This is a genomic window from Candidatus Symbiopectobacterium sp. 'North America' (assembly GCF_015762685.1).
In the GTDB taxonomy this organism is placed as follows: Bacteria; Pseudomonadota; Gammaproteobacteria; order Enterobacterales; family Enterobacteriaceae; genus Symbiopectobacterium.
Genome location: NZ_PEHF01000073.1, coordinates 57,672 through 98,343 on the forward strand (window position 1 = coordinate 57,672; position 40,672 = coordinate 98,343).

General features: G+C 52.6%; 33 protein-coding genes and 13 pseudogenes (1 of these 46 running past the window's edge). 27 read left to right on the top strand and 19 right to left on the bottom strand.

What is annotated here, in order from left to right; genetic code table 11:
- A pseudogene (locus CS369_RS15350) lies at window positions 1-62 on the top strand (hemolysin family protein); it begins 1,279 nt to the left of the window's first position.
- 79 nt (window positions 63-141) lie between these two features.
- Here CS369_RS15350 and CS369_RS15355 read toward each other — a convergent pair.
- Window positions 142-348: a DUF1107 domain-containing protein gene (locus CS369_RS15355; protein ID WP_196907789.1), complete on the bottom strand. Its 207-nt coding sequence runs from the start codon at window positions 346-348 to the stop codon at window positions 142-144.
- A gap of 337 nt (window positions 349-685) precedes the next feature.
- On the opposite strand from CS369_RS15355, the pseudogene CS369_RS15360 reads away from it, so the two are divergent.
- Window positions 686-1,243, top strand: a pseudogene (locus CS369_RS15360) (YtfJ family protein).
- Window positions 1,244-1,310: 67 nt separating this feature from the next.
- Here CS369_RS15360 and cysQ read toward each other — a convergent pair.
- A pseudogene (gene cysQ / locus CS369_RS15365) lies at window positions 1,311-2,050 on the bottom strand (3'(2'),5'-bisphosphate nucleotidase CysQ).
- A gap of 185 nt (window positions 2,051-2,235) precedes the next feature.
- On the opposite strand from cysQ, the pseudogene CS369_RS15370 reads away from it, so the two are divergent.
- The 6 genes and pseudogenes from CS369_RS15370 (at window position 2,236) to CS369_RS15395 (ending at window position 7,806) form a co-directional block, all read left to right on the top strand.
- A pseudogene (locus CS369_RS15370) lies at window positions 2,236-4,184 on the top strand (bifunctional 2',3'-cyclic-nucleotide 2'-phosphodiesterase/3'-nucleotidase).
- Window positions 4,185-4,505: 321 nt separating this feature from the next.
- Complete coding sequence (locus CS369_RS15375; RefSeq protein WP_196907790.1) at window positions 4,506-5,129, top strand: hypothetical protein; 624 nt, start codon at window positions 4,506-4,508, stop codon at window positions 5,127-5,129.
- Between the two features lie 163 nt (window positions 5,130-5,292).
- Window positions 5,293-5,958, top strand: a pseudogene (gene ytfE, locus CS369_RS15380) (iron-sulfur cluster repair protein YtfE).
- Window positions 5,959-6,548: 590 nt separating this feature from the next.
- Window positions 6,549-6,832 (top strand): annotated as a pseudogene (locus tag CS369_RS15385) (damage-inducible protein J).
- Window positions 6,829-7,131 (top strand): type II toxin-antitoxin system RelE/ParE family toxin, encoded by a 303-nt coding sequence (locus tag CS369_RS15390; RefSeq protein ID WP_196907791.1) that lies wholly within the window; start codon window positions 6,829-6,831, stop codon window positions 7,129-7,131. Before CS369_RS15385 ends, CS369_RS15390 begins: the two are co-directional and overlap by 4 nt.
- A 114-nt stretch (window positions 7,132-7,245) precedes the next feature.
- Window positions 7,246-7,806 (top strand): AAA family ATPase, encoded by a 561-nt coding sequence (locus CS369_RS15395; RefSeq protein WP_196907792.1) that lies wholly within the window; start codon window positions 7,246-7,248, stop codon window positions 7,804-7,806.
- A 54-nt stretch (window positions 7,807-7,860) separates the two neighbouring features.
- Here the strand turns inward: CS369_RS15395 and fklB are convergent, their stop codons facing one another.
- Window positions 7,861-8,481, bottom strand: a complete 621-nt coding sequence (gene fklB, locus CS369_RS15400) for an FKBP-type peptidyl-prolyl cis-trans isomerase (protein WP_196907793.1) — start codon at window positions 8,479-8,481, stop codon at window positions 7,861-7,863.
- Window positions 8,482-8,827: 346 nt separating this feature from the next.
- On the opposite strand from fklB, the gene CS369_RS15405 reads away from it, so the two are divergent.
- Window positions 8,828-9,493: a LysM-like peptidoglycan-binding domain-containing protein gene (locus CS369_RS15405; RefSeq protein WP_196907794.1), complete on the top strand. Its 666-nt coding sequence runs from the start codon at window positions 8,828-8,830 to the stop codon at window positions 9,491-9,493.
- A 7-nt stretch (window positions 9,494-9,500) separates the two neighbouring features.
- Here the strand turns inward: CS369_RS15405 and CS369_RS15410 are convergent, their stop codons facing one another.
- The 5 genes from CS369_RS15410 to rpsF all read right to left on the bottom strand — a co-directional run bounded on the left by CS369_RS15410 (window position 9,501) and on the right by rpsF (window position 11,466).
- The gene (locus CS369_RS15410; RefSeq protein WP_196907795.1) at window positions 9,501-9,878 is read right to left on the bottom strand and encodes a DUF488 domain-containing protein; all 378 of its coding nucleotides are present in this window, start codon (window positions 9,876-9,878) and stop codon (window positions 9,501-9,503) included.
- A gap of 146 nt (window positions 9,879-10,024) precedes the next feature.
- On the bottom strand, window positions 10,025-10,474 hold the full coding sequence (gene rplI, locus CS369_RS15415) for a 50S ribosomal protein L9 (protein WP_196907796.1): 450 nt from the start codon (window positions 10,472-10,474) through the stop codon (window positions 10,025-10,027).
- A 41-nt stretch (window positions 10,475-10,515) separates the two neighbouring features.
- On the bottom strand, window positions 10,516-10,743 hold the full coding sequence (gene rpsR, locus CS369_RS15420) for a 30S ribosomal protein S18 (RefSeq protein WP_000135199.1): 228 nt from the start codon (window positions 10,741-10,743) through the stop codon (window positions 10,516-10,518).
- Window positions 10,744-10,747: 4 nt separating this feature from the next.
- Window positions 10,748-11,068, bottom strand: a complete 321-nt coding sequence (gene priB / locus CS369_RS15425) for a primosomal replication protein N (RefSeq protein ID WP_196907797.1) — start codon at window positions 11,066-11,068, stop codon at window positions 10,748-10,750.
- Window positions 11,069-11,073: 5 nt separating this feature from the next.
- Entirely contained in the window at window positions 11,074-11,466 is a 393-nt protein-coding gene (rpsF, locus tag CS369_RS15430) for a 30S ribosomal protein S6 (RefSeq protein WP_196907798.1), read from the bottom strand.
- 364 nt (window positions 11,467-11,830) lie between these two features.
- On the opposite strand from rpsF, the gene CS369_RS15435 reads away from it, so the two are divergent.
- The gene (locus tag CS369_RS15435) at window positions 11,831-12,850 is read left to right on the top strand and encodes a GH32 C-terminal domain-containing protein (RefSeq protein WP_196907799.1); all 1,020 of its coding nucleotides are present in this window, start codon (window positions 11,831-11,833) and stop codon (window positions 12,848-12,850) included.
- Window positions 12,851-12,873: 23 nt separating this feature from the next.
- Here CS369_RS15435 and yjfP read toward each other — a convergent pair.
- Window positions 12,874-13,630: pseudogene (yjfP, locus tag CS369_RS15440) on the bottom strand (esterase).
- Between the two features lie 264 nt (window positions 13,631-13,894).
- Between yjfP and CS369_RS15445 the strand changes: the two are divergent.
- Window positions 13,895-15,872, top strand: a pseudogene (locus CS369_RS15445) (methyl-accepting chemotaxis protein).
- A 56-nt stretch (window positions 15,873-15,928) separates the two neighbouring features.
- Here the strand turns inward: CS369_RS15445 and CS369_RS15450 are convergent.
- The 3 genes from CS369_RS15450 to CS369_RS15460 are packed head-to-tail and all read right to left on the bottom strand — an operon-like array spanning window position 15,929 to window position 19,107.
- Window positions 15,929-17,392, bottom strand: coding sequence for a putative adhesin (locus tag CS369_RS15450; protein ID WP_196907800.1), 1,464 nt, complete (start codon window positions 17,390-17,392; stop codon window positions 15,929-15,931).
- A gap of 11 nt (window positions 17,393-17,403) precedes the next feature.
- Complete coding sequence (locus CS369_RS15455; RefSeq protein ID WP_196907801.1) at window positions 17,404-18,321, bottom strand: hypothetical protein; 918 nt, start codon at window positions 18,319-18,321, stop codon at window positions 17,404-17,406.
- A 12-nt stretch (window positions 18,322-18,333) separates the two neighbouring features.
- The gene (locus tag CS369_RS15460) at window positions 18,334-19,107 is read right to left on the bottom strand and encodes a hypothetical protein (RefSeq protein ID WP_196907802.1); all 774 of its coding nucleotides are present in this window, start codon (window positions 19,105-19,107) and stop codon (window positions 18,334-18,336) included.
- Window positions 19,108-19,313: 206 nt separating this feature from the next.
- On the opposite strand from CS369_RS15460, the gene CS369_RS15465 reads away from it, so the two are divergent.
- Together CS369_RS15465 and CS369_RS15470 are read left to right on the top strand one after the other, a co-directional pair.
- Complete coding sequence (locus CS369_RS15465) at window positions 19,314-19,697, top strand: YgiW/YdeI family stress tolerance OB fold protein (RefSeq protein ID WP_196907822.1); 384 nt, start codon at window positions 19,314-19,316, stop codon at window positions 19,695-19,697.
- Between the two features lie 235 nt (window positions 19,698-19,932).
- Window positions 19,933-20,094, top strand: a complete 162-nt coding sequence (locus CS369_RS15470; protein WP_196907803.1) for a YdgH/BhsA/McbA-like domain containing protein — start codon at window positions 19,933-19,935, stop codon at window positions 20,092-20,094.
- Between the two features lie 31 nt (window positions 20,095-20,125).
- On the opposite strand, the gene rlmB is transcribed toward CS369_RS15470, so the two are convergent.
- The 3 genes and pseudogenes from rlmB to nsrR form a co-directional block, all read right to left on the bottom strand.
- A complete protein-coding gene (gene rlmB, locus CS369_RS15475) occupies window positions 20,126-20,860 on the bottom strand; it encodes a 23S rRNA (guanosine(2251)-2'-O)-methyltransferase RlmB (protein WP_196907804.1) in 735 nt (244 codons plus the stop codon).
- A gap of 61 nt (window positions 20,861-20,921) precedes the next feature.
- Window positions 20,922-23,384 (bottom strand): annotated as a pseudogene (gene rnr / locus CS369_RS15480) (ribonuclease R).
- A gap of 41 nt (window positions 23,385-23,425) precedes the next feature.
- The gene (nsrR, locus tag CS369_RS15485; protein WP_196907805.1) at window positions 23,426-23,851 is read right to left on the bottom strand and encodes a nitric oxide-sensing transcriptional repressor NsrR; all 426 of its coding nucleotides are present in this window, start codon (window positions 23,849-23,851) and stop codon (window positions 23,426-23,428) included.
- Window positions 23,852-24,350: 499 nt separating this feature from the next.
- Here nsrR and codB point away from each other — a divergent pair.
- The 3 genes and pseudogenes from codB to codA all read left to right on the top strand — a co-directional run.
- A pseudogene (gene codB, locus CS369_RS15490) lies at window positions 24,351-25,615 on the top strand (cytosine permease).
- 3 nt (window positions 25,616-25,618) lie between these two features.
- The gene (locus tag CS369_RS15495) at window positions 25,619-26,854 is read left to right on the top strand and encodes a PucR family transcriptional regulator (RefSeq protein ID WP_196907806.1); all 1,236 of its coding nucleotides are present in this window, start codon (window positions 25,619-25,621) and stop codon (window positions 26,852-26,854) included.
- A pseudogene (gene codA, locus CS369_RS15500) lies at window positions 26,851-28,084 on the top strand (cytosine deaminase); the annotation flags it as partial. The gene CS369_RS15495 and the pseudogene codA, both read left to right, overlap by 4 nt.
- Window positions 28,085-28,115: 31 nt before the next feature.
- Here the strand turns inward: codA and CS369_RS15505 are convergent.
- Window positions 28,116-29,036 carry a GntR family transcriptional regulator gene (locus CS369_RS15505; protein ID WP_196907807.1) on the bottom strand — a complete coding sequence of 307 codons (921 nt, stop codon included), beginning with the start codon at window positions 29,034-29,036 and terminating at the stop codon, window positions 28,116-28,118.
- 151 nt (window positions 29,037-29,187) lie between these two features.
- On the opposite strand from CS369_RS15505, the gene CS369_RS15510 reads away from it, so the two are divergent.
- The 3 genes from CS369_RS15510 (at window position 29,188) to CS369_RS15520 (ending at window position 32,758) form a co-directional block, all read left to right on the top strand.
- A complete protein-coding gene (locus CS369_RS15510; protein WP_196907808.1) occupies window positions 29,188-30,201 on the top strand; it encodes a zinc-binding alcohol dehydrogenase family protein in 1,014 nt (337 codons plus the stop codon).
- Between the two features lie 58 nt (window positions 30,202-30,259).
- Window positions 30,260-31,546: an ABC transporter substrate-binding protein gene (locus CS369_RS15515; protein WP_196907809.1), complete on the top strand. Its 1,287-nt coding sequence runs from the start codon at window positions 30,260-30,262 to the stop codon at window positions 31,544-31,546.
- Window positions 31,547-31,648: 102 nt separating this feature from the next.
- On the top strand, window positions 31,649-32,758 hold the full coding sequence (locus CS369_RS15520; RefSeq protein ID WP_196907810.1) for a glycoside hydrolase family 105 protein: 1,110 nt from the start codon (window positions 31,649-31,651) through the stop codon (window positions 32,756-32,758).
- A 65-nt stretch (window positions 32,759-32,823) separates the two neighbouring features.
- On the opposite strand, the pseudogene CS369_RS15525 reads toward CS369_RS15520, so the two are convergent.
- Window positions 32,824-33,858, bottom strand: a pseudogene (locus CS369_RS15525) (type IV pilus twitching motility protein PilT).
- 22 nt (window positions 33,859-33,880) lie between these two features.
- Between CS369_RS15525 and CS369_RS15530 the strand changes: the two are divergent.
- The 8 genes from CS369_RS15530 (at window position 33,881) to CS369_RS15565 (ending at window position 39,831) form a co-directional block, all read left to right on the top strand.
- Complete coding sequence (locus tag CS369_RS15530) at window positions 33,881-34,591, top strand: YggS family pyridoxal phosphate-dependent enzyme (protein ID WP_196907823.1); 711 nt, start codon at window positions 33,881-33,883, stop codon at window positions 34,589-34,591.
- 74 nt (window positions 34,592-34,665) lie between these two features.
- Entirely contained in the window at window positions 34,666-35,487 is an 822-nt protein-coding gene (proC, locus tag CS369_RS15535; protein ID WP_196907811.1) for a pyrroline-5-carboxylate reductase, read from the top strand.
- Window positions 35,488-35,531: 44 nt separating this feature from the next.
- Window positions 35,532-36,086, top strand: a complete 555-nt coding sequence (locus CS369_RS15540) for a YggT family protein (protein WP_196907812.1) — start codon at window positions 35,532-35,534, stop codon at window positions 36,084-36,086.
- Entirely contained in the window at window positions 36,083-36,376 is a 294-nt protein-coding gene (gene yggU / locus CS369_RS15545) for a DUF167 family protein YggU (protein ID WP_196907813.1), read from the top strand. Before CS369_RS15540 ends, yggU begins: the two co-directional genes overlap by 4 nt.
- Before the next feature lie 82 nt (window positions 36,377-36,458).
- A complete protein-coding gene (locus CS369_RS15550) occupies window positions 36,459-37,064 on the top strand; it encodes an XTP/dITP diphosphatase (protein ID WP_196907814.1) in 606 nt (201 codons plus the stop codon).
- Window positions 37,057-38,193, top strand: coding sequence for a radical SAM family heme chaperone HemW (hemW, locus tag CS369_RS15555; RefSeq protein WP_196907815.1), 1,137 nt, complete (start codon window positions 37,057-37,059; stop codon window positions 38,191-38,193). The genes CS369_RS15550 and hemW overlap by 8 nt, the downstream gene beginning before the upstream one ends.
- Window positions 38,194-38,345: 152 nt before the next feature.
- Window positions 38,346-38,693: a hypothetical protein gene (locus tag CS369_RS15560; RefSeq protein WP_196907816.1), complete on the top strand. Its 348-nt coding sequence runs from the start codon at window positions 38,346-38,348 to the stop codon at window positions 38,691-38,693.
- 736 nt (window positions 38,694-39,429) lie between these two features.
- Window positions 39,430-39,831 carry a hypothetical protein gene (locus CS369_RS15565; RefSeq protein ID WP_210769500.1) on the top strand — a complete coding sequence of 134 codons (402 nt, stop codon included), beginning with the start codon at window positions 39,430-39,432 and terminating at the stop codon, window positions 39,829-39,831.
- A gap of 23 nt (window positions 39,832-39,854) precedes the next feature.
- On the opposite strand, the gene CS369_RS15570 is transcribed toward CS369_RS15565, so the two are convergent.
- Both CS369_RS15570 and CS369_RS15575 read right to left on the bottom strand, forming a co-directional pair.
- Complete coding sequence (locus tag CS369_RS15570; protein ID WP_196907818.1) at window positions 39,855-40,301, bottom strand: GNAT family N-acetyltransferase; 447 nt, start codon at window positions 40,299-40,301, stop codon at window positions 39,855-39,857.
- Window positions 40,302-40,333: 32 nt separating this feature from the next.
- Window positions 40,334-40,672 (bottom strand): annotated as a pseudogene (locus tag CS369_RS15575) (hypothetical protein); the annotation flags it as partial.

The following is a 40,672-nucleotide window of genomic DNA, read 5'->3' on the forward strand; positions in this document are numbered from 1 at the left end:
AGAAGAACGCAGCGTCTGCGGCGATTGCCGATACAGAACCCACGGCAGAACCTAAAAGCTAGTCTTCAACCTGCGCCAGCCTGAACCGCTAGCTCATTGCTGCTGCCCATCACTGGCGGCAGCAGCATTCCTCTCGAACCGTTAGCCCATGTCGGCTTGCAGCCACATCACCTGACGGTTCACCTCAGACATCACCAGCAAATGCTGTTTGTCTTGGGTTTTCGGCAGTAATATTTTGCCGTAATCAAACTCGAAAGCACCGATGCCTCTGATATACAACCGGCCACGAAACAGCGTTTTCACGTACTTCGCAACTTTTAACGGGTTGTAACGTTCGAAGATCCGCATTGTATCTCTCCTCCCGTTTTCATTTTTCTCTTCGGCCCCAAGCTGGGGTATAAAATCACGCGTTAATAAAACGCCTAACTATTAGTGTCGCCAGATGGCATTTAGTTTCACACAAAAAAACGGCATAATTCACCGGGTTTTCAGACTGTTATAAGATAGTTCCGTTATCGATCAGCATAGTTTTATTTTTACCTTTACGTAACAAAAGTTGTGAATCTCCATCACATTTCAGACAGGACAGACCAGATATCTTCCTCTACGCTTAAGCAACGGTTTCGCGTAACCTTCGCCGCTTTCTACCAGAGGACACGTTATGACTGCCTGCCACACCTCGACGCTGTGTCTGCGAATAGCCCTGTTGAGCTGGTGTACCCTGTTGGCGCTGCCCTGCATGGTGCACAACCTTACGCTCAACAGCACCTTGCCCCCCACCGGCATTGCCGATAAAGGGGAACTGATGTATCAGAACCAACAGTTTAGCTACCAGAACTGGAACAGCGCACAGCTCGTGGGAAAGGTACGCGTCATCCAGCACATTGCAGGTAGGACATCGGGCAAAGAGATGAACGATCCGCTGATAAGTGCGATCAAGGCCGCTAATCTAGCGCGTGAATATTACCAAACGACGACAATCGTCAATACCGACGACGCCATCATCGGCACTGGCTTGTTTGTTCGCAGCAGTCTTGAAGAGAGTAAAAAAACCTTTCCCTGGTCGCAGTTTATCGTCGACAGTAATGGCAACGTCTGCAAAACCTGGTAGTTAGAGCAGAAAAGTTCAGCGATCGTGGTGCTGGATAAGCGCGGCCAGGTGCGCTATGTCAAAGGCGGGGCGCTCAGTGCGCAAGAAGTGCAGCAAGTAATGAACCTGCTACCACAGTTGTTGAAAGAATAACTCTCGGCAGAGAACAGGCGTGGACGATCGTCTCACCACGCCTGCCTCGCTCATACCGCTGCGCACATCAAAACAACGACACGCGAAACCCTGGATTGAGAAAGGATTCACGCGGCACATAATTGAGTGTTTTGCCCTGCCAGTCATGTACCTGTGCACCGGCAGTCGCAGCGACAGCGTGCCCAGCGGCGGTGTCCCACACGTTTGTCGGCCCGAAACGCGGATACAGTTGGGCTTTGCCTTCCGCCACCAGACAAAATTAGAGCGAAGATCCAATCGCAACCGTCTGGTGTTCACCAAGCTGAAGCAAATAGTCTTTTAACTCTGCGTCCAGATGAGAATGGCTCACTACCACCAGCGGCGGGTGCGCATGGTTAACACGGATCAAACGGCGCACGCCTTCCACCTCTTTCCACGCTTTTCCCCCGATGCCGCCTACATGACTCCGTTAACCGGCACATATACTACGCCTAGCACCGGCGCGCCATTTTCAATCAGCGCGATATTCACGGTGAACTCGCCGTTACGGTTAAGAAACTCTTTGGTGCCATCCAGCGGGTCTACCAGCCAGTAGCGCTGCCAATGCTGGCGAACCTCCCAGGTGGGCGGATCTTCTTCCGACAACAAGGGAATATCGGCAAACATCTGCGCCAATCCCTGCTTGATGATGTGATGCGCCGCCAAATCCGCTGAGGTCACAGGAGACGCATCTTTTTTATGCGCGACATCGACAGGGCGTTCGCCGTCATACACCTGCATGATGGCGGCACCGGCGTCGCGCGCCAACTGGCAAATTTGTTCCAACATAATGAACCTCGTCTTTCTGGTGCTCGCTGTGTATACAATACAACGCAGTAACGGACCTATTCTTTGTCAAAAGAGTGAGATGCGCCACTGACCTGCCATGATTCTATGCCAATTTACTTCCTTTGGTAGGATACTTTACGAGTCTCAAATCCAAGTGCAACGCCAACATGAAGGAGTCAGGCTATATGAAGCACGCGCTCGCGCCAGGTTTAGTGGCCCTGTTTGTTACCACCACACTGCACGCTGCCACCGTCGATCTGCGCATTTTGGAAACTGCCGATCTGCACAGCAATATGATGGATTTTGATTATTACAAGGATACTCCCACCGATAAATTCGGTCTGGTACGCACCGCCAGCTTGATTCACGGTGCGCGTCAGGAGGCCACCAACAGCGTTCTGGTGGATAACGGCGACTTGATTCAGGGTAGCCCGCTGGGCGATTGCATGGCGGCCAAAGGGCTGCAACAGGGCGAGGTGCACCCGGTTTATCTCGCCATGAACCGACTCGACTATGCGGTGGGCAACATCGGCAACCATGAGTTCAACTACGGTCTGGATTATCTGCACAAAGCGCTGTCCGGCGCCGCTTTCCCGTACGTAAACTCCAACGTGCTCGATGCGAAAACCGGCAAACCGCTGTTCACGCCTTATCTGATCAAGGACACACCGGTAAAAGATCGCGATGGTAAGACTCATACTTTACGCATCGGCTATATCGGTTTTGTACCGCCGCAAATCATGGTGTGGGATAAGGCCAACCTGAGTAGCAAAGTGACCGTGGCCGACATAACCGAAACCGCTAAGAAGTGGGTGCCCGAAATGCGGCAGAAACGTGCGAATATTGTGGTTGCCATCCCCCACTCCGGCCTTTCTGGCGAGCCGTATAAGGCCATGGCAGAGAACTCGGTTACTACCTGAGCCAGATACCGGGCATCAATGCCATTCTATTCGGTCATGCTCACGCCGTTTTCCCCAGCAAAGATTTTGCCGCTATTCCCGGCAGTAATATCGCGTAGGGCACCTTGAACGGTATTCCCACTGTGATGCCCGGTCAATGGGGCGATCATCTGGGTATTGTCGATTTAGTGGTCAACAATGATAGCGGCCAATGGCAGGTGACGGAGGGGAAAGCACAAGCGCGCCCTATTTTCGACAAGGCGCAAAAACAATCACGTGCCGAAGCGGATAAAGATCTGGTGAATGTGTTGTCCGACGCGCATCAGCAAACGTGCACCTTTGTCGGCAAACCCATCGGTAAAGCTGCTGACAACATGTACAGCTATCTGTCACTGGTGCAGGATGACCCCACCGTGCAGATCGTCAATAACGCGCAGCGCGCTTATGTGCAGCACTTTATTCAGGGCGACCCCGATCTGGCAGATATTCCAGTGCTTTCCGCCGCCGCACCGTTTAAAGCGGGCGGCCGGAAGAACGATCCTAACAGCTATGTGGAAGTGGAAAAGGGTGAGCTGACGTTCCGTAACGCCGCCGATCTCTATCTCTACCCCAACACGCTGGTGGTGGTGAAAGTGAACGGGCAGCAGGTGAAAGAGTGGCTGGAGTGCTCGGCGGGCCAGTTCAATCAAATCGATGTTCACAGCAAGGCACCGCAATCCTTAATCAACTGGGACGGTTTCCGCACCTATAACTTTGATGTGATTGACTGTGTTAATTACCAGATCGATGTGACGCAGCCTGCCCGTTACGACGGGGAGTGCGCGCCGCGTAAGCCCAACGCCGAGCGCATCGTTAATTTGACCTACCAGGGCAAACCCAGCGATCCCAAGATGACGTTTCTGATCGCCACCAACAACTACCTCGCCTACAGCGAGAAATTTGCCGGAACCGGGGAAAAGTACGTTGCCTTTGCCTCGCCTGATGAAAACCGTTCTGTGCTGGCCGCCTATATCAGCGCAGAAACGCAAAAACAGGGTGAAGTGAAACCTCAAGCGGACAACAATTGGCGTTTAGCGAAGATCAAGAGCGACACACCACTGGATATCCGCGTGGAAACGGCACCTTCAGCGAAGGCAGCGGCTTTTATCAAAGAGAAAGCGCAATACCCGATGATATCTCTCGGCCATGATGACGTGGGCTTTGCGTTATACCGCCTCGATCTGCAAAAACAGTAATCGGTTACAGAACGCCGCTTGATACGGCGTTCTCAAACTGCGGACAACATAACTCTACCTATTGCTCATCCTCCATACAGGCGGAGGATCTGCTACAGAAAGAAAACCTCACTTCTCTTCCTTGCTTAACCGGAGCGGCTTTCATAACGACAACGCTGATGTGATTAACTGCGTCAGCGATCGGATTGAAGTAATCCAGTCCGAGCGTCACGACAGGGAGTACAGCGCAGTAGCCCAGCAATCTGTTTATGAATGATTAACTAACGGCCCGCCTGTCAAAATGTACACAGGTTTACATCAGGTGATTACCATTGATTAACGATGCCGATTACGCCATTAACACCCTCTCAGCCAATGAACGAGCCCTCTGGTACGCGATCATTGGTTCCCAAAGAACAACTTACGTCGTCTTTTTTGCAAAAGCTAACCTCCATTGTTCATGACTCGGACATTACTCTGCTTGGCCCTGATAAATCGGACGATCGCTATGTCCGCTGGTGCCATGATTTTCGTGACTTAAAAACCAACCCAAATGAACGCCGTATTTACTGGTTCGACGATACGTATAAAGGTACCAAGCGATTAAACATCCTTGGCCATGGCCGCATCAACGCCAGCGGCAAGGGAGAAATGAGTCTGTTACCGGATAGGGTTGATGGTGCAGATCTAAAGTACATGTATGACTATCATTACCGAGCAGAAACACTGGCGCTTTATCAGTACATCCGCGTCACTTCCTGTTACTCGGCAGACGGATCAAACCCTTTGGGTCAACAAATTGCCAACGCTTTCAAACGGGAGACAAAAGCGTTTTCTGGTTATGTCGATTCGTTAAGTCCAGAATCGATTGAAGAAAAAAAGTTTAACCACGCGTTCAAAAGCGAAGGCAATACCCAGATTGATCTGAACCGCTTACTCACCAATACGGGCAGGAGTCTTGTGTGAAAAACACTACCGAAGGAACCAGAAAAACAACAGCTCTGGTCTGGGTATCACCCGGTTAAATTTAATCCTAAATGACCCTCTGCGTACCTCGTTTTAGTTATATCCATCACAATAAAATGTATTTAAAATACAATTTATTGTTTTTACCGCTGAGGGCCTTATCATGCATTACCGCGATCGTACACTGGGGGAACTGGCTATCGCCATTCCTCGCGCTACCGTACTTTTCCGTGAATTTAATCTCGATTTTTGCTGCGGCGGCAAACAAACGCTGCTGCGTGCTGCCAACAAACTGGAGCTGGATATCGAGGCACTTGAAGCGCGCCTGAGCGCTCTGGCAGAGCAGCCTTCAACGGAAACCCACTGGCCTTCAGCACCGCTGGGCGACATCATTCCCCACATCATCCAGCGTTATCACGATCGTCACCGCGAGCAGTTGCCGGAATTGATCCTGATGGCTGAAAAAGTGGAACGTGTTCACCATGAAAAATCGGCGTGCCCGCGCGGACTGGCCGCGCAGTTAGCGCTGATCCTTGACGATTTGTCCCAGCACATGATGAAAGAAGAACGCATCCTGTTCCCCATGATCGAAGCGGGCATGGGCGCACAAGCCTCGGGTCCGATCTCGATGATGGAACATGAGCATGATGACGCAGGACAACAACTGGAAGTGGTGAAAAATCTAACCAACAACGTGACGCCACCGGAAAACGCATGCAACACCTAGCGCGCGTTGTACGCCGGTATCAATGTTTTTATCAGCGACCTGATGGAGCATATCCATCTGGAGAACAACATCCTGTTCCCTCGCGCGCTACGTGGCGAATAGTCCCGCAGGTTGCAGGATGAAATAGGTTATCCTGCAACCGTCTTGTCGAATGGCTATTTTCATTACCAACGGATAGATAAGATAAACAAGCACACAGACAACCCTATAATGATTTTATAACGCCAAGAGTTAGTCATACCGAAGATGGTCATAAAATCTCAGAATGGTGTACAGATTTAAATAGTGTCGTGGTTTTTTACAACAGCCTGAAAGAGTAACCGCAATTGTAGTCCCTCCGGTTTCCCCACGGCTAGTTTTTGCCTCGCATAGATAACAGGTGGCTCAGCGCACCACATTACAACCACCGCAGGTGTGGTTCTCCTGGATGGCAAGGTCGGGGCCTATCCTCGCCAATCCCACCGCCGACCTGACTCGGCCCCGGCTGGAGAAGCGTCTGCCACGTACCGTGCTGAGTGTGGCGGAGGTCCGGCAGGTGCTGGCCCTGCCGGACCTGACTACCTTGTAGAGGGTACATGACAGTATGCTGGCTATAGTTCATACCTTCACGCACCCGGCTGAATGTGGTGCTTACAATCTCACAAATATCAGCCATAATGACACCACAATCGACACCACAAATGGAGTGATAGATGAGCACAATCCACTTCCGCATAGATGACCAAACAAAGCGTCTGGCAATGCAAGCAGCAGATCGGCAGAAGATAAGTCTGACAGAAATCATGAGATTACGAGCCGAAGAGCTCGCGGCCGAAGAACGACAATATCAAAACAATGAACATGACCTCTGGCTGGAGCAGCAAATAACGCAAGCGTTCAATCGTTATAGCTCGGAGGAATGTGAGTTCATCAGCAATGATGAGATGAACCAATACATGGATAAACTGAAAGCACGGCAGCACGGGGCAAACTGTGATAGCAGAGCTGTTATGGGAAAAACAGGCTCAATCGGACCGAGAAAATATCTTTCGTTACCTGTATCAGGAAGCCGGGCTGCTAGTAGCAAGCGCAACCGATGATAAGTTCGTCAGCCTTGCAGAAATGCTGAGGATAAATCCAGAAGCAGGTGTCATCGCCGGACGATCCTGTAAGCAGCGTAAACTAACAGTTGACCGCTTCCCATTCATCATTATCTATATTATCGAGAAAAATCAGGCACACATCCTGCTAGTACTCCATACCTCACGCAGAATCAGCGGGAAATACATACGGTAGATCCCTCTCAGCAAGAAAGCACAGGGTCAGGTCAGAGCGCGTGAACTCTTCCCTTTGTTCAGCACCGGCGTAAAGTAACATTTTCGGTCCTTCTTCTCCTTCAAAAGAAATCAAATGTCGCCAAAAAACAGAATACATATCTTAGGTGCCTCGGGCTCCGGCACAACGTCCATTGCCAAATGCCTCGCCGAGCGGGTGGGTTATCAACATCTAGATACCGATGATTTTTATTGGCGCGACACATCCCCTCCCTATACGGTGGCAAACGAACCGCAAGAAAAGCAGTTACAACTCGCTGACGCACTGAAAACACAAGAAAAATGGATTCTCAGCGGCTCGCTGTGTGGCTGGGGAGATATCTTTATCCCGAGCTTTGGACTCGTTATATACGTCTATGTTAAGAATGAAAAACGCCTTGAGCGGCTCAAGCAAAGAGAACAAATGCGATTTGGGGACGACATTTTGCCCGGAGGCAAGCAGCATGGACGATATCAGGCGTTTATTGAATGGGAGGCGGGTTATGAAACCACGGTGGATGTCAGCCGAAACGCACTTCGGCACAAAAAGTGGTTGGAGAAGATCCCCTGCCCTGTCATCCACATCATGAATGAAAGCACCGTTGACGAAGCCGTAAACGATATAGTGTCACAGTGGGCGTTGAACCCGCCCGTTTGAACCGTCTTTATCAGGATTTGCAGGGAGCATCATTCAACGCCCCCCGCACCTGCATTAGAGGATTTCCAGTAGTTCGACTTCAAAAATCAGTGAGCTGAACGGCGGAATGAATGCACCTGCACCACATTCGCCATAGGCCAGGTTATGCGGAATATAGAGTTCCCATTTGGAACCGACCGGCATCAGCGTCAGCGCTTCAATCCAGCCAGGAATAACGCCGCTCACCGGAAACTCTGCCGGCTGCCCGCGCTGCACGGAGCTGTCAAACACGCTGCCATCGATCAGGCGGCCCGTATAGTGCACACGCACGCGATCTTGACGTGCAGAGATCGCCCCTTCACCCTGGGTCAGCACGCGGAATTGCAAACCGGACTCAGTCTGGTTGACGCCGTCTTTACCAGCATTGTCTGCCAGGAAATTTTGACCTTCAACAGCCAACGCTTGCTGGCGCTCACGGCGCACCGCATCAGCACGTTCATGAATTTCACGCAGCGCGCGATGTACAACATCCACAGGCACGGCGGGCGCATTGCCTGCCAGTGCATCACGCAGACCTGCTACCAGGGCTTCAGGGATCAACCCTTCCAGGCCAGATTCTTGCAACTGTTGACCAACCTGCAAACCAATACCGTAACTGGCCTGCGCCTCAACGCTCTCGTAAGAAGGGGTGCTCATGGATGTTCCTCATTGTGTAAAAAAATGAAAACGCAGCATAACAGCGCTGGACGGCAGGGTAAAATCTTCTGTGTGATCGTTATACCCGTCATACTTCACGTTGCAGAGACGTTGGCAGCGCGCAGATACCGCGAAGATCGGCGCACAGTCGAGAAAATCGGCTCTGCCAGTATGAAAGGCGAGCGAATACCATGCCCTATTCTATACTAAGGGTTCCACTTTCTCTCAAATTTGTTACCTTAAGCATCAACACGTTAGCGATTATGACTCTTGTATTACTTTCGTTGGCGCGTTACCTATATACTGGGCAGCTTTACAGGTTGCTATCGTTGCAAGAGAGGTCAGCATGGGCAGAATCGCGCCCAGGAAACGAGTAGCCCCCGCAAGGGATTATCAAGCGCTGATTCGCAGCGTTCTACGCGTTCTTCCGCGTTTGCCTTTGGCTCGGGCCGAAAAACAGCGTAATGCTCCCTCTCTCCCTCTGTCAGCACTGCTTGAGCGTGTGCGTGATATATTGAGAGGACTGTGGCATCACCCTGACAGCTACCACTGGATGGATCCGTTGCCTGCCTTCCACCGCCGTGCGATTCTGATTGCCTTCGCACTGCTGCTGATCGCACTACTGTGGTCCTATTCGCCGCCAACGTCACGGGCTCCGTCATCTGCCACACCCATCACACTCAATGAATCAGCGCCAATGCACGCTAACCTCGCAGACAGCACGCCAGCCCCGGTAGAGCCAGCCGCGCCAGCCTGGCAGACTTACCCGATTGCTGCGGGACAAACGCTGGCGCAGCTGTTCAGGGATAATAATCTGCCCGTCAACGATGTTTTTGCAGTGGCTCAGGTGGAAGGAAGAGATAAGCCACTGAGCAACCTGCGTGCCGGGCAACAGGTCAAACTGCGGCTTAATACGCAGGGAATGGTGTCTGAGTTGGAGATTGAAACAGCGGATGGCCAGCGGGTGCACTTCACACGCCAATCCGATGGCGTATTTCTTCGCACGCGTTAAGGTCCGTTCAGGCGTTACACTGTGCGAGCAGAAAATCCCGTAGTACCTGCGCATGATTGCGCTGCGGATCTTTGCTGCCATAGAGCAATGTGACTTCACCCGAGCACGCTAGTGCCGACGTAATGATCTGCCAATGGCGCTGTCGTGCCAGTTCGGCGCGATACTGCGCAACAAAAGCGTCCCATGCGTCTGGCGCTGCGTGGAATGCCTGACGCAGTGCTGTGCTGGGCGCAACCTCTTTAAGCCACTGCGCGCCGCCCAGTCGCTCTTTTCGAACACCGCGTGGCCAGAGCCGATCCACCAGAAAGGTGAGGTGCGCAAAAGACAATTGCGCATCATAAACCCGCTGTAAATGAATGTGCGATACATCAGTGGCGGCGGACATAGCGATAACCTCCAGTCATAAACCGGGTTAGCATACGCCCAATTATCTTTGCTGTGCTTACTGATAGCCCATAAAACGCAAAACGCCGACCCGAAGGTCGGCGTTTCACGCATAACGCTCAGCGCCCGAAGGCACCATGCCATTGCTTATTCAGCAACAACCAGCACGTTCAGCGTAGCGAACACATCGCTGTGAACCTGGAAGCTCACTTCGTGGTCGCCCAGTGTACGCAGTACACCGTTCGGCAGGCGAACTTCGCTTTTAGCGATAGCAACGCCAGCAGCGGTGACAGCATCAGCGATGTCACGCGTACCGATAGAACCGAACAGTTTGCCTTCGTCGCCCGCTTTGGACGCGAGTGTAACGGTACCCAGTTCAGTCAGTTGCGCAGCACGCGCTTGAGCAGCAGCCAGAACGTCAGCCAATTTGGCTTCCAGTTCTGCGCGACGCGCTTCGAAGAACTCAACGTTTTTCTTGGTTGCCGGCACAGCTTTGCCCTGCGGAACCAGGAAGTTACGAGCGTAGCCCGCTTTAACGTTTACCTGATCACCCAGGCTGCCCAGGTTTGCTACTTTATCAAGCAGAATAACTTGCATTACCTTATCCTCTCAAAGTCTCGTTAGTGGACTGTGGCCGATTACTGATGACGATCAGTGTACGGCAACAAAGACAGGTAGCGCGCGCGCTTGATAGCACGGGCCAGTTGACGCTGATACTTAGCACGAGTACCGGTGATACGGCTCGGGACAATTTTACCACTTTCAGTGATGTAGTTTTTCAGCGTTGCGATATCTTTATAGTCGATCTCTTGAACGCCTTCCGCGGTGAAACGGCAGAACTTGCGACGACGGAAATAACGTGCCATTTGGCTAGTCTCCAGAATCTATCAATTCAATCTGCTCGGCATGTAACACCAGTTTGTTCAGCCCATTGCGCCCTTGATGGCTGCAAATAAAGCCCTGAACCCTGATGAGCATACCGACCGTTATACTGTGGGTAATTGCTTGCGACTTACGTCCGCTGACAATCACGGGCATACGACACCATGCTTGCCGACGAAGTCCGGCTTCCTCCTGTACCGAGCGGTGCTCAAGCACAAACTGGCAGTGAGGAATGCCCGACGGGCTGACCTTTCGTACCGGCGCCTTGCATATCATGCCAGAGAGTTCCAGACGATTAGCGGTCGCCACGGCAATTACTCTTCAGAATCCCCAGCTTCAGCATCATCACCGGCTTCAGCGTATTCATCACGACGCTCACGGCGTTCGTCTTTCGCTTTCACCATCGGAGACGCTTCAGTTACAGCGAGTTTGGTACGCATAACCATGCTGCGGATAACGGCATCGTTGAAGCGGAAGTTAGTTTCCAGCTCATCGATCACTTCCTGCGGAGCTTCAACGTTCAGCAGAACGTAGTGTGCCTTGTGCAGTTTGTTGATCGGGTAAGCCAGCTGACGGCGGCCCCAGTCTTCCAGACGGTGGATCTTGCCTTCTGCACCAGTGATAGCACCAGTGTAGCGCTCGATCATGCCCGGAACCTGTTCGCTTTGGTCAGGATGGACCATAAATACGATTTCGTAATGACGCATCGAATAGCTCCTTACGGATTTTTCAGCCTCCTGTCAGGGCCAGCCGCGGCCCATGGAAGCAAGGAACGTGTGTATGCGGCTGAAAAAAATGACGCATCAGTATACTTACCCCCGTTAATAAGCGCAAGGCGTTCTCTCGCCGTTTTGTCATGGCCCCTGTGTCACTTTTTGGAAACCAAACTTACAAAAATCAATACAACTCACTTATTATTAACGAGTTAGCGCCAATAATCGTGATATATCTCTCAGTGACCCGACACGACCGTTTGCCAGCCTCAGTGTTCACGTCGACAATTTTTATCATCCAATTCGGGCGGCTCTCTCCAGCGGAACCGTTGTTCAGCAACGATGACAAGTGCATGCCATGATAAAAAACCAAACGCTTCACGATGCCAGTCAGGCCCAGCACCTGCTGGAAAAGCAGCGAAAAGCGCGTTTTTACCCGGCTTTCCATCTCGCTCCTCTCACAGGCTGGATGAACGATCCGAACGGGTTGGCGTACTGTGATGGCCGCTATCATGTGTTTTATCAACACCATCCTTACGATGAACACTGGGGACCCATGCATTGGGGACACATGACAAGCCACGATCTGGTGCACTGGCAGCATCAACCCATTGTGCTGGCATCCGGCGACGCCTTCGATAGGGACGGTTGTTTTTCCGGTTGCGCCGTGAATGACAATGGCCTTCTTACGCTTATCTATACCGGTCACGTGTGGTTACAGGGTGTCGGGAATGACGGCGCGATCCGCCAGGTACAATGCATTGCCACCAGCGAGGATGGCCTCCATTTCACCAAACACGGGGTGATAGTCACCCCGCCCGACGGCTGGGCCGGATGCCTCACGCTGCCGCGCGAACTGTCGCTGGATGCGCAAGGGCGCGTCAGAATGATGCCGGTGCGGGAACTGCAAGCACTACGTCGGGAAGCGCATACCCTACCCGCTTTTTCGCTGAACAACCAACGACGCAGGCTGGGGATCAGCGCGCTTCAGGCAGAAATTCACATGATGTGGGATATTCAAAAAAGCCAGGCGGAACGCTTCGGCATCGAGATTGCCGTCAGCGACGATCGGCGCTACGTCACCCGATTTTATGTCGATACGCAGTCTCGTCGTTTGGTGTTGGATCACAGTCAATCCGAACTGGGCGTCGGCGGCTATCGCAGTGTGGCACTGCCCGATGGCGACACGCTTGATCTGCGGATTTTTATCGATCGTTTCTCAGTGGAAGTCTTTGTCAATCAAGGGGAAACCTGTATCACCAGCCGTATTTACCCACCAACAGAAGGACGCGGCATCGCGCTTTATGCCGAAAATGGGGTGGCGTACTGCCAGACCTTTACCCACTGGCAGATGGCATCCATCTATCCTGAGCAGTAACCACAACGCGTGAACGGGATACGTCAGGCTGTAGCGGCTATCGGCGTCTCGGTCAATGGCACAGAGGCAAAATGCCGGGTAAAGAAGCGACTGCCCGCCGTTAGCGCTAACGGGGTGATGCGATGCTCCACGTCACGTTCCGTCAGGTAGGTGACGTTATGATGCTGATTATCCGCTTTCAGTGCCGCATACAAGCGCGCGCTATCGGCTGCGGGCACCACGTCCATGCCACAGCAATAGCGGGCGATTTGCTAACGCAGACAGCCGGTCGGTGACATCATAATTGGCCAGCGTTTGCGCCAACTGACGCAACAAATCGTCAGACCCCGGGCTTCCTGTGGGGACCGGAGGGAAAAACGAGCGCGACAGCGCAGAAAAATATCCGGACCCCATAAACGAAGCGACGGCTGAAATCCACGGATAGCGCGTCATGCTGGCCAACGCGGTCATGCCCCCGAGCGATGCGCCCGCAACGCCAATTTTCTCATCCGCAATCCACCTGCCCCGGCAGTTCCTGCACGTTAAATTGCAGAATATCCCAGAAATGGCGTAAACGGCGGGCCTCATCACCGTCATAACGCGCGCTGTGCATCGCCGCGTCAGGCAAAATAACACGAAACCCACTTGTGCTAACGCATAGCCAAAATAGGCGTATACTTCCTTGGACAAGGTATAGCCATGAAAAAAGAATATCGTCGGTAATGGATACTCCTGCTGACCGCTGGGGGTCGCATGCAGGACATCAATTCCGTTCAGGGTATCTGGCGAAATTTCTACCATGTGGGTTCTCTCTCTTTTTTCTTTCCGCACATCGTTAAACATAAACTCGGGTTGCCTAACACCCTATCACCAAAAATAAATTTTTTTAAATACAAATTCGCAATGATTTATAACAAAGACTGCAATGTAAAGTTACACAAATCAGATGAATTATTTACTTACTCTGCCGTTACTGGCGTTAACTGCTGGCGCTTGGCTGTACGGCGGTTGACAACATCATGGGTCATTTTCCAGCACGGATTGTACTAATAAAAGAGACATAGCATGCTGCAATTTTCTTCTTTTCGACACTGGGGTTTAGGCATCAAGCTCTCGGCGATCGCCTCGCTGAGTTTGGCCGTGCTGTTTTTGGTTTTCACACTGTCACTGACGCGTTCTGCGGGCGATCAGTTAAAAGCGCTGACGCTGCACGATATGCAGAGCCAGGTGACCGGTGTGACAGACATGATCACTATGTACGATGCCGGGTTACAAGCGGAAGTGGGTAACTACAGCACGCTGTTCGCCAGTTTCCTCCCTACCCAATACAGCATTGATACCACCCAGCGAGTGCCTTACGGCGATGGCTCACAGCCCACGCTGAAAGCGGGCGATACGCAATTGAATGTGAACACTGCCATCGTGGATGATTTTCTCAGCCGTACTGGCGCAATTTCAACACTGTTTGTGCGCGACCGCGATGACTTTGTGTGCACCACGACCTCATTGAAACAAGAGGATGGCACCCGCGCCATCGGTACCCGGCTCGACAGGGAAAGCGCGGCCTACACCAGCATTATGAAGGGCGGCACCTATAGCGGACTGGCTCCGCTGTTCGGCAAGCAGTACATCACCCAATACACGCCCATCAAGGATACATCAGGCCAGATTATCGGCATCCAGTTTGTCGGCATCGATATCACGCGTGAATTCACCCTGATGCAGCAACGCATTTTGGAAAAGCGCATTGGCGAAGATGGGCATTTCTTCGTGATTAATGCGAAAAAAGGCAACGAGCTCGGTAATTACCTCTACCACCCAACGCGCGCTAACCATCGTCCTGACTGGTCCGAAGGTGCACTGAGCCAGATTCTGGGTGCCCATGACGGCACGCTGGAGTTCCGTGACAACAGCCTGTCGCCGAACGAACAGGAACAGGTGATAGTTTTTCAGGCGGTGCCGCAGTGGGGATGGGTGATCGTTGGTACGCTGAGCAAAAGCAGCCTGCTGGCTAACATCACTCACACACGCAATCTGTTCTTGGCTGGCGGTGCCTTATTGACGCTGATTTTCGCCGTGTTCTTTATGTTACTGACGCGCCAGTGGCTAAGCCGACCGCTGGAAGACGTGGTGAAAGTGGCGGAACAGTTCTCTGCTGGGAACCTGCAAGCCACGCTGACCACGCAACGCAATGATGAAGTGGGCCGCCTGATCGGTGCCATCAACGGCATCGGGCAAGGGTTGACGCGCATCGTCGCCCAGGTGCGCGCCTCCGCAGAAGAGATCAGCGTTAGTACCGATGCGCTGGCACAAGATAGCGAAAACATCAGCGAGCAAATCAGCCGTCAAGCCAGCAGCGTGGAAGAAACCTCTGCCAGCATGGAGCAGATTTCAGCGACGGTGAGGAAAAACGCGGACAACGTTTCCAGCGTGCGCCAGTTGGCAAAAGAGAGCGCCAACGCCGCTCAGCACGGCAGCGAGCGCGTGAGCGACAGCATCTCTACCATGAGCGACATCAAGGATTCATCGCAGCGTATTTCCGATATCACCTCAGTGATCGAATCCATCGCGTTCCAGACCAACATTCTGGCACTGAACGCGGCAGTAGAAGCGGCTCGCGCCGGAGAGCACGGTAAAGGCTTCGCCGGTCGCTGCCGAAGTGCGTGCGCTGGCACAGCGCAGCGCAACCGCGGTGAAGGAGATTGAAACGCTGATTAACGAATCTCTGGAAAAAATTGAAGCGGGTTATCGTATTTCCGCCAAAACCCAGTCGGCAATGGACGATTTACTGCAACGTATTCATCAGCTCAGCACCATCATCAATGAAATTGACACCGCCTCACGTGAACAATCGACAGGCATCGAACAGGTCAATATCGCCGTGGTGCAGATTGGTCAGGCAATGCAGAAAAGCACTGAACTGGTGAGTAATTCGGAGTACACGGCACAAGGACTGCGCCAGAAGGGGCATCATCTTACCGAACTGGTCAGCGTGTTTCAGATAAACGAATCAACCCCTACGCTGACGCAGTTGCAACGTTAAGCACGGGTTTTACTCCCGGCCTCCGCTGCGCTCAGGCAACGTGAGGCCGGCGGTGTTTACACGACAGGCAATGCGCCAGAGGATAACGCAGTGTCGCCCAGATCTTCATCGTAACGCTGAAAGGGCAAGCCATCGTGTTCGCGCGTCAACGTGGTGCGCGTTACTCTGACCAGACTCTGCCCCTCAGACAGGTTATCCGGTGCGGGATACACCAATCGGTAAGTCGATATCTGATCTTCAGGCAGTGCAAAATTACAGCGGCAATGGGAGAACACTAGCGTGTTGTAGCGCTCACCGTTGACGTTCAGCAGTTTCCTTTTCTTGTCGAGATCAATCACGCGCTGAACGCTCGCCAACAGCGGATCGGAATCAATCTCATATTTAAGCTGAGTGTTAACGATCAACACATCGCTTAACGCGGCTTTGTGTTCCACAGCCAATCGCCGATTTTTCACCAGTGCCTGACCGATCTTCCATTTTGTGTCACCTTCATAATGGAAATGGCAATAATTCTGCAACCCCTCCGCGCGTCCCATGCTGTTTTTTACTTTGTGCGGCTGATAATCATCGTTATATCGCCACTCATCGTGGTGCTGGGGAATAAAATACGTCTCCTGCTTTTTCCCTCTTATCGTTAAAAATGCCCGAAAACCCACGTCATCGTTCATCACGGTATCCAGCCCCGGATCCTCAAGAAAAGTACCATGTGGAGAGAGCATTTTTAACGTGATATCCGAAGGGAGAATGACGCTGGGTTGAGCCAGATCGCTATCGAAATAGCCGCCATGGGCAGAAATCACCAGGGTTTTGCTGCCGTGCTGTCGGGCACCCTTGGGGCTTTTGGTAAAAAACTGCACATAATGGTCATCTGCCAGGGTACGATAGCCGACGGCGCCAACCTCACGCGCATTACGTACTTTGATGGGCGTAAAATCAGGGCTGCTTTTATAGAGTAGATTGCCGCTATAGCGTCGCTCACCTCTGATTTTTTTGCCTTTTAACCGAACCGACTTTGGCACAAATGATTGACTCTTGCCCGCAGATACCCTCATTTGTCGTGCCTGTATCTGTTTGACACTCAAATGACCTGCACCAATGACATCACCCAAGGTGCCAAATGCAAGAAACCACGCCCCGATTTGTGCTTCGGAGAGTGCCTGCTCATACACCGCACCATTATCAGTGCTGGCAGCCTGTTGCAAATTGACCGCTATTTCGCCCAAACCAGAGGCAAGCCCGATGGTTGCCAGTACCGCAGCGCCTGTGGGGCCAGTCACTGTCAGCAACAGCATGCCAGCAATGGTATCAGTGGCGGCCAGTGCCCTTTTATAAAACATCAAATTCCTGTCGCGGGTAAACTCATCACGGGTATACACCACTGCATCGATGTTCTTCTCCATCTGATCCAGCAGAGCCTGATACAGCCGACGTTGATAATGCTGTCGATATTCCAACCGCAGTTCCGACTGTAGGCAAAATGCGGGAAGATCCACTCCACGATAAATATTCGGATTACACATCAGCGTAGGTTTCAATCCCCCTCAGCCAAGCGCTGCTCATCAAACATAGAGAGATGCTTACGAATAATGTCTTCAAACGCAGGGTCAAATGCATAACGATCGGCAATTTTCATCTCTGAATGGGCCAGAGAAATATACACCACGCGCGAATCAAGCACGGTGGACAGGGCAAGAAGATGCGGAACAACGCGATCCTTCATGGTCACCAACTGCGGATTAAGTTTGCCTTCAAGAAAATGGCGAATGGCAGGGGGAATATCAGATGAATGGAGCGTTTCAAGCGCATGAATCACAATACCAATGGCACGAAAGTCGAGCGTCGCCTCAAACAGGGGCTGAAACGTGGTATTGGCCTTCAGTTCGCTGAGCAACGCGCCAAGCTCCGTAGCGATATGGTCCGCAATGCTCTGCGTTCTCATACACGCCAGACGCAAAAAGGGATTGGCATCGGGAGGGAAATAGAAGGAAGTGTCCCTTTGTACGAGCGCCTCTCGCTTGTGAACACCCAGATAAAGCGCCTTAGTGGTGAAATGCTCAGGCAGGTAGATCCGATCCTCATTGAGCATCCGATGGACAAACATGATTTGATGAGATTGATCGAGCGCCGGAGGCGGAAAATGTTCCGCCAGTTGCGCATAGTATTTCTTGTACACGTCTGTTATTACACGGTTCAGACCTGCCGCATTTCCCTGCCAGTATGCGGAGTGGTGAATAGCATGCTGACGGGATTCCAGCGCATATTTTTTCATCAACGATTGCGCTGCGGCCGTCTTGCGCCTGGGCGCAAAATGCGGAGGCGTTTCATTCAGATACTGTTTGACGTAGCTGATGTGGCTGAATTTCCCCAGCCGTCGGCGGGCTGCACGTCCCTGCTTTTGATAGCTAAGGCGAAATGGTGTCTCTTTTTCCCCCAGCCCCAACAATAGCATATCGAGAACCATTCAGGTGTAAGCGGGTCCTCGTGTTTTAATGTCTTGCAAGGGAAAACGCAAAAATTCATTACTCAATATGGCAATGACATGAGACTTATCTGTCGCCGGTAATTTAGCGCGGTCATACATCAGGTTAAAACGAGAGATCGGTGAGGAAGAATTCTTAGTATTGCGCCGCGCTCTTATGGCGTGATCCGAGTGCCTTTCCTCTGAGGTCTGAAACTGACGCAAATAATCCGCCAGCGCCATATGCTCAGCGTCTGAAAACACCTCAACCTGTGGATACACCTCCGGGTTCACGTCAGCAAGCGCTCTGGCGTGTTTCACCGACTCGGACGCTAGCGGCAAAATCGCCGATACGCTATCGCGATATCCGGCGGGAGGTAAATAGGGTGAAAATGTCCCAACGTGGGCAGTGCCAGGATACAAATCGATAAGCAGCCTCTCAGGTTCATCCTGATATCGCGAGCGAAGAGCGGCGATCCCGGTAGCCCCTGCCCGCCACGCCATTTCGCCCAATAGCAGAAGTCCCCCCAATAGCACTGTTTTTTTAACGCGCGATGCTCCTGTGTTTCCCCGCGTGTTACCAGGCTTGAATGCCTTGTTAGCGGTCTCCACACCGGATTCCAACGTCAGAGGGGAAACGGATACCGCGCGCAACGTATCTCGTAGCGGTTTACGTTCATCGTTAACCAGGTTTGATGGCGTTTTACACCGGGACGGTGGCATCACAGAATACATTGAGCCGCCAGATGCGCCCCAAACTGGAGGTAACAGCGTCATGGAAAGATACCTTTCTAAAAGGGTCAAAAAAGATGAGTGAAAAAAGGTGGGATGATAAATCAAATAATAAACAGCATGTTATAGAAAACACCCTTGTTATAAGACACAATAAAATCGCTAAAAGACAGGATAAAGCGTTTCATTTCTTGAGAATAATAGCATAACCATCCACACTTATCTCAGGCCATAACCTCAAGGACATCATGATGAAGAGAACGCTTATCGCCCTTTTATTGGGTGCCGTTTCTGTTGGTGCGATTGCGCAACAAGGGGGATTTGTCGCACCGAACAACGCAGGCACTACGTCGGGCGGATTTAAAGGCCCGGCGCCCGGTTTGACCACCGTAGAACAGGCTAAAACGCTCAGGGACGATGCATGGGTGGTATTGGAAGGTCATCTGGTGCGGCAGTTAGGACATGAACTGTACGAGTTTCGTGACAGCTCTGGCACCGTCAATGTTGATATCGATGACAAACGCTGGACAGGGCAAACAGTCATGCCCAATGACAAAATACGTATCGAAGGCGAAGTAGATAAAGACTGGAATAGCGTAAAGATCGACGTTAAATCAGTACATTTGGTGAAATAACGCGCCACCACCGAGGGGCTTGACGCCCCTGTTCACTCAGGGCAAGCTGCGAAACTCCCCCGCCCTTTTTTACAGTTGCAAGGAACTTATGACTGCGCTTACGCGTTTCATCACCTTTTTTCTCATGACGCTGCTGTGCGCCTGTAGTGCTTTTCAAAGCAAGCCAATGCCGCTGCCGCCGCCAACGCAGTAGGCGCAGCTTATCGTCTATGCGCAAACCGGCACCTTAGAGAAAATGGGCTCGATATCGGTCAACGTGCGAGGCAGTAGCGACGGCGCCGATCGTGCCATTCAACAAAAAGCAGACGCTTACGGCGCACGCTATTACACCATCACGTTGAAGCAAGAGCACGCATTGACCAACGTGTGGACATCACGCGCCGTGCTGTATCGCTAAGCAGACGCGTTGATGCACAAAACAGGGGTGGTTACGTCAGACGCTGTCTGACCGCTTCAAACAGACAAACGCCGGTCGCAACCGAAACGTTAAGCGACGAAACGCTAACGGCCATCGGGATACTGATCAACTCATCGCAGTGTTCACGCGTCAAGCGACGCATCCCTTCCCCTTCCGCACCCATAACCAGCGCCAGCGGTCCAGTCAGCTTGCTTTGATAGAGCGTGTGGTCGGCTTCACCCGTGGTCCCGACGATCCACACTTGATTTTCCTGCAACAGGCGCAGCGTGCGCGCCAGATTGGTCACGCGGATCAAAGGCACATTTTCCGCCGCCCCGCAGGCCACTTTTTTCGCGGTGGCATTGAGTTGCGCAGAACGATCGCGCGGCACAATGATCGCATGCACCCCGGCGGCATCCGCGTTACGCAAGCACGCACCGAGGTTATGAGGATCGGTAACGCCATCCAGTACCAACAAAAACGGCTGTGCTACACTTGCCAGCAGATCCGGCAAATCGTTTTCCTGATACTGACGCCTCTCTTTGACGCGCGCCACAATCCCCTGATGCACGGCCCCTTCGACCTTGCTATCCAACCACTGACGATTCGCTACCTGAATCACAATGCCATTAGCTTCCAAGGCCGCGATCACCGGTTGCAAGCGGCGATCTTCACGCCCTTTGAGGATCAATACTTCCAGAAAACGCTGTGGATCGCGTTCTAACAGGGCGTTGACCGCGTGGATACCGTAAATAATTTCGCTCATTGATACTCTTCAAACGTGGTGTGTTAACGAACGGCGGAAGCTCCGCCGTTCGCTGCGGGCATTACTGTGCCGCGTTCTTTTTACTGGCGCGTTTCGCCTTGGTGGCGGCGGCGATTTTACGCGTTTTCTCGGCGTTTTTCTGCGCCTTGTCGGTCTTTTTCTTCGCCTTGGCCTTTGCTTTCACCTTATCGGGCGCAGCCTTTTTCCTTGCTCTATCGTCCTAGCGAAACGCACTGTCAGGTTCAAAATTAGCCGGTTTCTTAACACCGCGCCGTGCTGGCCGCGCCTCACGGCGCTCCGGTTTTTTCGCCTTGTCGCGTGCAGTCTTGCCTTCACCGCGCACTTTGCGTGTGCTGGAGAGCAGAGAGAAATCGATATTGCGTTCATCCATATTGACCGCTTCCACGCGAATTTCGACTTCATCACCCAGACGATAGACCTGCCCGCTCGATTCACCGATCAAGCGTTGGCCCACATTGTCATAACGATAGTAGTCGTTATCCAGCGTCGAGACATGCACCAGACCATCGATAAACAGATCGTTGAGGCGCACAAAGAAGCCAAAGCCGGTAACGCTGGAAATAATCCCGGTAAAAGATTCACCGACGTGATCCTGCATAAAGTCACATTTCAACCAGTCGGCGACATCGCGCGTGGCTTCATCTGCCCGCCGCTCAGTCAGTGAACAGTGCATGCCCAGTTGCAACATTTCATTAAGATCGCTGTGCCAACCGCCAGTCGGCGTCCAACGCTCGCGACGATCGCTCAGTAAATATTTGATGCCACGGTGCAGTGACAGATCGGGATAGCGGCGAATCGGCGACGTGAAGTGACCGTATGATGTCAGCGCCAGACCAAAGTGACCGCGATTTTCCGGATCGTAAATTGCCTGTTTCATAGAGCGCAGCATCATGGTTTGCAGCATTTCATGGTCGGGGCGATCCGCCACCAGCGTCATCAGTTCTGCATAATCTTTGGGTTCCGGCTTCATACCGCCTTTCAGCGTCAAACCAAGCTCACCTAGCACGCTGCGCAGTGCCAGCACATGGTCTTCACTCGGGCGAGTGTGCACCCGGAACAGCGCAGGCTCCTGATTTTTCTCAACGAACCTGGCCGCCGAGATATTGGCCAGAATCATGCACTCTTCAATCAGTTTGTGCGCATCGTTACGTACTATCGATTCCACGCGTTCGATCCGACGTTCCGCGTTGAAGATAAACTTCGCTTCTTCGGTTTCAAAGGCGATACCGCCGCGCTCTTCACGCGCTTTTTCCAGCACCTGATACATCTTGTGCAGCTCTTCCAATCCGCCTACCAGCGGCTGGTAATGCGCACGCAGTTCCGCATCGCCTTGCAACATATGCCACACCTTGGTGTAGGTCAGGCGTGCATGGGAACGCATCACGGCTTCGTAGAATTTGTATGTCGTCAGCTTGCCGGTCGCAGAAATGGTCATCTCGCACACCATACACAGCCGATCCACGTCCGGGTTCAACGAACACAGGCCGTTCGACAGCACTTCCGGTAGCATCGGCACCACTTGCGAAGGGAAATAGACCGAGGTGCCGCGCGCCCGCGCTTCATGATCCAGCGGTGTGTTGGGACGCACGTAATAGCTTACATCAGCAATGACAACCCACAGACGCCAGCCGCCACCGCGTTTTTTCTCGCAGTAGACCGCATCGTCAAAATCACGCGCATCTTCACCGTCAATCGTCACCAGCGGCAGCGAACGCAGATCGACGCGCCCTTTTTTCGCACTTTCCGGGACCTGCTCGTTGAAATCTTTGATCTGTTCTTCGACCTGTTTCGACCAGGTGTGCGGGATATCGTGGGTGCGCAGTGCGATATCCACCGCCATGCCGGTACCCATTTTATCGCCCAGGATCTCAACAATCTTCCCGATGGCTTTGGTACGGCGCGTGGGACGTTGCGTTAACTCAACCACCACCATGTAGCCCATACGGGCGCCGTTGATGTTCTCTTGCGGGATAAGAATATCGAAGCTCAGGCGGCTGTCATCCGGCACCACAAACCCCATACCGGCATCAAGGAAGTAGCGACCGACAATCTGCCCGGTACGCGGTTCCGGTACCCGCACGATACGGCCCTCACGCCGCCCTTTGCGATCGGCACCCAGCGGTTGCGCCAGCACCACATCGCCGTGCATAGTGCGTTTCATCTCTTCAGCCGACAGGTACAGATCGTCCTTGCGCCCTTCTACACGCAGGAAACCAAAACCGTCGCGGTGGCCGATCACCGTGCCACGCAGCAAATCCAGTTTTTCCGGCAACGCATAGCATTGGCGGCGGGTAAACACCAGTTGACCGTCACGCTCCATCGCGCGCAAACGACGGCGTAGCGCTTCTTGCTGCTCTTCCGTAGTGAGTTCCAAATCGGCAGCCAGTTCATCGCGGCTAATGGGCGTATTGCGTTTTTCGATGTGGGCCAGAATGTATTCGCGGCTGGGGATGGGTGATTCGTATTTTTCTGCTTCTCGTTCCTGGAATGGATCTTGGGACATTGCGGTTCCTCCGTTGTCTTCAGCAGAAGGCTGAACGGACTTCATTCAACCAACAATAATTTATAAAGCGGCGGGTTCTCTTTCACCATATCGGCCAACGTATGTTGGTCCAGTTCGCAGAGAAAGCGCTGAACGCCCTCTTGCAGCAACCCTTTTAAGCGGCATGCCGGCGTGATGTGGCAAAAATCATGGTTGCAGTTGACCAGAGACAGCGGCTCCAGCGCGCGTACCACATCGCCAATGCGAATGGTTTGCGCAGGCTTGCCCAAACGGATGCCGCCATTTTTACCGCGCACTGCCATCACAAAGCCAGCCCGACTAAGTTGATTGATAATTTTGACCATATGATTACGAGAGACGCCATACACTTGCGTTACTTCAGTAATGTTCGTCATCTTCCCTTCAGGCAGTGATGCCATGTAGATCAGCGCGCGTAATCCGTAATCCGTAAAACTGGTTAACTGCACAGAAACCTCGGATACCCTCGGGTATCGGTAGGAACGTGGTATCAATGTTCATCGCAACAATGTCCATCACAACAACGTTCGTCAAATCATCAAAGCTCATGCCAGCAGCACACTACTGCGTTTTTACAGCCTGAACCGCAAGGCCGCAGAAAGAAAATACGCCACTAACATGAACGGAAAATAACATAAGAGCCAGATTTACTAGCAATAATAAATCAGTCGCAAATGATCCGGCGAATTATTTAGCATATTCCCTGGATTTGAACATCGGTTCTGTCTTTTTCCCTGCTAAAAGACATCCCCCATTTTTGTGCAACGCACACCACCATACACAAAGACGGGGCGAATAAACAGTGAAAAACAGCTATAAGTGTGCACCATGCACTGATAACGTTATTCTGTTTATCCATCTTTTTCTGCCGTAAAACGGGCACGGATATTGCTGTATTTCCGGCGTTTTTATCAGCTCTCGCGAGGGCATATTCAGAGGAACGCAACGATGTCGGCTCAAAACGAATTTCCCCTTAGCGAAGCCCCCAAAGAGGGGCGCAAGGGATTACTCTCCATCTCCATAGTGTTGTTCAGCTTTACTTTTTTACCGGCACCATGTTTGCTGGCGGAAAAATTGGCGTCGCATTCAATATCGTCGATATGCTATGGGTGGCGATTATCGGTAATGTCTTGCTGGCCACTTATGCTGCCGCACTGGCACTGATCGCCGCGCGCAGCGGCCTGAACTCGGTTCTGATGGGCCGTTTTTGTTTCGGAGAACATGGCAGCAAACTCTCTGATTTTCTGCTCGGTTTTGCCGAACTGGGTTGGTATGCCTGGGGAACCGCCACGGTAGCGATTGCGCTGGTCAAGCTGCTGGCGCTGCCAGAGAACGTAACATCGCTATTGATGGTGCTGTTTGGCCTCGGCTTCTGCCTGACCGCCATCGTCGGCTACAAAGGGCTGGATGCGCTGTCACGCATCTCGGTACCGCTGATGTTTGTGATGCTGATTGTCTCCATGTGGATTGCCACGCATGACGTCGGCGGCTGGCAAGGGCTGGCGAAAATTGTACCAGACCAAACCATGAGCTTTTCCGCCGCTATCACCATGGTGTTCGGCACCTTCGCCAGTGGTGCAACGCAGGCCACCAACTGGACACGCCTGGCACGCAGCGGCCGCATCGCCGTCAGCGCAAGCTTTATCAGTTTCCTCGGCGGTAATGGGCTGATGATCATTTCCGGCGCTTACTGCGCCATCGTCTATAAAGAGGCCGATATTGTTGCCGTGATGATGTTGCAGGGGCTCTCAATCGCTGCGGTGATCATGCTGTGTTTGAACCTGTGGACCATTCAAGGGCCGACCATCTACAACAACAACGTTTCCGCCGCCTGCCACCTGCTGCACAGCGAGCGACGTCGTACCTTGACGCTGATAGGTGCCGCCATTGGCATTGTGCTCGCGATTGGTGGCATGTATGAAATGCTGATTCCGTTTCTGATCCTGCTGGGATCGATCATCCCTCCGATTGTCAGGGTTATCATGGCGGACTATGTTTTCCGCTATCGCTGCCAGTATCCATCCATTCAATCCACTACTTTGCCCCGTTTCAACTACATCGGCCTCAGTGCCTATGCTATCGGTGCAGTTCTGGCTTATTTGTCACCGTGGATTGCACCACTGGTGGGGATTGCCGCTTCGGCAGGCAGCTATGTGCTGCTGAGCGTGCTGGCAAAACGTTTTGCGCCCACGATGGCGCTGTCAGGAGAATAAGTCATGAACCTCACGGTGGATGACATTCTGGCATTGCCAGAGCTTGAAGCCCTGCGGCTACGCGCAGGCCAACGCCACTGCCATCGACCGATACGCTGGTACTACGTGGCAGAAAACGAAGGGATCGCGGATTGGATCATGGGCGGTGAACTGGTATTCGTTACCGGCATCAACCACGCCCGTGATGAAGCAAATCTGCTGCGTTTGTTGCAGGAAGGCCATCAGAGCGGCATCGCCGGGATGGTTATTCTCACCGGTGAGGCGTTTATTCATGCAATCCCTGATTCTGTCGTTGCACTGGCGGATCTGCTGGGTATACCCCTGATTGAACAGCCCTACATGCTGAAGATGGTCATCGTCACTCAGCTTGTGGGTACGGCGCTGGTACAACGCGACAGCCTGCTACGTTCACAGCGGGAAATTCTGACCCAACTGCTTACCGGCGATTACCCCAGCATCGAACTGACGCGTCAACGTGCTTCGCATTTGCAGTTGACGCTGAACCGCCCGCACCGGGTGATTACTCTGCGCCTGTCAGGTATCCCCGCATTGTTTGATAACCATCCGCCGGACAGTGCAGAAGCGCAGCTACAAGCCGCGCGTCAGACGCTGCAACAGGCGCTGGAAGAGCGGCTTGCCGCCCAGCCCGCTTCGCTGCCGCTGGTCACGCTGGGTGAACTGTTTATTCTGTTCTGGCCCGAAGAGGATGCAGCGTTTCTTGATGGCAAAGCCTGGCTGGGAGAAATGCGCCAGTCATTAAGCCCGTCGCTCCAACCGCTGTCGCTATTTTGTGGCCTCTCTTGCACAGTCACCCAGGCACACCATTATCGACGCGGATTAGGTGAGGCGCGACGCGCGTTGGAAGTGGCTGAAAGCATGCGTCCCGACAAAGGGATCTGTGACTTTAGCGCCTTGGGCGTGCTGCAATTACTGACAGCAATTCCCGATCAAGAGCTGATCAACCGTTTTATGAAAGAAACACTAGGACCACTGTTTGCCGCCAACCGTAAACATCCGGCGCTGTTGATCGACACGCTGGAGGCAATACTGCAAGAAAACGGCAACGTTATCAAAGCCGCCGAGCGTCTCGGTATTCACCGCAACACCCTCAATCAACGCTTGCAACGGATCGAACGTCAATCCGACCACCGCGTGAACGATCCGCAGTGGCGACTCAACGTCTCCGTTGCCCTCTTAATCTGGCGCATGTCTCATGCGCAACAGCAGGAGTTTCTATGAAAATCATCAATGCCGCACTGCGTCATCAATCCGGCCTGTTCACCCTCACCCTGGAGGATGGCGCGATCGCCGCCATCGATGCGCAACCGACCTTAATCGCGCCAGTTACTGCCTCCGATGTGCTTGATGCCGCAGGCAATCTGGTGATCCCTCCGCTGGTGGAGCCCCATATCCATCTGGATGCTAGCCTGACGGCAGGAGAGCCAGAATGGAACATGAGCGGCACACTGTTTGAAGGCATTGAGCGCTGGGGCCAGCGCAAAGCCACCATCGACCACGAAGACACCAAACGTCGCGCCCACACCACCATCAGTATGTTGCGCGATCACGGCATTCAGCATGTGCGCACCCACATCGACGTAACCGACCCGACGCTGGCCGCGCTGCAAGCGATGCTGGAAGTGAAAGAAGAAGCGCGCGATCTGATCGATCTTCAGATTGTCGCATTCCCGCAGGAGGGCATTGAATCTTTAGATAATGGCCGCCGCCTGATGGAGGCCGCGATCGATATGGAGGCCGACGTGGTTGGCGGCATTCCCCATTTCGAATACACCCGTGAACAAGGCGTCAGTTCCATCAAATTTCTGATGAATTTGGCTGAACGCACCGGTTGTCTGGTGGATGTGCACTGCGATGAAACCGACGACGCACAGTCGCGTTTTCTCGAAGTGCTGGCGGAAGAGGCGCGCGCGTCAAGTGGGTGAATTAGTGACCGCCAGCCACACCGTGGCGATGGGCTCTTACGATAATGCCTACTGCTCCAAACTGTTCCGTCTGCTGAAGCGCTCAGGGATCAGTTTTGTCTCTTGCCCCACCGAGAGTATCCACCTGCAAGGGCGCTTTGACACCTTCCCGAAACGCCGTGGCGTTACCCGCGTGGCGGAACTGGATCGCGCGGGTATGAACGTCTGTTTTGGACAATACTCCATCAAAGACCCGTGGTATCCGCTGGGGAATGGCAATATCTTGCGCGTACTTGATGCCGGATTGCACATTTGCCACATGATGGGATATGACGACCTGCAACGCTGTCTGGATTTCGTCACTGATAACAGCACCAAGGCACTCAACCTCGGTAACCGCTACGGCATTGCTGTGGGCCGCCCGGCAAATCTGGTGATTCTGGATGCAGAAAACGACTACAAAGCCGTGCGCAAGCAGGCCAAAGCGCGCGTTTCCATTCGTCACGGCAAGGTCATCATGCAGCGCATACCGGAACAACTGAGCTACCCAGCATTACCGCCCTCCGCCAGCGCGGCGCTCAAGGCGCCGCGTTGGCGGGCATTTGTCGCTCCATCGAATCGATCATCGACTGTTTCGCGGTATCCAAATGGCGGTGCAACTCACTCATCGCGAGCAGATCGTTGCGACACAGCATTGCACTCAGCAATGCCAGATGCTCCTCCACCGCCAGCGTATTGCGTTGCTTGAGCGAACGCTCGTCCCACTGGTAGTGAAAGTGGAACACCACCGAGATTAGCTCGCTCATCTGATCGAAAAACGGATTATCCGCAGCAGAAATAATCAGTTGGTGCAGTCGCTGATCCAACGGCGAAAATAGGCGATAGTATTCCTGAATGCGATTGCGCAGTTCGCGGTGGCTCTCCAGCAGTTCTTTCACCGTGATCCAACGTGGGTCACTGTCGGGCAAGTTCATAAAGGCGTTTAGCGCGTGCGTTTCCAACATTTCCCGCAGTTCGAACAGTTTTTCGGCATAGGCTTGATCGAACTGCTTTATACGCCAATAGCCCCGGCGCAGACTCTCTATAAGATCGTAACGTGAGAAGCGCAGCAAAAATTCGCGCACGACTACCGGTCGGACATGGCACCAGCGCGCCAATTGCAGTTCGGTAAAGCCATCGCCCGGCACTATCTGGCGCTGGTTGATCATTTGATAAAAGCGCTTTTCGAACAGTGCCGTCTGTTCCTCCAGCGTTTCCGCAATCACATCAAAACCATCATTGTTCTCCGGCACGCGCGCGATGTGATATTTGCCGCCTTCGCGCACCACGATGCCGCGTTCTGTCAGGTAATCCAGCGTGTGCATCACGGTAGTCCGACTGGTGTTGAACATTTCGGCCAGCACCGCCTGCGAAGGCAACGGGGAAACCAGCGAAGCCTGATTTATCGCATCAAGAAACTGATTAATTACATGCTGGCGTAAGGTTGGTGTGCGGCTCATAAAGTACCTTTTATGGTTTTTTATTCATTAAAAACCGATTAAGAGCCGAAGTCAGTGTGATTTATCACATTACTGAAAACACTCTGCAACATGGTCCTTGGTTTTAGGAAAAGATAAATGCACCAGGGGAAATTGATGTAGAGAATAAAAAATGAAAAGTCTTATATGCCGACAACCCACACAATTCGAATATAAAGAACGACCCGTGCCAACACCAGCGGAAAACGACGTATTATTAAAAGTCAAAACGGTCGGCATATGTGGCACCGACATTCATGCCTGGGCGGGGAAACAGCCTTTCTTTAATTATCCTCGCGTGCTCGATCATGAAATTTGTGGTGACGTTGTTGCCATCGGGAATAATGTCACCCGTTTTCATATTGGACAACAGGCGGCCGTTATTCCTTATCTCTCTTGTAACGCGTGCAGTGCTTGTTTAAATCATCGTCCGAATTGCTGTGAAAATATCTCGGTTATCGGCGCACATCAGGATGGCGGTATGGTGGAATATATCGCCGTGCCAGAAAGTAACGTACTGCTGGCAGAAGGCATTGACCCGGCTGCGGCTGCGCTGATTGAACCTTTTGCCATCAGCGCTCACGCAATCCGTCGCGCTGAATGTACGCCGGGCGACAGCGTGCTGGTCGTCGGCGGCGGCCCGATTGGGCTGGGCGTCGCGGCCATCGGCCTGGCGGACGGCCTGGATATCGCACTGGCCGATACCCAAGCAGAACGGCAGGTGCATACCCATAACCTGCTGGGCATACCGGTACTGGACCCGGCATCCCCCCAGTTTGAGCAACAACTTCGTGCCAATTTCCAGGGAGAACTGCCCAATAAAGTGATTGATGCCACCGGAAATGAAATCGCGATGAATAACAGCGTTAATCTTATTCGCCATGGTGGACAAATTATTTTTGTTGGTTTATTTAAAGGAAACCTTTCCTTTTCCGATCCTGATTTTCATAAAAAGGAGACAACCATGAAAGGAAGCCGAAATGCCACCCATGAGGATTTTGCGAAAGTGGCAAGATTGATGAGTGAAGGAAAAATCAGTGCGGAAATGATGTTAAGCCATCGATTTGACTTTTCATCCTTCGCGGCGATTTATGAAACTGAAATAGTCAATAATAAAAATCTGTTGAAGGCTGTCGTGAAGTTTTAATCTCACTCCGCGAAATCATTGGACGAATGCCTTACCCTAAAAAAATAATGAGGTTGCTATGAAAATAAAATTACTGCCCTTATGCTTTGCTGTGAGTTTTGCCGTAACAGGAATCGCTGGTGCACAGGCTCAAACCAAAGAACTGCGTTTTTCCTGGTGGGGAGGCAACCAGCGCCACCAGGCAACGCTCGCCGCCATTGCCGCGTTTGAAAAAGCGCACCCGGACATCAAGGTGAAAGCAGAACCCGCAGGGTGGGATGGCTACCTCTCCAAATTAACCACCCAGTTGGCGGGCAACACCGAGCCAGACGTGATGCAAACCAACTGGAACTGGCTGGTGCTGTTTTCCAAGGACGGCAACGGTTTCTATAACCTCAACAATGCCAAAGGGATAGACCTGACACAGTTCTCCCCACAAGCGCTCAAAATGACCAGCGTGGACAACAAGCTTAACGCTATTCCTGTCGCTATGACGGGGCGTTCCATGTATTACAACCCGGAGTTGTGGCAAAAAGCGGGATTGAGCTATCCGCAGACCTGGGATGACATGCTGGCGGCTGGTCCGGTTTTTAAACAGAAACTGGGCGACGATCACTACCCGTTCGTGCTGGCTAATCACGACACCACCATCATGACGTTTCTGAACTCGTACATGATTCAGAAATACAACAAAACCATGATCGATGATAAAACCCAGTCCTTCACCTTTACCCCGCAGGAGTGGCTGGACTACTTCGGGATGTATAAAAAACTGGTCGACGGACACGTCATCCCTAACATGAAGTTTTTCGCCGCCTACGGTAAAACCAACGCCTGGGAAATTCCCAATTGGCTGGAAGGCAAGATTGGCGGAGTACACACCTGGAGTACCGACAACACCTTTTCCGGCAGCTTGAAAGCGCCGGCCACGCTGGAAGTGGGGCCCTATCCGACGCTGCCGGGCGCCAAAGACAGTGGCATGTTCTACAAACCTGCCATGATGTTATCCATCGGCAAAAACACCCGATATCCACAGGAGTCTGCCCAGTTGATCAACTTCTTGCTGAATACGCCGGAAGGGGTCAGCGCCATGGGGCTGCAACGCGGTGTGCCGTTGAGTCAGGTTGCCAGCAAACAGTTAATGGATGCGGGTACGCTCAATGCCACGCAGTTGCTCGTGCAGGGACTGAAACAGGTGGAATCGCTGTATGGCAATATTGCACCGTCTCCCTATATGGAGAACCCGCAACTGTTGGCCTCGTTCCTGGAACACCTGCAAAAATACGACTACGGCCAAATGACGTTGGAAGAGATGGCGCAGTTGTTCCCCAAATCGGGGCAGCGCATCCTGAAAAAAATCATGTAATACCTACACCTACGCTACGCATCCGTGTGGCGTAGGCGCTATTAGCAATGGGTAAACCGTTTTATTCTGTCACTACGTTATTTGTAAACATGCGAGAAAACTATGAACGCCTTTGACACTGCGCACGCGAACACCGCGGCAGACGCACGCCGCTACGACGCGATTTATCAAAAACTTGAACTGTTGTTCAATGAGATCATTACCGTTCGCACGGACGATGCCGCATTGAAGAAGCTGAAGGTGATCGCCTCCGATCTCTCGATCGAAAACTGGGACTGGTCGCAAAGCGTGGGGATCTACGGTATCTGGCGTCTTTATCAGGTCACGGGCGAACAGCGTTATCTGGACTATGTGCTGGCATGGTATCAACGCCGCCTGGCGGAAGGATTACCGGAGAAAAACATCAATCGCATGGCACCAATGCTGACGCTCACCACCATAGGGATCGTCCAGGAGACACGCGAGCATCAGGCGCTGATCGAGGAATACGCACACTGGATTGAGCACGAACTGTTGCGCACCCAAGAGAATGGGTTCACCCACTGCACCAGCGATCACCTTAATAAAGAGCAGCTCTGGGTCGATACGCTGTTTATGGGCGGCTTGTTCTACGCTCGCGCCAGCACCTACCTCAATCGCCCAAGCTATCTGGATAAAGTCAGCTATCAGTTCCTGTTGCACATCAAATACCTGATCGACAGAGATACCGGACTGTGGATGCACTGCTGGAACTTCACCGGCAACGGCAACTACGGCAAGGCACTGTGGGGACGTGGTAACGGTTGGGCCGCCATCAGCACCGTCGATTTCCTCGAGATGCTGGACCACCAAGATGCCAGCTACCAGATGATCCTCAACACCTTCCGCCGTCAAGCCGATGCCGCCGTGCGCTATCAGGATGCCAGCGGTATGTGGCGTACCCTGCTTAACCAGCCGGACAGCTACCTGGAGGCCTCAGGCACCGCCGGTTTCACCTACGCGCTGCTAAAAGGCATACGCCTTGGTCTGCTCGACGAACGCTATCACGATACCGCCTGGAAAGGCGTCGATGATCTGCTGAGCCGTATCAGCCCGCAGGGAGAAGTGGCGGATGTCTCCGCAGGAACGTCAGTCGGGCACGATCTCGATCGCAAGATTGCCATCAAACAGCGCGCGTATGGTCAGTGGCTTACCATGCTGGCGTTGACAGAGGCATTAGCCGGGCTGAAGTAACTCTTGCAGCCCCGTGGCGTATAGGGCCGCCGCGGGGCTTTTTTCACCGCTGCTTACCGCGCCATTTATGGGGTAAAAGTCTGCTCCGCATCCGGTGGCAACAATCCGGCTTTCCAGCGTTGCTGCCAGCTGTGCGCAAAAGTTTGCATCCCGCTTTGACCGCTCATCTGCAACAGACCCGGCAACTGATGGCTTTTGCCCTCACGAATCAAGTTAGCCACCGCCGTATTGGCCAGCAACACTTCATACAGCGCGATGCGCCCGCCACCACGGAGTGGCACCAGTTGCTGCGCCACCACGCCTTGCAGACACAGCGCCAGTTGGCTGCGCACGAAATTTTTCTCCTGTGCGGGAAACACATCCAGCAGACGTTCTAGCGCCTGGGCAGCGCCCCGCGTATGCAGCGTCGCCAGCACCAGGTGCCCGGTTTCTGCCGCCGTTAACGCCAACCGAATGGTTTCACCGTCGCGTAATTCCCCCAGCAGGATGACATCCGGGTCTTCACGCAGCGCGCTGCGTAAGCCGTGGGAAAACGACGGGCAGTGTACGCCGATCTCACGCTGTTGGATCAGGCCGCGATCTGCGGAAGGCGCAGATGAGTAGACAAATTCAATAGGGTCTTCCAACGTAATAACATGGCAAGCCTGCTGCTGTCTGAGCGCATTCACCATCGCCACCAATGTGGTGGATTTCCCACTGCCGGTTGCGCCGGTCACCAGAATCAGCCCAGCGGGGCGTGTTATTAACGAAGCAAGGATCGGTGGCGCATGCAGTGTTTCCAACGCGTACGCCGTGGTAGCAATGGTGCGTAACGCAACGGAAAGTCCGGCATGCTGACGAAACAGATGTGTGCGCAGCCGAATGCCGTCAGGTGTGGTCAACGCGCCATCGGCCTGCCCCTCAGTGTGCAATTGCTGGCGCTGAAGGGCCGTCATCCAACTGTCTCACCAACGTTCCAGCTTTGCAGCGGTGCAACAGGAGCTGGTCTGTAGAGATTGTAACTCGCCATCAATACGCCACATCGGCGGATATCCGCTACACAGGTGCAGATCGGAGGCATTCTGTTTTACACTACAGGTTATCCACTCATTGATATTCATAGATCCCATCCTTAGCATGACCATGAACCCGATTGAGCAGAATCTACAGAACGTCAGAGAGAAGATCGCCACCACAGCCACTGCATGTGGACGCGACCCGCACGCGGTGACCTTGCTTGCCGTCAGTAAAACCAAACCTGTGGCGGCGATCGAAGAAGCGATTGCCTGTGGGCAGCGAGGCTTTGGGGAAAATTATGTACAGGAAGGCGTGGACAAGGTGCTTTATTTCCGTGAGGCCACCCCTCAGGTGGCATTACAATGGCACTTTATCGGACCGCTGCAATCCAACAAGAGCCGTCTGGTTGCTGAACATTTTGACTGGTGTCACACCGTCGATCGCCCTAAAATCGCCCAACGTCTGAGCGAACAACGCCCGGTGACATTAGCGCCGTTGAACGTGTTGCTGCAAGTGAACATCAGCGGTGAAGCCAGCAAATCGGGGATCGAACCAGCAGATCTTTCCGCCCTGGCCGCTACCGTCGCTGCCCTGCCGCACCTGACGCTGCGGGGCCTGATGGCAATTCCGGCACCGGAAAATGACTACGCACAGCAATTAGCGGTATTTCAATCGATGAATGACCTGTTTGCGCAGTTAAAATTGCATTATCCTCAGGTGGATAACCTCTCCATGGGGATGACGGATGATATGAGCGCCGCGATTGCGGCAGGCAGTACGCTGGTACGCATCGGCACCGCCATTTTCGGCGCACGTGACTATCCTCAGCATGTATAGGCCTCACCATGGATAATCCCCTTCGGGGCTGAACGCTGCCACTGGCCGGTTGACGAACACGAGAGAACATAAAGATGCAACACCGCAAGCTTACCTTTATTGGTGCCGGAAACATGACGCAGGCCATCATTGCAGGGCTGGTTAACGGCGGTTATCCTGCCGATCGTATCCGCGTCTGCGCACCGAGCGCCACACGACGGGATGCGCTGGCACAGCGCTATGGCGTTATCAGCAGCGACGACAACCTCGCGGGCGCCCAGGATGCTGACGTCGTGGTGCTGGCGGTGAAACCGCAGTTGATGGCAAGCGTATGCGAGCCCCTGCGCGGCGTGCTGAACGCGCCGGGCAAGTTGGTAGTGTCTATCGCGGCTGGAGTGAGTGTGGCGCGCTTTCAAGCGCTGTTAGGGGAGCCGCTAACGCTGGTGCGCATTATGCCAAACACACCGTCACTGGTGGGCAAAGGCATGAGCGGCCTTTACGCGCCCGCTAACGTATCGGCGGAAGATCGTGCCTTTAGCGCCGAGCTGATGCAAAGCGTGGGTAAAGTATGCTGGGTTGAGCAAGAGAGCGGCATAAACGGCGTTATTGCCGCCGCAGGCAGCGCACCGGCCTATTTTTTCCTGTTTATGGAAGCGATGCAGCAAGAGGCCATGCGCCAAGGATTCACACCGGAAAGTGCACGTCAGTTGGTGCAGCAGGCCGCACTGGGTGCAGCCGCACTGGTAGAAGCCAGTCCGGATACACCGCTTGCGACGCTGCGTGAGAATGTGACGTCCAAAGGCGGCACCACCGCAGAGGCACTGCGAGTGTTTAACGAACGCCAACTGACACAAACCGTCGCCGATGCCATGCAGGCTGCCGTGCATCGCGCGCAGGAAATGGAAAAACTGTTTTAACGCACCGTTATTCTCTATATAGCTGATAAGGAATCGATGTTTCTATGCTAACCCTGACGTTTCTGGTCAAGACACTGATCGACCTGTATGTAATGGTGCTGCTGTTACGCATTTGGATGCAATGGTCACGCAGTGATTTTTATAACCCGTTGTCGCAATTCGTGGTGAAAATCACGCAACCTATCGTCAGGCCGCTGCGCCGTATTCTGCCTGCACTCGGCCCCATCGATAGCGCATCGCTGCTGTTGGCGTTTCTGCTGACCACGTTGAAATACCCCCTGCTGATGCTGATACAGGTTGGAGCCTTCGCGATAAGCCCGGTCAACTTGCTGGTGGGTTTGTTGGCACTGTTAAAATCCGCGGGCTATCTGGTGTTCTGGGTAGTGATTATCCGTGCGCTGATGAGCTGGGTGAGTCAGGGACGCAGCCCGGTAGACTACCTGCTGTTCCAACTTACCGAACCGTTTATGGCCCCGATTCGCCGTATCATTCCGGCCATGGGCGGCATCGATTTCTCCGCCATGGCGGTGATTTTGATCCTGTATCTCCTGAACTACCTCGGCATGGATCTGTTTCCGGAATTTTGGTTCCTGCTGTGAGTGCAATAGCACTGCTGCCCGACGGGTTGGTCATTAGGCTCTATATTCAGCCGAAGGCCAGCCGTGACCAGATAGTCGGCCTGTACGGTGATGAGTTGAAAATCGCCATCACCGCGCCGCCGGTTGATGGTCAAGCTAACGCGCATTTGGTCAAATACCTTGCCAAGCAGTTTCGGGTGGTAAAAGGCGCGGTGAGCATTGAAAAAGGTGAGCTCGGCCGCCATAAACAGATTAGAATTGTTAATCCGCAGCACATTCCTACGGAAATCGCCGCATTGATCTGGCAGTAACCCACCACAGGGAACTGCGCATCGCAACAGATAACTCCCCGCCATTCCCGGCGATGGCATTAACAGAATGCAGGACACACGCATGGATACCACGAGCCAAAACGTCGTTTTAGCCACCGGCAACCCCGGAAAAGTTCGCGAACTCGCCGATCTGCTGGCGGATTTTGGCATGAATATCGTCGCACAAACCGAACTGGGCGTTGATTCTGCCGAAGAGACCGGGTTGACCTTTATCGAGAATGCACTGCTTAAAGCGCGCCACGCGGCGCACATCACCGGATTGCCTGCGGTGGCCGATGACTCGGGTCTGGCGGTTGATGCATTGGGCGGTGCGCCGGGTATCTACTCCGCGCGCTACGCCGGAGTGGATGCCAGCGATCAAGCCAATCTGGACAAACTGCTCGATGCCATCAAGGATGTCCCTGACGAACAACGCAGAGCCAGCTTCCATTGCGTGCTGGTCTACCTGCGCCACGCCGATGACCCGACGCCACTGGTCTGCCACGGCCGCTTGCAGGGTGTGCTGACGCGTAAGGCTGTGGGCGAAGGCGGCTTCGGCTATGACCCTATCTTTTACGTGCCGAGCGTAGGCAAAACCGCCGCAGAAATGACGCGCGATGAGAAAAACGCGCTGTCGCACCGTGGTCAGGCGCTGCGTTTACTGCTGGATGCGCTGCGTCATGCATAAACTGCCACCGCTCAGCCTGTACATTCACATTCCCTGGTGTGTGCAAAAATGCCCGTATTGCGATTTTAACTCCCACGCCCTCAAAGGTGAGGTGCCGCATCAGGAATATGTGGAGCACTTATTGGCGGATCTGGATGCGGATCTTCCGCTGAGCGGCGACCGGGCTCTCAGTTCAATCTTTATCGGCGGCGGCACGCCCAGCCTGCTGAGCGCGGAAGGCATGCAGGCGCTGCTCGATGGCGTGCGTGCCCGCTTACCGCTTAGCGCGGATGCCGAAATCACCATGGAAGCCAACCCCGGCACGGTAGATGCCGATCGCTTTAGTGGCTACCAGCGCGCGGGAATTAATCGAATCTCCATTGGGGTGCAAAGTTTCAGCCCGGAAAAACTGACGCGTCTCGGACGCATTCACGGCCCGAAAGAAGCCAAGCGTGCCGCGCGTCTGGCGGCCGGGCTTGGGCTGCGCAGTTTCAATCTGGACCTGATGCACGGCTTGCCGGATCAGACGCTGGAAGAAGCGCTGGACGATTTTCGTCAGGCGATTGCGCTCAATCCACCGCATCTGTCGTGGTATCAATTGACGATTGAGCCGAATACCCTGTTCGGTTCACGCCCGCCGGTGCTGCCCGATGACGATGCGCTGTGGGATATCTTCGCGCAGGGCCATGTGCTGCTCACTGCCGCAGGCTATCAGCAGTATGAAACCTCTGCCTACGCCAAACCAGGCTATCAGTGTCAGCACAACCTCAACTATTGGCGTTTTGGCGATTATCTGGGAATTGGGTGTGGTGCACATGGCAAGATCACGCGCGCTGACGGGAGTATCCTGAGAACCGTCAAAACCCGCCATCCGCGCGGTTATATGCGCGGCACTTACCTGGACCAGCGCAATGAAGTGCAAGCGGAAGATCTGCCGTTTGAATTCTTCATGAACCGTTTTCGACTGCTGGAACCCGCGCCGCGTAGCGAATTCAGTGCCTACACCGGTTTGGCCGAGAGCGTGGTACGCCCACAAATAGACTGGGCGTTAGCGCAAGGCTACCTGACGGAAATCGCTACCCACTGGCAGGTTACCGAACACGGCAAGCTGTTTCTGAATTCCTTGCTGGAAGGATTTCTGGCGGAATAATCGCAGACAGAGAAAGAAAAAAACGGGTGAACGGTTAGACAGTGCTGGCCGTCACTTGCCCTCTAAAAATGGATAACGCTTGTTTTTTGATTGTTGGCAAATCTGCTAGGTGATAATTTCATGCCCCTGCACGGAGCTGAAGGACATTATCAATGATAATAAAAATCTATTCCTCACCAACAATCAACGCAAGTATTACCGATCAAGCGGCAGGGAAAGCCGCACACAAAAATAGCCTTTTCCGATCCATTAGCTTTACCGAAAACTCAAGCAATGACATTAAAACAAAAGCAAAAGAAATATCATTAAAATATGATCTTCTTGTTGACGATATTTTATGTGACACCCCCGGCATCCTGAAAAATCAATGGGAACGCCTCCGTACTATCGGGCTTGCCGTCACAGCATTAGAACAGCGTGCAAAAACATACTCACCAAATGCGGAGAAAAAACCAACGCTGAATATCGCTATTACCGAAAGGATAAAAAAACATATGTGATGCTCTCCCTGTCAATAAAAAAGAAAACTTCATACACGATAACGCTTATCTGTTGCGTGGGAATAATTTTATTTTTGAATTTCTTTCATCAAAGGGAACAGCTGTCGATAAGATAAGTTATGCGCAACTGTTGCGTATTGGGGAGAAAATGAGAAAAAATAGGGCTAATCCTGCTTCTGTTGATCAAATGGCAATAAATAAATTTTCAACCATTTGGGATCTTCGTACCACGTTAGCTAAACAGTAGTAGCTATTATCTTCTTTACCTCAGCTTACCAGTGTCACAAAAAACGCAGGTAGATTTTTAAAAACAATGTTTTATTTAGCTTCAAAAATGATAACAGCACACGGTGAATCAATTTTAATCTCAGGGCATAAAACGGTTGTCGTTTACTAATCTTCGCAGTAGGTCAAAAACTTATTGCGTTGTTCAACCGATACTCAATCAAATTTAAAAAAATCCATGGTAGGCTATTCTTTATAGATTCAATATTTCGATGATGTTAACTTAAAGAAAACTTAAATTAACACGGAGATAAAGCTTATGTTCGGTTCAATACAGCCATCATCTTCAGCAAAAGAAAGTCAGGTTATTCATACAGAAAAAAGTGCTCCTTCACATAATCTACTTTTTAATTCTTTCCGCACCATAACAAATGAATCGTTGGAACTTAAAATCAGAGAAAAAGAAACGCTTTTATATTAGTCGGCAATAAAAAACTCTAACCTGAAAGAAATGCCTTCGGTCAAAGAGAGTATCCTACAAGATGATCGGTTACACTCTCTCGGCATGGCTGTAACCACCGTTGCCAACATTGACATGATTAACAATGCATATCCTCATCAAAATATTAAGGTAGATGCGCAAACAGAAAAAACCGTTAACGAGATATTCGACAATGCGCCAAGGGGAAAAGCCGTTGATATAGGCGAAGATAATGCCATCAACAATCGGGGAAAAGCATTTATTTCTGGTTTTTTAACTTACCAATCGCCTATTGATGTGACGCATTATGCGCTAGCTCTCAATATTGGTCATAGCAGCAAGTCTAATGAGATTGATCCTATCATGATTAATCAATTTACGGACTTATGGAAAATTCGCTCAGAAACAGCAAAGCCCGTAGACACTCATTGATATTTTGCATGCCGAAACAAGCTTCAATGCGATGATCGCATATCAATGTGTGGGATGCCGTCCTCATCGTACACCTCACTGCAAGGCGTAAAGCCGAAGCTGCCGTAGAAGTGCTGTAAGTGGGCCTGCTCTGAGAGGAAGAGCGGCTTTTCAGCCCAGTGACGTGCGCAAATCACCAACACATGCTCCATCAGCAGATGTCCCACATGCTGCCCACGCGCGCTGGGCTCAACGATAACGCGCCCAATTTTCACACTGTCTTTTATCGCGAGCAAGCGGGCGTAGGCCACCATTTTTCCTTGATGATACGCGGCCACATGGCGATGGCTATCCACCAAATCCTGTCCGTCAATATCCTGATACGGGCAGTTCTGCTCCACCACAAAGACCTGATTGCGTAACGCCAGAATGTCATACAGCGCATACAGGTTCAGATCCTTGGCACTCCAGTCGTGCCAAATCAGGTTCATTTTCATTTCCTGTGCCATAACCGCCATTTCGTCTATCCCTTCGCCCCACCGGTTGAACGTCGCGCACGCGCCGTCGTCACCCACAGCACCACAATACTTAATGCAAATAATACGCCAAACCCGACGCCAATGCCGAGAACCGGAACCCTCAGTTTCACCATCAACGAGTAGAGGCCAAGCATCAGCAGCATCGCGGTGTTCTCACCCAGGTTTTGTACTGCAATGGCGTTACCCGCCCCCACGCTGATACGTCCTCGCTCTTGCAGCAGCGCATTAAGCGGCACGATAAAATCTATGGTCACCCCCATTTTTGCAACACTGATTTTCGATTGATGTTGGGCTTGCTTAAATCTATCCGGCGTCTTTATGGG

Coding starts and splice junctions, on each gene's coding strand:
- CS369_RS15355 (WP_196907789.1), bottom strand. CDS start 348: ATGCGGATCTTCGAACGTTACAACCCGTTAAAAGTTGCGAAGTACGTG.
- CS369_RS15375 (WP_196907790.1), top strand. CDS start 4,506: ATGCCGATTACGCCATTAACACCCTCTCAGCCAATGAACGAGCCCTCT.
- CS369_RS15395 (WP_196907792.1), top strand. CDS start 7,246: ATGTCGCCAAAAAACAGAATACATATCTTAGGTGCCTCGGGCTCCGGC.
- fklB (WP_196907793.1), bottom strand. CDS start 8,481: ATGAGCACCCCTTCTTACGAGAGCGTTGAGGCGCAGGCCAGTTACGGT.
- CS369_RS15405 (WP_196907794.1), top strand. CDS start 8,828: ATGGGCAGAATCGCGCCCAGGAAACGAGTAGCCCCCGCAAGGGATTAT.
- CS369_RS15410 (WP_196907795.1), bottom strand. CDS start 9,878: ATGTCCGCCGCCACTGATGTATCGCACATTCATTTACAGCGGGTTTAT.
- rplI (WP_196907796.1), bottom strand. CDS start 10,474: ATGCAAGTTATTCTGCTTGATAAAGTAGCAAACCTGGGCAGCCTGGGT.
- rpsR (WP_000135199.1), bottom strand. CDS start 10,743: ATGGCACGTTATTTCCGTCGTCGCAAGTTCTGCCGTTTCACCGCGGAA.
- rpsF (WP_196907798.1), bottom strand. CDS start 11,466: ATGCGTCATTACGAAATCGTATTTATGGTCCATCCTGACCAAAGCGAA.
- CS369_RS15435 (WP_196907799.1), top strand. CDS start 11,831: ATGATAAAAAACCAAACGCTTCACGATGCCAGTCAGGCCCAGCACCTG.
- CS369_RS15450 (WP_196907800.1), bottom strand. CDS start 17,392: ATGTGTAATCCGAATATTTATCGTGGAGTGGATCTTCCCGCATTTTGC.
- CS369_RS15455 (WP_196907801.1), bottom strand. CDS start 18,321: ATGCTATTGTTGGGGCTGGGGGAAAAAGAGACACCATTTCGCCTTAGC.
- CS369_RS15460 (WP_196907802.1), bottom strand. CDS start 19,107: ATGACGCTGTTACCTCCAGTTTGGGGCGCATCTGGCGGCTCAATGTAT.
- CS369_RS15465 (WP_196907822.1), top strand. CDS start 19,314: ATGAAGAGAACGCTTATCGCCCTTTTATTGGGTGCCGTTTCTGTTGGT.
- CS369_RS15470 (WP_196907803.1), top strand. CDS start 19,933: ATGGGCTCGATATCGGTCAACGTGCGAGGCAGTAGCGACGGCGCCGAT.
- rlmB (WP_196907804.1), bottom strand. CDS start 20,860: ATGAGCGAAATTATTTACGGTATCCACGCGGTCAACGCCCTGTTAGAA.
- CS369_RS15495 (WP_196907806.1), top strand. CDS start 25,619: ATGAACCTCACGGTGGATGACATTCTGGCATTGCCAGAGCTTGAAGCC.
- CS369_RS15505 (WP_196907807.1), bottom strand. CDS start 29,036: ATGAGCCGCACACCAACCTTACGCCAGCATGTAATTAATCAGTTTCTT.
- CS369_RS15510 (WP_196907808.1), top strand. CDS start 29,188: ATGAAAAGTCTTATATGCCGACAACCCACACAATTCGAATATAAAGAA.
- CS369_RS15515 (WP_196907809.1), top strand. CDS start 30,260: ATGAAAATAAAATTACTGCCCTTATGCTTTGCTGTGAGTTTTGCCGTA.
- CS369_RS15520 (WP_196907810.1), top strand. CDS start 31,649: ATGAACGCCTTTGACACTGCGCACGCGAACACCGCGGCAGACGCACGC.
- CS369_RS15530 (WP_196907823.1), top strand. CDS start 33,881: ATGAACCCGATTGAGCAGAATCTACAGAACGTCAGAGAGAAGATCGCC.
- proC (WP_196907811.1), top strand. CDS start 34,666: ATGCAACACCGCAAGCTTACCTTTATTGGTGCCGGAAACATGACGCAG.
- CS369_RS15540 (WP_196907812.1), top strand. CDS start 35,532: ATGCTAACCCTGACGTTTCTGGTCAAGACACTGATCGACCTGTATGTA.
- CS369_RS15550 (WP_196907814.1), top strand. CDS start 36,459: ATGGATACCACGAGCCAAAACGTCGTTTTAGCCACCGGCAACCCCGGA.
- hemW (WP_196907815.1), top strand. CDS start 37,057: ATGCATAAACTGCCACCGCTCAGCCTGTACATTCACATTCCCTGGTGT.
- CS369_RS15560 (WP_196907816.1), top strand. CDS start 38,346: ATGATAATAAAAATCTATTCCTCACCAACAATCAACGCAAGTATTACC.
- CS369_RS15565 (WP_210769500.1), top strand. CDS start 39,430: ATGCCTTCGGTCAAAGAGAGTATCCTACAAGATGATCGGTTACACTCT.
- CS369_RS15570 (WP_196907818.1), bottom strand. CDS start 40,301: ATGAACCTGATTTGGCACGACTGGAGTGCCAAGGATCTGAACCTGTAT.